Source organism: Spiroplasma sabaudiense Ar-1343 (assembly GCF_000565215.1).
Taxonomy (GTDB): Bacteria; Bacillota_I; Bacilli_A; order Mycoplasmatales; family Mycoplasmataceae; genus Spiroplasma_B; species Spiroplasma_B sabaudiense.
The window spans coordinates 980,417-1,038,087 of sequence record NZ_CP006934.1; the positions used below are offsets into that span (position 1 = coordinate 980,417).

43 protein-coding genes (2 of these 43 running past the window's edge) are annotated in these 57,671 nt (G+C 29.9%); 15 read left to right on the forward strand and 28 right to left on the reverse strand.

Annotated features, from left to right (window positions below; all coding sequences use genetic code 4):
* Positions 1-1,047, forward strand: the 3' portion of a protein-coding gene (locus SSABA_RS04490; RefSeq protein ID WP_025251398.1) for an AEC family transporter. Its footprint begins 183 nt before the window's first position; only the last 1,047 of its 1,230 coding nucleotides appear in the window; the start codon falls outside the window, past its left edge; the stop codon is at positions 1,045-1,047.
* A gap of 72 nt (positions 1,048-1,119) precedes the next feature.
* Here SSABA_RS04490 and SSABA_RS04495 read toward each other — a convergent pair whose 3' ends face one another.
* Positions 1,120-2,865, reverse strand: coding sequence for a hypothetical protein (locus tag SSABA_RS04495; RefSeq protein WP_025251399.1), 1,746 nt, complete (start codon positions 2,863-2,865; stop codon positions 1,120-1,122).
* A gap of 432 nt (positions 2,866-3,297) precedes the next feature.
* On the opposite strand from SSABA_RS04495, the gene SSABA_RS04500 reads away from it, so the two are divergent.
* From SSABA_RS04500 to SSABA_RS04510, 3 genes are read left to right on the forward strand one after another with little or no spacing between them, the layout of a single operon-like run.
* A complete protein-coding gene (locus SSABA_RS04500) occupies positions 3,298-4,224 on the forward strand; it encodes a hypothetical protein (RefSeq protein ID WP_025251400.1) in 927 nt (308 codons plus the stop codon).
* A 14-nt stretch (positions 4,225-4,238) separates the two neighbouring features.
* Positions 4,239-5,339, forward strand: coding sequence for an SGNH/GDSL hydrolase family protein (locus SSABA_RS04505; RefSeq protein WP_025251401.1), 1,101 nt, complete (start codon positions 4,239-4,241; stop codon positions 5,337-5,339).
* Positions 5,332-7,377 carry an MOLPALP family lipoprotein gene (locus SSABA_RS04510; protein WP_025251402.1) on the forward strand — a complete coding sequence of 682 codons (2,046 nt, stop codon included), beginning with the start codon at positions 5,332-5,334 and terminating at the stop codon, positions 7,375-7,377. Before SSABA_RS04505 ends, SSABA_RS04510 begins: the two co-directional genes overlap by 8 nt.
* A gap of 166 nt (positions 7,378-7,543) precedes the next feature.
* Here SSABA_RS04510 and SSABA_RS04515 read toward each other — a convergent pair whose 3' ends face one another.
* Positions 7,544-8,131 (reverse strand): hypothetical protein, encoded by a 588-nt coding sequence (locus SSABA_RS04515; RefSeq protein ID WP_025251403.1) that lies wholly within the window; start codon positions 8,129-8,131, stop codon positions 7,544-7,546.
* 156 nt (positions 8,132-8,287) lie between these two features.
* Here SSABA_RS04515 and SSABA_RS04520 point away from each other — a divergent pair, with 156 nt between their 5' ends.
* The gene (locus SSABA_RS04520) at positions 8,288-8,854 is read left to right on the forward strand and encodes a nucleoside 2-deoxyribosyltransferase (protein ID WP_025251404.1); all 567 of its coding nucleotides are present in this window, start codon (positions 8,288-8,290) and stop codon (positions 8,852-8,854) included.
* Between the two features lie 269 nt (positions 8,855-9,123).
* Here SSABA_RS04520 and SSABA_RS04525 read toward each other — a convergent pair whose 3' ends face one another.
* The 6 genes from SSABA_RS04525 to SSABA_RS04550 all read right to left on the reverse strand — a co-directional run bounded on the left by SSABA_RS04525 (position 9,124) and on the right by SSABA_RS04550 (position 17,051).
* Positions 9,124-9,387 carry a hypothetical protein gene (locus SSABA_RS04525; RefSeq protein ID WP_025251405.1) on the reverse strand — a complete coding sequence of 88 codons (264 nt, stop codon included), beginning with the start codon at positions 9,385-9,387 and terminating at the stop codon, positions 9,124-9,126.
* Positions 9,388-9,447: 60 nt separating this feature from the next.
* Entirely contained in the window at positions 9,448-10,314 is an 867-nt protein-coding gene (locus tag SSABA_RS04530) for a hypothetical protein (protein WP_025251406.1), read from the reverse strand.
* A gap of 162 nt (positions 10,315-10,476) precedes the next feature.
* Entirely contained in the window at positions 10,477-11,487 is a 1,011-nt protein-coding gene (locus SSABA_RS04535; protein WP_025251407.1) for a hypothetical protein, read from the reverse strand.
* A 109-nt stretch (positions 11,488-11,596) separates the two neighbouring features.
* Entirely contained in the window at positions 11,597-13,147 is a 1,551-nt protein-coding gene (locus tag SSABA_RS04540; protein WP_025251408.1) for a glycosyl hydrolase family 18 protein, read from the reverse strand.
* A 50-nt stretch (positions 13,148-13,197) separates the two neighbouring features.
* On the reverse strand, positions 13,198-15,204 hold the full coding sequence (locus SSABA_RS04545; RefSeq protein ID WP_025251409.1) for a glycosyl hydrolase family 18 protein: 2,007 nt from the start codon (positions 15,202-15,204) through the stop codon (positions 13,198-13,200).
* A gap of 77 nt (positions 15,205-15,281) precedes the next feature.
* Positions 15,282-17,051, reverse strand: coding sequence for a hypothetical protein (locus SSABA_RS04550; RefSeq protein WP_025251410.1), 1,770 nt, complete (start codon positions 17,049-17,051; stop codon positions 15,282-15,284).
* A gap of 260 nt (positions 17,052-17,311) precedes the next feature.
* Here SSABA_RS04550 and SSABA_RS04555 point away from each other — a divergent pair, with 260 nt between their 5' ends.
* Entirely contained in the window at positions 17,312-18,073 is a 762-nt protein-coding gene (locus SSABA_RS04555; RefSeq protein WP_025251411.1) for a MurR/RpiR family transcriptional regulator, read from the forward strand.
* Between the two features lie 92 nt (positions 18,074-18,165).
* Here the strand turns inward: SSABA_RS04555 and SSABA_RS04560 are convergent, their stop codons facing one another.
* Positions 18,166-20,106 carry an ABC transporter ATP-binding protein gene (locus tag SSABA_RS04560; protein ID WP_025251412.1) on the reverse strand — a complete coding sequence of 647 codons (1,941 nt, stop codon included), beginning with the start codon at positions 20,104-20,106 and terminating at the stop codon, positions 18,166-18,168.
* A 180-nt stretch (positions 20,107-20,286) separates the two neighbouring features.
* Between SSABA_RS04560 and SSABA_RS04565 the strand changes: the two genes are divergently transcribed.
* The 3 genes from SSABA_RS04565 to SSABA_RS04575 all read left to right on the forward strand — a co-directional run bounded on the left by SSABA_RS04565 (position 20,287) and on the right by SSABA_RS04575 (position 23,001).
* A complete protein-coding gene (locus SSABA_RS04565) occupies positions 20,287-20,958 on the forward strand; it encodes a lipoprotein (RefSeq protein WP_025251413.1) in 672 nt (223 codons plus the stop codon).
* A 74-nt stretch (positions 20,959-21,032) separates the two neighbouring features.
* Entirely contained in the window at positions 21,033-22,400 is a 1,368-nt protein-coding gene (locus SSABA_RS04570; RefSeq protein ID WP_025251414.1) for a phosphatase PAP2 family protein, read from the forward strand.
* A 175-nt stretch (positions 22,401-22,575) separates the two neighbouring features.
* Positions 22,576-23,001 (forward strand): peroxiredoxin, encoded by a 426-nt coding sequence (locus SSABA_RS04575; RefSeq protein WP_025251415.1) that lies wholly within the window; start codon positions 22,576-22,578, stop codon positions 22,999-23,001.
* A gap of 79 nt (positions 23,002-23,080) precedes the next feature.
* On the opposite strand, the gene SSABA_RS04580 is transcribed toward SSABA_RS04575, so the two are convergent.
* The 4 genes from SSABA_RS04580 to SSABA_RS04600 form a co-directional block, all read right to left on the reverse strand.
* Positions 23,081-23,905 (reverse strand): sulfite exporter TauE/SafE family protein, encoded by an 825-nt coding sequence (locus SSABA_RS04580; RefSeq protein WP_025251416.1) that lies wholly within the window; start codon positions 23,903-23,905, stop codon positions 23,081-23,083.
* 224 nt (positions 23,906-24,129) lie between these two features.
* Complete coding sequence (gene murQ, locus SSABA_RS04590; RefSeq protein WP_025251418.1) at positions 24,130-25,026, reverse strand: N-acetylmuramic acid 6-phosphate etherase; 897 nt, start codon at positions 25,024-25,026, stop codon at positions 24,130-24,132.
* 13 nt (positions 25,027-25,039) lie between these two features.
* Complete coding sequence (locus tag SSABA_RS04595; RefSeq protein ID WP_025251419.1) at positions 25,040-26,776, reverse strand: PTS transporter subunit EIIC; 1,737 nt, start codon at positions 26,774-26,776, stop codon at positions 25,040-25,042.
* Positions 26,777-26,868: 92 nt separating this feature from the next.
* Positions 26,869-27,651, reverse strand: a complete 783-nt coding sequence (locus SSABA_RS04600; RefSeq protein ID WP_025251420.1) for a MurR/RpiR family transcriptional regulator — start codon at positions 27,649-27,651, stop codon at positions 26,869-26,871.
* Between the two features lie 150 nt (positions 27,652-27,801).
* On the opposite strand from SSABA_RS04600, the gene SSABA_RS04605 reads away from it, so the two are divergent.
* The 3 genes from SSABA_RS04605 to SSABA_RS04615 all read left to right on the forward strand — a co-directional run bounded on the left by SSABA_RS04605 (position 27,802) and on the right by SSABA_RS04615 (position 34,814).
* Positions 27,802-29,583, forward strand: a complete 1,782-nt coding sequence (locus SSABA_RS04605) for a hypothetical protein (RefSeq protein WP_025251421.1) — start codon at positions 27,802-27,804, stop codon at positions 29,581-29,583.
* 791 nt (positions 29,584-30,374) lie between these two features.
* On the forward strand, positions 30,375-32,153 hold the full coding sequence (locus SSABA_RS04610) for a hypothetical protein (RefSeq protein WP_025251422.1): 1,779 nt from the start codon (positions 30,375-30,377) through the stop codon (positions 32,151-32,153).
* An 882-nt stretch (positions 32,154-33,035) separates the two neighbouring features.
* A complete protein-coding gene (locus tag SSABA_RS04615; protein ID WP_025251423.1) occupies positions 33,036-34,814 on the forward strand; it encodes a hypothetical protein in 1,779 nt (592 codons plus the stop codon).
* A gap of 193 nt (positions 34,815-35,007) precedes the next feature.
* Here the strand turns inward: SSABA_RS04615 and SSABA_RS04620 are convergent, their stop codons facing one another.
* The 9 genes from SSABA_RS04620 to SSABA_RS04660 form a co-directional block, all read right to left on the reverse strand.
* Positions 35,008-35,826: a hypothetical protein gene (locus SSABA_RS04620; protein ID WP_025251424.1), complete on the reverse strand. Its 819-nt coding sequence runs from the start codon at positions 35,824-35,826 to the stop codon at positions 35,008-35,010.
* Positions 35,827-35,840: 14 nt separating this feature from the next.
* Entirely contained in the window at positions 35,841-36,947 is a 1,107-nt protein-coding gene (locus SSABA_RS04625) for a MupG family TIM beta-alpha barrel fold protein (RefSeq protein WP_025251425.1), read from the reverse strand.
* A gap of 8 nt (positions 36,948-36,955) precedes the next feature.
* Positions 36,956-37,264 (reverse strand): putative phage holin, encoded by a 309-nt coding sequence (locus SSABA_RS04630; protein WP_025251426.1) that lies wholly within the window; start codon positions 37,262-37,264, stop codon positions 36,956-36,958.
* A complete protein-coding gene (locus SSABA_RS05035; protein ID WP_025251427.1) occupies positions 37,264-39,315 on the reverse strand; it encodes a PTS sugar transporter subunit IIC in 2,052 nt (683 codons plus the stop codon). The genes SSABA_RS04630 and SSABA_RS05035 overlap by 1 nt, the downstream gene beginning before the upstream one ends.
* Before the next feature lie 18 nt (positions 39,316-39,333).
* Positions 39,334-39,645, reverse strand: coding sequence for a PTS sugar transporter subunit IIB (locus SSABA_RS05040; RefSeq protein WP_025251428.1), 312 nt, complete (start codon positions 39,643-39,645; stop codon positions 39,334-39,336).
* Positions 39,646-39,755: 110 nt separating this feature from the next.
* Positions 39,756-40,859, reverse strand: a complete 1,104-nt coding sequence (locus tag SSABA_RS04645) for a MupG family TIM beta-alpha barrel fold protein (protein ID WP_025251429.1) — start codon at positions 40,857-40,859, stop codon at positions 39,756-39,758.
* Between the two features lie 83 nt (positions 40,860-40,942).
* The gene (locus SSABA_RS04650; protein WP_025251430.1) at positions 40,943-41,254 is read right to left on the reverse strand and encodes a PTS lactose/cellobiose transporter subunit IIA; all 312 of its coding nucleotides are present in this window, start codon (positions 41,252-41,254) and stop codon (positions 40,943-40,945) included.
* Positions 41,255-41,478: 224 nt separating this feature from the next.
* Complete coding sequence (locus tag SSABA_RS04655) at positions 41,479-41,805, reverse strand: RDD family protein (RefSeq protein WP_025251431.1); 327 nt, start codon at positions 41,803-41,805, stop codon at positions 41,479-41,481.
* Between the two features lie 739 nt (positions 41,806-42,544).
* Positions 42,545-44,461, reverse strand: a complete 1,917-nt coding sequence (locus tag SSABA_RS04660) for a lipoprotein (protein ID WP_025251432.1) — start codon at positions 44,459-44,461, stop codon at positions 42,545-42,547.
* Between the two features lie 875 nt (positions 44,462-45,336).
* Between SSABA_RS04660 and SSABA_RS04665 the strand changes: the two genes are divergently transcribed.
* Positions 45,337-47,238, forward strand: coding sequence for a lipoprotein (locus SSABA_RS04665; RefSeq protein WP_025251433.1), 1,902 nt, complete (start codon positions 45,337-45,339; stop codon positions 47,236-47,238).
* A 790-nt stretch (positions 47,239-48,028) separates the two neighbouring features.
* Here SSABA_RS04665 and SSABA_RS04670 read toward each other — a convergent pair.
* Together SSABA_RS04670 and mreB (SSABA_RS04675) are read right to left on the reverse strand one after the other, a co-directional pair.
* On the reverse strand, positions 48,029-49,861 hold the full coding sequence (locus SSABA_RS04670; RefSeq protein WP_025251434.1) for a lipoprotein: 1,833 nt from the start codon (positions 49,859-49,861) through the stop codon (positions 48,029-48,031).
* Positions 49,862-50,128: 267 nt separating this feature from the next.
* The gene (gene mreB, locus SSABA_RS04675; protein WP_025251435.1) at positions 50,129-51,181 is read right to left on the reverse strand and encodes a rod shape-determining protein; all 1,053 of its coding nucleotides are present in this window, start codon (positions 51,179-51,181) and stop codon (positions 50,129-50,131) included.
* A gap of 557 nt (positions 51,182-51,738) precedes the next feature.
* On the opposite strand from mreB (SSABA_RS04675), the gene SSABA_RS04680 reads away from it, so the two are divergent.
* Together SSABA_RS04680 and SSABA_RS04685 are read left to right on the forward strand one after the other, a co-directional pair.
* Positions 51,739-52,530, forward strand: coding sequence for a ribosome-inactivating family protein (locus SSABA_RS04680; protein WP_025251436.1), 792 nt, complete (start codon positions 51,739-51,741; stop codon positions 52,528-52,530).
* Between the two features lie 48 nt (positions 52,531-52,578).
* Positions 52,579-53,376: a ribosome-inactivating family protein gene (locus SSABA_RS04685; RefSeq protein WP_025251437.1), complete on the forward strand. Its 798-nt coding sequence runs from the start codon at positions 52,579-52,581 to the stop codon at positions 53,374-53,376.
* 156 nt (positions 53,377-53,532) lie between these two features.
* Here the strand turns inward: SSABA_RS04685 and mreB (SSABA_RS04690) are convergent, their stop codons facing one another.
* From mreB (SSABA_RS04690) to SSABA_RS04705, 4 genes are all read right to left on the reverse strand, one after another.
* Positions 53,533-54,564, reverse strand: a complete 1,032-nt coding sequence (mreB, locus tag SSABA_RS04690; protein WP_038673694.1) for a rod shape-determining protein — start codon at positions 54,562-54,564, stop codon at positions 53,533-53,535.
* A gap of 86 nt (positions 54,565-54,650) precedes the next feature.
* A complete protein-coding gene (mreB, locus tag SSABA_RS04695) occupies positions 54,651-55,694 on the reverse strand; it encodes a rod shape-determining protein (RefSeq protein WP_038673696.1) in 1,044 nt (347 codons plus the stop codon).
* A 46-nt stretch (positions 55,695-55,740) separates the two neighbouring features.
* Entirely contained in the window at positions 55,741-56,787 is a 1,047-nt protein-coding gene (gene mreB, locus SSABA_RS04700) for a rod shape-determining protein (protein WP_025251440.1), read from the reverse strand.
* A 206-nt stretch (positions 56,788-56,993) separates the two neighbouring features.
* Positions 56,994-57,671 carry the 3' portion of an ABC transporter permease gene (locus SSABA_RS04705; RefSeq protein ID WP_025251441.1) on the reverse strand. The gene runs 855 nt beyond the window's last position, so the window shows 678 of its 1,533 coding nt (coding positions 856-1,533); its start codon lies beyond the right edge, outside the window — the gene reads right to left on this strand; it ends in the stop codon at positions 56,994-56,996.

Here is a 57,671-nt window from a genome sequence, read left to right on the forward strand (position 1 = left end):
CCCTCGTTAGTACTAAAAAGCTTTTTAGCAGATATTGATATTGATAAATTCATTTCAGAATTATCTGTTATCATCTTAGGATTTATTTTTTATCTAATTATGACAATGGTATCGCGAGTTTTCTTTTTGAAATATAACCGCGACATCCAAGATACTTTAGCAATGTGTGTTTCATTGGGTTCTACTGCTTACTTTGGGTTACCATTAATTCGTGAAATGTTTGGAACCCCCGGAGAGCTAACCGCCAATAACTTTAACATTTCTTATTGAGTATTTTTGTGTTCTGTTGGCTTTCTAATTATGAGCAAAGATAACACAATAACAACTCAAGTAGGGTTATTTACTAAAACAGAATTAAAATTAAAAAAAGAAAATTTGACTCCTGCAGAAATGGAACTGCTTTTAAAAGACCAAACCCAATTAAAAAAACAATTAAAACAAGATGGATTAGTCGAAGCTCGTAAAATGCGTAACGCTAATTTGAAAAAAATTTTTTCAAATCCAGTTTTAATAGCCACCATGATCGGCTTCTTTATTTGGGCAACTCAACTTATTCCAGGAATTCGTTTTGTATCATATAACGGGGTTGACAAGTTTTCTCCATTAAGAGTTGATTTAATTTTTCCTCCAATTGCAAATATTCTAACTGCACTGGCGGCTGTTTGTACGCCACTGGCATGAATCGCGATTGGGATGAAAATGGCTAAAGGAAATATTAAAAAAGCCATTAAGGATAAAAATGTCTGATATGCTACTTTTATTCGTATTATTGTTGTTCCAATTATTGCTTTAATATTAACTATTATTGTCGCAACCATTGGTAATGCAAGTGGGGGTTGAACAATTGATGGCATCCAATTATCTGTTATTTTAATTATGGCAGCGACTCCCCCAGCTAACGTAATTGTAGTTTATGCAATCAACTTTGATAAGGAGCCAGAGTTGGCCTGTAATTTAACTTCAATTTCAACAATTGCCGCAATTGTCACTATGCCAATTTGAACTGTAATTGGGGCCGTTCTTGGTTCTACACCAATTTTTAACTAGAAAAAATAAAAAATTGCATCGATTAAGATGCAATTTTTTTAATAATATTTTTTAAAAATTTATAATTTAATATTAATCGGTGATAAATTTTCAAATTGTTTTTTCTCCAAGTCCAGCAAGCGCTCCTCTAGACCCAAACTGAAAAGATGGTGTCAGACCACGGTTCGATGAGAAGTTAGAAAAGAAGTAAACCTTTAAAGATGGTGGGTATCATCTAATTTTAGGATCGTTAAATATGTAAATATCACCTTTCTTGTTATATTGAATAAACTCTAGTAAAGGAGTGTACAGAGCTTGGAGAGGCGTTGCTATATTAGTTGAAAGATTTAAATTATTTTTAAAATTTAATGCTTCTTGATTTGCCTCAAATAAGTCATCAACATAATCAATAAATGGTAGTTTTACATCATAGGAATTTCAGGTTTTTGGTTTGTTTAGATAATAATTTAGCTCAGGATTAGATTCCTTGTTGAATTTATCAAAATTAAATAACTTTTTAACTACATAGTATGAGTCATTTCAAAATTGATTTTCTAGTTCTTGAGTATTTGCAAACAAAACATCTTGGCGAACCTCAATAAATATTTTTGGCAGCTCAAACTCATCATTTCCATATTTTAGTTTAATGTTTGAGAGCGAGGTTTTAAACAAGGCAATTGTTTTTTGGTCTTTTTGAACATCAAGTTCAAATTGAGATCCTTGTTGTTCTAAATCTTTAAAACTTAAGCTTTCACTATATTTTAGGTTTAAATTATAGAAATTAAATAGTCTTGACATCCCCGAATGACTATTTACCAAAGCATCATAGTTGGCAATTCTAGGATTTGTTGCTTTTGAAAAAGTGGTTGAATCTTTTTTTTGGGTTTCTTCTATAAATCTATTTTCTTGTTGTTGATCACCTCATAGAGCGTCTTTTAGAATTGACACAGGTCCTCCCTCAACACTTCAGTAAAATTTTTCATCTGTGTAAGTATGTGCTGAGTCATCAGATTCATTTTGACTAGTTTGTAATTTTAGGGAATTGCTTTCTGCAGTAACTAAACCTTGACCTGCATTTGTAATTACAATATTTAAGAAATCTTTAATCTGATTATTAATAGTTTGATCGGTTGTAATATCTTTAGCTGTTTGGTTCAAATTTCCTTTATTACTTAAGAACCTAAATGAGTTTGCATTATCCTTGTTGTTAAATTGTTTTAAATATTCATCTTGAACTTCCTTAAATAAATCAACAACATTAACATCTTCAAAAATAGTTATTTGACTCACAAATTTAATTGTTTCATATGAGGCTGCTCCATTTTTATCTTGGTAGTAAACATCGCTAGAAACTTCTAATTCAATTGTTACTGCGTTTGAGTCAGCCTTTAAAATGAATTTAAAGGCTTTTAAGTCATAACCATTTTTAAGGGGGTTTTGACCATCAATTAGTAATTGTTTATAATTAGGATTTGTTACTATTGTTCTTTGCACCTCAGATTCTACCTTATCTCAGTTAATAAGGTATTTCAGGCTGGATTCAATACTTTTATAGTAAATGCTTGAAGAGTTATTAAAATCATTGAAATGTGCTCTTATTGTTTGGTAATCATATTCAAAGTAATCAGTCTGGTCGCTAATGAAGAAAACTTTATCAAAATCATTTTTCAAATTTCTTTGAAAAATTGTATTAATGTCAGCTATCATATTACTTTTCATATTATCAAAATCAAATAGGTCTTCCAAATCATTTTCTGATTTATCTTTACAAGCTACAACACTTAATGGTGCTGAAACAACCAATGATGCTGTTGCTAAAATTGATAATAGTTTTTTCATAACTAGATTTTCCTTTCTGTACTTATAATAGTACTAATACTATTATAAGTGTATTTTACTTATAAGTTTACTTTTTATGAAAAAAATATAAAATAAATCATTATTTTTATAACCGATTGTCTGTCATTTAGTCAAAATTAGTTTAACTACCGCTAGTAAATGAGTCCAAATACTAGATAATCTTTGAAAAAACTAACTAATTTGGGTATCAAAATTTTCTTTAGGTTATTATCTTGTTTTAAATTTAAAAAATATTTTTTAAAAAAAATAGTTTACGGTTTAAAAATCAACTATAATAGGAAAAGGATTGAGATAAAAGGGCTTATCTCTTGTTTCCGAGATGCTGGTCATCGAACTTACAGGAAATGTTGAATCAGTTTTAGTAGATTAATTAAAAGCTAAAACCAACATTTAAAACAAAAAGGAGAACATATGAAAAACTTATCCAAAAAGGTACGTAAATTTTTGCTTGCCTCAATTGCAAGTTTTATGGGTTTGATTTTTATTTTAGGTATGGGGCTGTCCCTGCCTGGAATGGGGATTGAATCTTTAAAATTTATTAATAGCGTTAAAGATACTGTCAACAAAAATTTTCCAAAAGGTAAATTTGTTATTGATGGGAATGGTCAATTTTTTGAATATGCCATGGAAAAATCGGTGCGCTCATCTTACACAGCAGACGTAATGTCTGCAACCAATTGGTATGAAGATAGCTCATTAAATCAAAAACACGAAGAAGAATATCTAGAATTCGCTAATAATTGATTTGATAACCGCTGAGGAAGGGCTATTGAAAACAAGGAAGATGTTGATTTAAATGATGTTTCAATGGACTTGATTATTTTTGATCAGGCTTTTGCTGCAAAATATCATAGCTTCGGGTATGTAAATCCTGGAATTACTTGAATTTGGCATAAAGGAGTTATTGCCGATTTATTATCACCAAACCTAGCTAAACGCCATGTGTACCAAGACGCTTTAGAAAAACAAACGATTATTGATCAAGATATTTATGACCAAAACGTTGAACATTCAGGACCCGGACTTGGAGGCATTAAGGTAAAAAGTTCATACGGAGCTTATTTAGTTAATAACAAGGTTTGATTTGTCAATATGCAAAGAGAAAATGTCAAATTTGCAATGACTGCGGCATTAGGTGGCAGTGTATTTAAAAATAAAAAATTAACCGAGAATGATTTGCCAGGGTTAATTGATGCAAATAGACTTTATCATCCAAATTTTACAGCAGCTTTAAGAACTACAGCAGCAGGAGTTGGAATGCTAATAATCGTTTTCCCTATCATCTTAATTTTTGGAGTCACTGCAATTGTATATATTTACATCGCAAACAAAAAATAGAAAGTGAAACTACAATGAAAAAATTATTACAAATAATGGCAACCCTAAGTTTGCTAACAAGTGCATCGCTTCCATTAGCTAGTTGTACAATTCCTCAAAAAGAAAATTTTAATGCCGATGATTTAATTGGAAAAAACATTGATACTAGCAAACAAGTAGACGATTCAAATAATCAGGGATTATTTACAAATTTTTATACAGTTGGTGATAGTCTTTCAGATACCGGAGCACTGATAGGATCAATCAATCAACAATTTGGATTAAATTTGGAAATTGATTCACCAAGTTGAAATAATTCTTTTACAAATTCTGACACAGCTGCCAAAAAATTAGCTATCCGTTTAGGGTTTAATACAGATGATTGAAATTATGCCTATAACTTCGGTAAACAAAATCACCACGGTAATAATTATGCGGTTGGGGGCGCAACTGCTAGCTCAGTTACTGGGGGTGGTGGATTACTTCTAAATAAATTTAAAATAAAAAGTCAAACTGAGGCTTTAATTCGCCAGCACAAAGTTAAAAAAACTGATTTAGTTTTTTTTGAAATTGGAGGAAATGATTTATTTCAAGTAATTGGAAAAAGCCAAAAATTTCAACAAGAAAAAATAGAAGAAGCGATTGAAGAAATCAGACAAGCACTTTTGGTTTTATTGAACAATGGGATTGAGCACATTATTGTTATGAATGCACCAGATGTAAGTAAAATTCCAAGTTACAATACTCAAAGCGAAAAAGTAAAACAGGAAGCTCACAATTTAAGTCAAGAATTTAACGAGCAATTTCAAGAAATCTTTGATGACTTGGATAAAAAACACCCAAACAAACTAAAGATGTTTGATTTGTATACCGAATTTAATATTATGTTGGACAAGTTCGAAGAAGAAGTTGACGGTGGTGACTCAAAAACAGCTTGTGTAAATATGAACACTGATTTAAACACGATTGCCAACCAACAAAAAATTGAAATTAAATTTGAGTCAGGATGCAGTTTGGAAAAATTAGATCAACACTTTTTCTTTGACGGTGTTCACCCTACTGAATGAGGTCATGAATATGTTGCTGAAAAGTTATACCAACTAGCACTGGAATGGGAGGAACCAAACAATGCGTAAACTATTGACTATTTTAGGAGCAATTTCCCTAACCGCTTCGGCTGGATCGGCCACAGCCGCTTGTACAATTAAAGAAAGTTTTAATTTTGAGAATGCGTACAAAGTAAACAATATAAACAACTTAGCAATTGCCACTGCTCAAGCAAGTAAAAGTTTAGCACTTAACAGCGAGAATGGCTTTGATAGTGATTTTATTTCAAATAATTATTTGGCTCCAGCTGTAATTGAAGATACTTTTGAAAATTTTGAGACAAAGGAATTTAATAACTCAAAAAGATTACGTTTTAATAAAGTTTTTAAAACCTACTTTAACACCATTTCTCCAATAAATAAAAATGAAATTACAACAGATCTAAATCTGGATGGAGGTAAAAAACCCTCAGCTGGTTCATTGTTAGATTCAATTGCTGGATTTAGTTCAGTAATTGAAATGATTGCAAAAGGTAATTTTTTTGAAGGAATCGTTGGCCTAATCTCGAAAACAGAAATGATCGCAAAGGTTCTAGACCCCCTTTTAGCAAAAACAATTGCTGGGTTATTGTCAAAAGAAATTTTGCAAAGTTTTGGGCAAGCTTTTGATTTAGGAGTATATGAGGGAATGACTTTCCAAGATGTTTTACAAAATGGAATGAATAGTCTTTCAAATGGGATGGCTAGAATATTTTTAAAAGATAAAAATATTGAGTATGCCAAAATTGGAGTAAAAAACTCTAAAGAAAATACCAATTTAGCTTTAGAAAATTTAACAAACGTTTTATTAAACTTCTCATCAGTTGATTTTCAGTTTGACATTGCTGAAAACCTAGAGGCTTTTGCAGAAATAATTCATTTTGGAATTATCTTAATGGTTTATATCAATCAGTTTGACCAATATAGAACCCACAAAGTTTCTAATCCAGCCCAACTTTTCGTTGATGGTCAAAAAAATTTAACAACCTTAAAGAGCGTTCGAAATAAAAAATTTGAAATCAATGATTCTCTAATTAACATTAAACAACTTGTTGCAAATTGTTCGTTCTACTTGAATCCAGATGAAGATGATCCAAATGGCTATAATTTTCAGCGCTTAATTTCAATTTTGTTTGAAGGAGAGACAAATATTTTTGTTAGAAAAAGTGCGGGAATTAATTGACTTGTTAAACCCGTTATTAAAGTGCTAGAAAAATTATCCCCAGAAATTTCAAAGTTTTCTGGACAGACTGAACATATTTTTATTTCATTGTTAAATGATATGGCTCGCCAAGATAACATTAACGATATTTTGAATATCATATCTTTGATTGAAGGCACATTGCCCGATGATATGAAAGCAATAATTGCTAATATCAAGGCTGATGAAGCAATTAAAAACAATTTATATAAAGAAATATATCGTGAAGATGGAATTTACCGTTTAGGAGTTATTTTTGGTTTAAATCCAAGTGAGGATTTTGGGAATTTAAGCATTAAAAATTTTCTCAATAACTCAACAGGGATACTTTTAGATCCTGCAGCCAAAGCTTTAGAAGTTTCACGTTATGAAGTAGTTTCTTCAAACAACGTTATTAACTTGCAAACTCTAGGAAAGATGTTTAATTCGTTAGCACAAGATGAAGAATGAAAAGATAACAATGGTAAAAAAGTGACAACAACGGTTCTAGAACACGCCCTTTTAGATTCTAAAAACTTTTTTGAAGTTTTGGGATTTGATCCAGAGAATAAAAATTTCAAAGAAAACAGTTCCCTGAGCCTTCTAAAAAAATTCTTAAGTGAAGGTTTAGAAAGTTTTAAAGAAGTCGACACTATTTTCAGGGCGGCATCTGAAAAAACAGTCAATAAAAACAATATTCTTTTAGCAGAAATTCAAAGCTCACTAATTACTGAAAGTTGAAGTTTTGAAATTGAAAATTCAGAATTATTTCACGATGATTTAATCAAAAATTTTAGTATAGTTTTAAACCATGAAACCGAAGACAAAACTTTTAGTTACAACATAAGTGCCAAGAGAATAAATTCTGGCTATTTCAAAATAGATAGTTTTTTAAAAAGAAATTCTTAGTAAAACATAAATAATCCGCACAATTCAGTGCGGATTATTTTTTTATTTTATTTAAGTGATTTTTTACTAAAATAAATTCTTAGTTTATAACAAGCCAACAATTTTTGAGTCTGCGCTTGCTATTTAATATTAAATGGTTTTTTAATTAGTATCAATTTATTGTCCTTTAAAAAAGTTTATTTTTTGTACTTTGAATTGAAATAAATCATAGTGGCCAAGATATCAATATACCAAAGCCAGCAAAGCAAACAATTAATAAATGGCGCTTAAATAAAAGACCTCCAAGAATTCCCAAAAAAGAAATTAGCAAAAATAGTGTTAAAAACGTCAGAACTAGAACAATAGCAATTTCTTTCATAAAAGCGAAAACAATAATTCAAACCAAATTGTGAATCCCCGCGGCAATTAATAGTCAAAGTGTTGCTGTTGTAGCCTTTGAATAGTCATCGGAATTATTTGAATTTTCCGTGTTCTTTTTTTGCTTTTCAATTATTAATAAGGTGATTCCAAGAGGTAAGAAAATATAACCAATGAAGTATCACCAACGTTTTTTAGTTAAAGTTTCGTTCCTTAAATACTTTATTAGGCTTATAAAAAATGCCGCTAATAAAATAAAGGCAAAAACAATATTTAAAGAAAACAATCAAATTGGTATTTGCTCAGTTCTTAGTGCAGTTAATGTTACTATACTGACAACTAATGTCAATAATACGGTTAAATTAAAACTATTTAACAGTACAAGACTTTTTCGCATTTTCCCCCCTGGATAACTGTATCCACAATTATCTTAACACAATAAAGCAGATTGACAATTTTCAATAAAAGTTTGAATATAAAATCAACAAATAATTTATTAACCAGAGTAGCAGTGGTAAGATTTCAAAGTAATTAGCAGAGAGGAACAATAAATATGTATGGAATTTACAATGCGGGGCCATTATTCAATAAAGCCGAGCGTCAACAAAGAAAAATAGAAGGAGCAAATTTAATGCACAACTTCGGCAGCAAATTTAAAATTTTCAACCCAGTTGAATTTGATTTTAACAGCGGAGATGTTGTACCAACTAATAAAGAAATTTTTGATTATGATTATAATTGTATGACTAAGTCAAAATATTTTCTTTTTGATATTGATGGGAGAGACGATGGGACTTTTGTTGAATTGGGAATTGCAATTCAGATGGCTTTAAATGACAGTGACAAATTTATTATTGGGATTTTTTCAGACTTTAGAATTGGTAAAGCAAACCAAGGAGAATGACCAGGATATGGAATCAACGAATTTGTAACCGGGCCATTTTATAACGAAAAACTTGTGAATAATAAAAAAATGTCTCAAATTTATATGGTGGAAAGCCACGATAAAGCTATCGAATTAATTCATGAAATCGAAAAAGTTCAAAATAAAAATTTTGATGAAACTGAGATTGAAATTTTAAATAACAAATTTCATGATTTCAAAAAAAATAGTTGGTAGTTTTTGGGTAATGAGTACTTTAAAAACTAATTTAAGTTGAGAAGTTTAAATATTTAAAAAAATTGTATTCACATTTTTTTGTTAAAAAGAGATAAAAACATTTTTATAGAAACAATTCTTTCGATCTACTCAATTGGGTAATGAAAGAATTTTTTTATGAATAATCAGTATCTTAATTTTCAGGTTTTTTTCAAGGTAAAATATGATAATAATTCTCTTTAACAAAACTTCCTTGTAGTCCAATAAATTCCTTGTGATAATAAAATCTTCTACAAAATCTGTATAAATCTAGACAATTTTCATATTCCCTTAGGATCTGTCTTATAATAACTTTTTTGATTTGTGAATTCAAACTTAAAGTCACCGATTATAAAACTTGCACCTTGGACAGCATGAAAAAATAATGTTAAAAATTTTTTGTCCTCTTCTAAATCAATTTTAAAGTTTAAGTTTTGATTTTCAATGTCTGATCTAATTGCGATGTTTCGCAAAAAATTTACATTTAAACAATGACCATTCAATGTCTCTGACATTGTTTCAGCATTTTTTAAAGCATCATTTAGTTTTTTGTCACTGAACGCTATCTTTAATATTTATTTTAAATACGAGAATTTAATTTCTCCTAGTCATTTATAGAAAGTTTTTTCAGCCTCTTCTTCACCGTACATAGCTTTTAAGTAAATTTTTGTTTCAGCATTTGTAACTGATAATCACGTATTAATTTGAGATTCAATTACAAGGGCACCAGGATCAACCATAATGTATTCGTTTCTGGTCAGTGATAACTCATTTGTTAATATTTTAGTTTCAAAAATAGGGAAATTATCAATTTCTAATTTAGAAATTTCCTCTTTTAATTTACTAGTAATACCGCTGCCACTTTTAATTACAATTGTAGTTTTTTCTAAATTGCCTTTGTCTGATTTATAGACTAAGGTATTTGCAAGATTTTTATTTAAAAGATCTAAGTAGCTATTATTTAAATCTATTGCATAATTGGCTAATAGTTCTTCAGAGAAAATATTAACCGAAACACCGCAATAAACATTTTCTATTAATTCAATAAATGATACTGTAATTTCGCTTTTTAATGGGGTATCTTTATCAATTAGAATCGGGTTATAATTAATATCGTTTGTGACGTTTTCTACTATCTGTTTATTTATTTCATTAATTGAGACCATCGAATATAAATAATCACTAGTCAATTTAAAAAATTCAGAATTTTCATCTCGTAATTCATCTTTTCTATTTTTGAAATCTTGAATTTTTAATCCTTCTGGAATATTATCATCAAAAATTCAAGATTTTTCACTAAAATACTTTTGGATATTAGTCTGAAAAATTGTTGAGACTTCACTGATGAATAAATTGATTAGATACTGGAAGTCAATATCATCAACTACTCTATCTTTATTTCTACCGCATGACACGACACTTAATGGTGCAGAAACAACCATTGTTGAAGATGCTAAAATTGATAGTAATTTTTTAATACTCTTTCTCCTTTAAATAAAATATTTACTAAATTATAAAATACAAGAATGCTTATTAAAATTTCGACTTGTAGTCATAATTTGCTGTTACTGAGATTCAGAATTTTTTATAATTATTCGAGAAAATTAAGAATCTTGTTCCTCTTTTACATCTAATTTTTTTTGAGCTTTTAAAGCTACAATCGAACACAAATTTTGGTTTTTTTGTGTTTCATCAAATTGGATTACTTGACTTTTTAAAAAGATTTTAAATCCAAAAAAGAATGCAGTTGATGTTCCAATCATTAAAATAAATACGATTGAAAAAAATTGCAAAGTTGGTCCCATTCACGAAGTGTAGGCAGCAGTTGATTGATCCAATTCTAAAAACCCATAAGGAAAATAGCCGCTAGTTGACATTTCCAAAGCCCAAGGAAAAGCATTATCAAATGATCGACAAATAAAACCAATAATTGTAAATAAAACAAAATATGAAAACACTACCGTTGTCACTATTAGCCATTCTTTTATGAAACTCGCTTTTGTAATATTTAATTTTCCGTGATTATAAAAATATATAAAGTAAACGACACCGATTATAGGCACAACTGAGTGTTCTAAAAACAAACTTATTCACTGGGCTAAATCATAATTTTTTGTGTCATCAGTTACAATAAGTGATCCCAAGTATGTGAAGCAAGTAATGGAAATTATTGTCATAACAAAAATTCCAAAATTTGGATTATCAATTTTACCTCGACCTTCATTTTTATGAAAAATGGCGCTATTAATAAAAAAGTAAGAAAATAATAAATTTGATAGTGTTGTGTATAAAAATAAATTTCTTGCAAGAGTATACCCAACTCTTTGAGTTAAATTTCATTCAATTATTTTTTGTAAATTATAGCGGGGGTTAAACAACGGATCACCTGGAAGTTTTCATTTTGACTCTTGAGTTCCGCCCATTTTAGTCAAAGCATCAATTACTGGTCATTCCGCTGAATTTCCGTGTTTTAAGTTTTGTGCGGCTACTCAAATACGAAATGAGATGAAAAAAATTACAGAAAATAATGGTAATATACCTATTCATAATTTTGCTCAAAATTTTCAGTCTTTGAATAATTTTTGACTACTCTGCTGGTCACTTATTTTGTTCATTATTTTGTCCTTTGTCAAACAGTTTTGTTCTAATTAATATTTTACTACAAGTTTTCTTTAATACTAAAAAATATAATAAAACTTAACCATTTTATGGTTAAGTTTTTGCTTATTTTTCTTTTCTGTGGGTTTTATCAAACCATGATGCAAAGGTTCATCTTTTAAAATAGACGGTTTTATTATTTACAAAAATATCTCCTTCAAAATAATCAAAGTTAATAGCTCAAGTCATTAGACCGCGAGTGTAAATTCCTTCTTCTGAAAGTAACTTATGGGACCTAGAAATTGAGTCATCAGTTCCAGCACCTCGACCTGCAGGTTCGTTGGTTGAGGCCCCAATCATAAAACGATCTGGACTCATTAAAAACAGCTTATTCATATTGCTAAATGTTGTTGTTAAATACTTTGTCATTAAATAATAAAACTCTGCTCGCTGCGGTTCGTTATCATTTGTGACATATTGGCCTGCAGGAATATTTAGTTTTAACGCTTCTGCAGCTTCTGGTACAACCCCGTCAGCTCAACCATTATAAAATTGTGGATTAATTCAGTCATAATAATCATGTAATCCAATTAAAAACGGAATATAACTTTTGCTACCAATTGAATTACTATTCATTCGCAAATATGGGAATTCTGGGGCCATTGTAATCAGAAATTCTTTTCCTTGGGCACTGCGCTCATTTTTAATTTCTTTTAAAACATCAACGGTAACTTGAATACTTTCACGATCACTGAGACATTCACCTTCTCAGTCAATATCTAGACCATCTAAATCATACTCATCAATAACTTTTAAAATTGCTGTTTTAAGTTCATTATGTTGATTTTTGCGAAACTTCATACTAGCACCAGTCTGACCACCCATTGAAATTAGTACTTTATGACCTAAAGAATGTTGATATGCGATTCCAGCTTTTAAGCTAGCGGGATTATTAACTTCAAAGACCGGCATTGAGTAAGGGGATTTAGCATATAAAAAAGACAGGTTAATTACATTATAGCTATTTGAGATTTCATCGAGATTGGGTTTTACTTGGTAGTTACCACCCCATTCATATCAATATCCCACTAGCTTTTTATCGTCTTGGGCAACTTTAGGATTATTTAGACGAAAATCAACTGTTGTTATCCCTTTGTAATTAGTTGAAGTTTCTTTTGCAATTAATCTTACTGTTCCTTTTGTTATATTTGCTAACGTTACTTGGTCAAATAAGACTCCAGGGTTTTGTTGTTCTAGGCTGCTTAGTATGGTGGTTTCATCATTATTGGCTAATTTTCCTAAATATGGACTGGTGATAACACTTGATATATCACTGCGATTGTCAGGAATTGGATTTGCCAATTGAAAACTTACCTCAACAGCACCAGAATAAACTTTTGAATCAGCATTAGCTTGGACCTTAGCTGTTTCACCATTAATTTGGGAAATGAAAACTTCTTTAGTTTGTAGTTTGGGATTTAACTCTTTTACTTTATTTAGAATTGTTGCTTCTTGATTATCTTTTATTGTTTGCAAGTCCTTTACAATAATAACTGACAGTAAAGTTTGAAGATCTCCTTTAGTTGGTTTTGGTTCTCCTCCAAAACAAGATACTGTTGTAGTTGAAGAGCTTACAATCAAAGTAATGGCACTTAGGCACGCTAATAATTTTTTCATAATTTACTTCCTTTTATTCTGAATTTCAACTGAAATAGTTTGATTAAATTTTAATCAAATTCAGTTCCATGGGTTTCATCATATCATTTTGCAAAGCTTCAGCGTTTGAAATAGATTGTCTGATTATTTGAGATGATATTTCCATCATAATTATCAAAGTTTAAAGCTCAAGTCATTAGACCGCGAGTATAAATGCCATCCTCTGCTAATAATTTATAAGATTTTTTAATTGCTGTTTCTGTTGCGGCTCCACGACCAGCTGGTTCGTTGGTTGATGCCCCTAAGACAAATCGCTCAGGTTCAATTAGATAAAAATCATTATAGCGACTATATGTTGTGGTTAAATATTTAGTCATAACATAATAGAATTCTCCTCGACGGGCTTCATCATCATTGGTGATAATTTCTAGGGGGTTCACTCCTAATTTGTTTGCCTCAGCTTGTTCTACATATGGTCCAAATGCTCAACCATTATAAAACTGAGGATTAATTCAATCATAATAATCATCCAATCCTTTCAAGAAAGGTATATAACTGGCACCTGAATTTAGTGAAGAATTTTTCAAATAAGGCATTTCGGGAGCCATCGTAATAATAAAGTTTTTACCTTGAGCTTTTCACTCATCTTTAATTTCTTTTAAAACTGTAATTGTAACTTCTTGACTTTCGCGATCTGCTAAACAAGATCCCTCTCAGTCAATATCTAAACCATCAAGATCATAATCGTTAATTGCTTTTAGAATGGCAGCTTTTAGTTCGGCTTCCTGACCTTTTCTAAACTTCATAGAATCTCCGGTTTGACCTCCCATTGAGACTAAAACTTTATGTCCCAATGAATGTTGGTAAGTTATTCCTGTTTTTAAACTAACAGGATCATTTACTTGAAAGACTGGCATTTGATATGGAGCTGTTGCGTATAAAAATGACAAGTCAATTACATTATAACTACTTGGTAATTCTGTCAGATTTGGCTTAACTTGGTAGCTTCCACCCCATTCATATCAGTATCCAACTAGTGTTTTATCTTCTTTATTAATCGAAGAACCATCTAGATTAAAGGTTACTGTTGTTGTACCTTGGTAATCTTTTGAGTTTGTATTGGCTGTTAGTTTTGCACTGGTTGTAGTGATATTTGAGATTGTAATTTGATTCATGTCAACACTGGGGTTATTTTTTTCCACAGCATTTGAAATAGTATTTTGGTCATTATTTTCCAGACGGCCAAGTGCTGGTTTGGTAATTACTTCTGTTAGTTCCTTTTTTAAAATAGCATCATTTAAAGTAAAGGTTACTGTTGTTGATCCTTGGTAATCTTTTGAATCTGCTTTAGCTGTTAGTTTAGCACTGGTTGTAGTGATATTTGAGATTGTAATTTGACTCATGTCAACACTGGGGTTTTTTTGTTTAACCGCATTTGAAATAGTATTTTGGTCATTGTTTTCCAGACGGCCAAGTGCTGGTTGGGTAATTACTTCGATTAGTTCTTTTTTAACAACAACCTCTTTAATCTTAAAGGTTACTGTCACAGAACCACGATAGCTAGTTGAATCTGCTTTAGCTGTTAACTTGGCGCTGGTTGTAGTAATATTTGTAATATTAATTTGACTCATGTCAATGTTTTTGTTTTGTTCTTCAACAACGGCTTTAATTGTTGATTCTTGATTGTTATCAAGTTCTCCTAAATAACTATTGGCTATGACATCAACTAGCTCTTGGCGACCATCTGGTATGTAATCTTCAATTGTAAAAGTTAATTGAGCATCACCAAAATAAAGCTTTGAACTTTCAATTGCTTTCACTTTGGCCCCTGTCGAACTGATATTAATGATTTCTATGTCATCAACTTCCAATTCAGGATTTAATTCTTTTAAAGATGTAAAGATTGTTGATTCTTCATCGTTTTTAATTTCACCTAGGTCTTTATTTTTAATAGCGGTGTATAAGTTTTGCTTGGTTTCTTCTTCCTCAGAGGGTTTAGATCAAAAACACGAAACGGTTGTTGAAGCACCACTGGCACAAAGGGTGGCCGATCCCAAAAGTAATAATAATTTTTTCATTTTTTCAATTTCCTATTTTATATAACTATTATATATTATATTTAAAAAATAGTGAAATCGTTAAATTTCACTATAATTTAGAACAACCTTCAAGGTGATGGGGAATTGGAAGAACTAACCGAGTAGTCACTTCGGTGATTAAATGTAAAGTTAATTTTTGTGGCTGGTTGATTACTCAAAGGTGTAAAAAAATTGGTTATTAAACGGTTTAAAAAATCAGGATTTTCTTGATTATCTTGGGTTTTAAAATATATTTCATTATTTTCATTAAATTTAACAAATCTAGGTTCATGAACTTCCGTCCAAGCTGAATATGCAAATTGATTTGTTAATTCAAAACGATCTAATGCATTATTTGCTCTGGCATTAGCTTCAGCAAACATTTGTCTTGCTAGGGGTTGAAAATCATAGTATCGATTTGGGGATAATTCATGTCACAAAGGAGTTTTGACTAAATAAAATAAATCCGAATTATTCTGATTTTCCAAATTTTTACTATAATTTAAGAATGCTACTTGGAACTGCAAAGCATCTTTTAAAAATTCTTGATATAAAACTCTTGTATTTTTTAGCAAAATTCTTTGGCGAATAGCAATGGTAAAATTTGGAATTTCAAAACTAGTATTTTCAAAACGAATTTGAATACCTGAGATGTTTAACCCGAATAAAGCAATTGTATTGTGGTCGTTTGAGAAATCAATTTTAAATTGTGAGCCTTGTTGATTCAAAACCCTTCTGAGTTGATTTTGTCCAAAATTTCAATTTAAGTTATATTGATTAATTGCCTGAGATGAATTTGGGTCGTTTTCTAACAAATTTTCCAAACTTGGAATTTCTCTATTCATGAAAGTGCCTAAAATTCTAGAATCATTTTCTTGAGCAATTTTTAAGAATTCTGCAGTAGAGGCATCGTCCTTTAAAAGAGTTTTTTTAGCTAAATCAATGAGGTTGGTAGGACTTGGTGACAAACGTCAATATAATTTTGGAATTGAAAATCGGGCTGAAGCATCTGCTGTGTGATCTCGGTTGATTGTTTTGACCATTGTATTTAAATTAATTCCATAATGATTGTCTGGAACACTTATCTTAGAAATAGTTTCTTTAATTTGATTTTGAATTGTTTCATCTCTGATTATTCGCTGGGCAGAATTTACTATATGACCAGAATTACTATTATAGATGAATCCATTAGCAATTTTATCTTCGTTAAAAGAATCAGTTAAATCATTTTTGATTTTATTTAAATTTTCTGAAATTATTTTATTTGAAAAAACATTCATATCAGCATTTTGCCAAATTCGAAGATTTTCAACCGTTCCAACCGCTGTGCGATAAATAATCACCGTGCTAAACTCAATTTTTAAACTCATAGAAGAAACTCCTCGTTTTTGAAGTTCTATTCTACTTACATAAAAACCATTTTGGATGGGAGGGTTATTATTAACTAGGAGTGGCAAGAAGTTAGGATTGTTATTCACCTCTTGACGAAGTTGATTGTTAATTTGCTCCCAGTTAATTATTTTTCTCAAATCTTGATTAATTGATTCAAAAGCTGAACTATTAGAATTTGCCAATTCAGATGGCTCTATTTTTTGTAAGTTTGAAAAATTAATAAAACTAAATGGGCTTGAATTATCTTCATAAAAAAACAAGTATGGGGCCATATTACCGGCAACATTGGTTTGGTAAATACTAGTAACTGTAGAAATTAAATTTTGAATCCCGGCTTCATAGTCATACGAGGGGTGTTCATCTTTGTTATTTATTTTTCTAGAGCAAGATATTATCGTTAATGGGGTTGCGGTTAAGATTGATAAGGTTCCTAAAGTAGTAAGAAATTTTCTCACGGGTGACACCTTAACTTTCAAACAAAGCAAACTTGGTAAAGCATTTTATGTTTGCTTTATGTAAATATTTTAACACCTTAAGTTTTTTATTATAAGCATTTATTTATTTTGCTTCTTTTATACTATAAATATTAGTTATTTTTTTAAAAATATTTAAGAAAAAACTTATTAGTTGTTTTTAAAAAAAACTAATAAATTATCTAAAAATTGTTTAAAATTAATTAATACAGCAAAATAATGTGCTTATGATTGGGGTTGCTATGGAAAGTACTTTCGGCCAAATTGATATAATTCGAAAACAAGAGCGCCCAGGTCTTGTCAAGAGTATTGCCGTAGAATTATTTAATCAATTTGTTAACAACCATTTTTTGAGTTCTAAAAAAACTGCGGCAAAACTCTTTATTTCACAGGCCACTTTGACTAAGTTTTCAAAGCGGCTATCATTTTCAGGATATAATGAGTTAATTTTAAGATTAAAATGAGAACACGAACAAATCAAGGAGCGATTTATTAGTAGTAATTTAACCATTGAGGAGTTTAAAAATTCTTCGATTAATGCGATTGAAGAATGTGACAAATTTTTACCAAAATTAGAAATTCTATCAAATCTAATAAAAAAATCTGGAATGGTTCATATTGTCTATACTTTACAAAGTTCTTCTGAAGCAAATTTATTATATGATGTGGTTGGTGCTCACAAACGCGATGTTCGTTTATATACACCTCAAAGTTTTTTTCCATTCCATCTTAAAAACCTAAGAGAAAATGATCTTATTATTGCCTTTATTTATGGAAAAAACGTTGAAGTTGTCATTGATGATTTTAAAAAGCTATCGCTTGAGAAAAGCAACCAATTAGCTATTTTTTGCACCAATTTATTAAAGCAGACAATTAACTCAGATGATTTGATAATAGTAACAGATGTTGATTATTATTCTAAAAAATTCATTAACCAGCATTTTATTTTAAGCTATTTATTTTCATTAATTGATAACTTTTTAGAAATTAAAAGTAAAAGTTAAGCTATGAAAAATATAAAAACCCCGTTTTAATAACGGGGTTTTTATATTTTTGTAAACAATTTTAATAAAAAATTATTATCTTAATAGTTTAATTAATCCATTAACCCTGCTTCATATAATTTTTTGAAGTGACCTGGTGTTGATTTTAAAGATTCAAACGTTCCGGTTTGAACTATTCCAGCACCATCAGCTCCTAAAACAATAATTTCATCAGCATTTTTAATTGTGCTTAGACGGTGTGCAATTGAAACAGTTGTTCTTCCAACCATTAAGTCTTCAAGTTTTTCTTGGATTTCTTTTTCAACAATATTATCAAGAGCACTAGTTGCTTCATCCAAAATCAAAATTTTTGGATCTTTTAAAAACATTCGTGCAATAATCATACGTTGTTTTTGACCTCCAGAAAGCATGAAACCTCGTTCTCCCAAAATAGTTTGGTATCCTTCCGGTCAAGTCATAATTAAATTGTGCAGTTCTGCTTTCTTACAAGCTTCAATCACTTCTTCTTCTGTTGCATCAAAACGCCCATAAGCAACATTATCAAAAACGTTACCGTAAATAATTTGAGGATCTTGCTCAACATAACCAATATTAAATAAGTAACTCGACAAGTTAACATCTTTTAAGTTAATATTTTTGTTAATAAGGATTTGACCTTCAGTTGGGTCATAGTATCTCAATAATAGTCGTGAAATAGTTGATTTTCCACTTCCAGTTTCACCAACAAAAGCATAGCTGCGCCCTTGTTTAAAAGTAAAATCAAATTTTGGCAAAATTGTTTTTGTTGGTTTTTCTGGATAAGCAAACGAAACACCTTTGAAAATAATGTCTCCTGAAATTTCTTCAATTTTAATACCATCATTGTAGTGAGGGTCTAAAATTGATTCTGCTTCGATTGTTGATTCTACTCGCGTTGATGCAACCGAAGCCTGAGCAATTCCAACCGATGCCATAACTACTTGAAATAGTGGTCCGGTCATAATACCTTGAGCCATGGTAAATGAGGCAAATGTAATTCCAAAGAATTCTACTCCTGCAGCGCCTGAATTACCATATTTAATCATTGCTATTCCTATCGAAATAAATTGAATAAAACTAATTCCTGAGAACAAAATTGTAATCATTAATGCTTGGATTTTTCCCATTTTTACAGATTCTGAATAGTATTTTTTATGTAAATCTTTGAAACGATTGGTTTCATAATTCTCGGTTCCTGATGCTTTTACCAAACGGATAGCTCCCACTCGGTCAGTAACATCTCCATTAATATCAGTCACAACTTCACGAACTCTTGAATAGCTACGTTTAGTAAAGGCAAACGAAATTGCCATTGCTAAAAGAATTACAACAAACATCCCTAATACCGAAGCTGCTAAAGTGGCTTCAAAAATAAACATCATAATTGAGGCTCCTATGATTGTTAGAAAAGCGTTAATTAGAGTTACTGGAACTTGAACCGCTTGATCTCCGACGATTTGAGTATCAGAGATTACTTTTGTAATGATTTCTCCAATTTTTTTATCTGAATAATATGAAATATCTTGACGTACAAGCGATTCAAGAGAACGGTTTCTTAAATCAATTTCAATTTTTTTACCCATTAAAACAGAAAAATACTGTGATCCATAGGTAATCAAAGCACTTCCAGCAACAATAGCTAGAGCAATTGTTAGGGTTGTTTGTCAAGGTAGCCCCCAAAAATCAACCCCCTGAATTGGTAGTCCGTTTTTTTGCATGATATCTGTGGTCATTTGTTTCACTAGTAGCGGAATTGCAATTGACCCTAAAACTGAAATAATTGATAAAGTAATTATAATTATTGCTAGCTGTCAATGCTTTTTAAAGTAGCGAATTACTAAAGGGAAAAATGCCCCTTTAGGTCTAGAAAGGTTTATGTCTTTTTTAATTAATTTAGCAACAGCGTTTGTGTGTTGCTTATCACTAATAACTTTGTTTGTTAATTTTTCGTTTAAAATCTCGATTTCTCGGCGGATTTCAAGATCTTTAAACTCGTGTTTTGGTAATTTAGTCATTTTATAACTCCTTTCGCTTATTATTTTATATTAAAAATTTTTTATAATAATAAATACGTTTTTACTTTTAGTAAAGGTGTTTACTAAAATAGTAAATTAAATAAAAATTGATTTCAAAGAAGTTTGCATTTAAGATAAAGTTTATATAAAATATAGTAAATATCATAAAGGAGAAAAATTATGAAAAAATTATTATCAGTTTTAGGAGCTTTAAGCCTGGCAACAATTCCCGCATCAGGTGTTGTTGCATGTAATGTTGGAATTACTCCCCCAGAAATTAATGAAGAATTGAAATATGGGGATTTAAGCGAGATATTAGAAGTTAGAGATCTAGGGCGAATTGAAGTGGAACCAACAGAAGATAAAATCGGAATTATTTCTTTAGATGTATTTAAGGATTTAATAGACAAGAATAATAAGAATGATTTGGATTGAGATAAACTAGATGTTGTCATAAATATTAATGAGGCTATCGTTTCACCAAAAGCAGAAGAAATCGAACCAGAAAAGGTTCCTGAAATAGAGATGTTTGATGAAGAAATTGAAGAACAAATTGAAGAGAAATATACAGGAGAAGCTGTCACAGTTACTTTTAAAGCATTTGCAGATTTAAATAAATCTCTTACTTCAAAAGTACTAGGTGAAGTAAATAGCGAAGCTGAAGATGATGTATTTTTAAATGAGATTTTGTTGGAACTTGGAAAATTAACAAGAAATACCAAATTTAACCCCTCTTCTAATGATGGATATTCATTAAAAGATAAAACAAGCTCAACTGTAATTTTAGTTGGTGGTGAGGAAGCCGAATACTTTGGCGAAGCTACTATCAGCTTTACTAGCATGTCTAGTTAAATAAAATAATAGATATTTATTTTGAAATTAGTATTAAAAAAGTAATTATTTAAACGGATTGGAGTTTAAAGGTTATGACAAACAAGATTTATAAAAAATGATATATTTTAACAACCTTGGCGATTGCCGGGTTTTTATTTGTTGGTTTTATTGCAACATCATTTGGTAATATTGATAGATGGTTCGCCGATGTTATGGGTGAAGGAATGCAGATCAATTTTGTAAAATTTTGAGTTGTTTTTTATAACGAAATGGGTTTTACTTCATTATTTCTTGTAATGTCAATTTCATTTTTAATTGTTATTGAAGCTTTTTATTTAAGGTTTCAAGGTAAGAAATCAGTTTACAACACAATTTATCTTTGCTATTTTGTTGTTATAATTTTTTTTCTAACTTACAACTTAATAAGACTAGTTGGGGTTTTTAATGAGAACACCGGTTGAGGACCGGGAATTGATGTAGAGTATTTAACAAATAATACCTTTAAAAGTGCTGCAAGAATATCTATATTTATCATCGAAACAATGATTTTAATTTTCTGAATTTTATTTTTACGTTTAAAACTAAGTAAATCAAGAGTTTTAATTGAGAATCGCGTTTGAATTACTGCGATTAGCGCCTTGGTATTTGGAATTATTAGTTTTTTAATTTTAACTTTGATTTTAAAACAAACTTTTGGTCGACCTTATTATTTGAATGTTGAATTTGAAAAATACATTGGAAAGGTCGAGCTAGATGATAGTGGCTGAGCTATAGATATTGAACTTACCCCAGAAGTTCAAAAACTTGAGGTTGATTACCCAAATATTAAGGAACAAATTTTACAAAGCTATAATACTGGAGGTTATTGAACACAAGCAGACAGATATTATAAATGATATGAAATTAATGGAAATTGATATCAAAATATTAAATTTTGGCCCGGATCAAAGTGATTTACTTGAATTCTTCCTTTTGATCCAAACTACACTAAACCATTATGCTGAGACAACAGGGATTTTCCGTCCGGACATACAATTTCAGGATTCACTGGGATTTACTATGTTTTATTTGCTGATTCAATAGTTAAAAACCAAAAAAACAAGCGTTGAATTACAATTACTTTATTCGCTATTTGGTTAGTAAACGAGCTCTCAATGATCAATTTGTTGGTTGTTGCTCGAACACATTATGTTTCAGATACTTGATTTTCTTTTGTGTTTTGCACCATTGCATTAATTTGATCATTGTCAGTAACAAATAAACTAGCGACTAAAATTGTTTTAAAAATCCGCAATAAAAGTTTAAAAGAAAATAATTTTTGCATTTTAAATAACAGAATTTATATTTACTATCAAAATGATAATAAAATACTAATTTCAAAATTTGGAACCAAAAAATCAGAAAAGAAAATTAAAAAATATTTAAACGAAACCCAAGTTAATGAAATTATTCATAGTTAAAATTATTGTTATTTTAAGATAGTGCTATATAATGAATTCAAGGTTGAGAACATTGAACTTCATCAGAAATAATTTTTAAATTATTAATTGCTTTGATTTTCAAACTTCCTTACCTTTATTTTTTTATTTAATAAAATATTTATTTTAGTAAAGACAGAAAATGGGGAAAATAATTATGGAATGAAAATCAAAAAATTATTTATTAGAGGATGGTAGCAAAAAAATGTTAGGCCAAATGGTTGGTCCAAAAGGGATTATTTTATTTTTCTATCCAAAAGCTAGTACAACTTTTTGCACTTTAGAAGTCAATTGCTTTCAAGAGAACTTAAGTGAGATTAAATCAAAGGGCTACTCAGTTGCAGGAGTTTCTATGGACCACAAGACTGAGCAAGAAAAATTTGCCAAAGAATGCAATATTGATTACTCATTAATTTGTGATACAGATTTAATATTACACAAAGGCTTTAACACCATTAATGGGGAAACACCAACAGAGGAAGACCGAAGTACTTTTATTTTAGATAAAAACTTAGATATGATTCATGAATTCAGAAATATTGATGCTGTCGAACATATAAAAGAGGTTATCGGTAAACTATAATAAATTGTAAAAAAATATAAATAAAAAATCTTATTGAAATTATTCAATAAGATTTTTTAATGAGTTTTAATCTAGAAAACTATAATAAAACATCAAGTATTAATTTGATTGCGGAAATTCAAATCAAGACAATTAGTATTCACTTAATGTAAATTTCTTTTGTAATATATTTTTTTACTGCAATCGCAACAATAGTTCCAATAATAACTCCTATCAGCATTGGCAATCCGGTCTTAACCATAATTTCAAAATCACCAAAAAGATGATAATTCAATAGTAGCGATATTAAAGATGCCCCCGCAATTAGCGAATGAGAAATCGGTGAAGCTTGACCCATAGTCAGACCACATCAAATTAATAAAATTGGCATCAAAATAGGTCCTCCGCCCATTCCGGTTAGTGAAGTTATTAATCCCCCAGCTATACTTATGAAAATTAACTTAAAGATATTAATGCTACTTTGTTCATTGATTTTAATATTGAATTTTGATTTTATTTCCGAATTATTTTTTTTTTCTTTGTTTTTAAAAACATATTCAACAAGGATTAACAAGATACTGACAAAAATCAAAATTGCTCCAATGATTATTTTTAAAACATCCAGGCTAAATAAGCCAGCAATATATCTTCCTAAAAATACAGCTGGAACTGAAGCCACTATTCCAATTAAAATAACTAAATAGTTAATATTTTTTTTAATTAAATTTCAAATAACATTAATGGTTGCAGAAACAAAAACAAGTAGAGTTGATATAAATTTAATTTCTTCAATGTTTTTTGACGGCAACAAAATCAGTAATAGCGGAACAAATAAAACTCCACCACCGACTCCTGAAACCGAACCCAGACCAGAAACTAATAACGCAATAACAAATAAAATTGGGATTAAAATAAATAAACTCATAATTACGACCTTTTATTAATAAATTCAAAAATTATTCAAGTAATTGTCGTCCCAATAAATCCGACAGCACCCAGTATTAGGAAAACTAAACCTATTACAAAAAAATCTCAGAATAATATTATTCCCCCAATTGCAAGACAAAAGACACTCATAAGTCCGATTGAGCAAATAATTATTTTTTGTAATTTTGTTAGTGATCCATACGAGCCCATATAATCTCTTTTCTAAATAATGTTTCTTAAACTATTATTGTTGCTTTGATACATTTCTTTTGCTTTTTGAAGGCTAACATCATTTTTTAGCATAATCGCTGCAAACTTACAATCCATCTCAGCTTGTTTTAAAGTAGCTAAAACTTTTTCATCGTCGCTTACATTTGTTAAATCCTGAACAATTTTAATACAACGAGCAACTAGTTTTTCGTTTGTTGCTTTAACATCAACCATTAAGTTGTCATAAACTTTTCCAAATTTAATCATTAAGGTTGTGGAAATCATATTTAAAACCATTTTGGTTGCAGTTCCTGATTTCATTCGAGTACTCCCAGTAACTACCTCGGGTCCTGTTAAAACTGCCATTGTTAAATCCGCAACTTCTTTAAATTCTGAATTTGAAGTCATACAAAGAGCGATTGCTGTTGCGTTAATTGACTTGGCATATTTTAGAGCTCCCAATACATAAGGGGTTCTTCCTGAAGCTCCGATTCCCAGGACTACATCTTTTTTTGAAAAATTAATTGCTTTCAAATCTTGAATTGCTAACTCTTGTGAATCTTCTGCGCCTTCGATTGGTATTCGCAGCGCTTCATCGCCCCCAGCTACATATCCAAAAATTTTATCTCCAACTCCGTATGTTGGTAACATTTCACTGGCATCCAAAACCCCAATTCTTCCTGAAGACCCCGCCCCCAAATAAATTAGTCGACCCTCATTTTTAATTTTTTCATAAATAAGGTCAACTGCTTGAGAAATTGTTTTCATTTCAGCGGCAATTGCGGATGTAATTTTACTATCTTCTTGATTAATAATTTCTAATAATTGTAATGTTGACTTAGTATCTAAATCGCGACTGTTAGGGTTTCTGCCCTCAGTCAATATGTTTTTTAAATTTATATCTTTCATTTTATCTTTCTTCCTATTTGAGTTTAAGGCTTTCAAGTTGTTTTCGATCAGCTTTAGGCATTTTACTAAATCATATGATTCAACTAATAAAAATACCAAATACTGTTGCAAATGCCAACCCATAACCAATTTTTTGACTTAATTGATAGTCTCCATTTTTTTGAAAAATAGCTTTCATATTTTTAGAACCATTTAAGGCAATTTTTGAATAGGCAAATCAACAGAACGTTGCCCCTAGAATATAGGTTAGTACTAATCCTGATAAATAGGTTAGAACTCCAGCAACAATATTACCGTCAATTGTTGTCATCATAATTGCAGCTGTTAATCCTCCTGGACCAGTGGCTGAATTCATCCCAACATTAATACCACCTCAAAAACTCATTGCTCCCATATAGAAGCCTCCAAATGCCGCAGTGATACAAGCAACAACAAAAGGTCGAACTCTTGGCAAACAAATTCCATAAAGTAGTGGTTCTCCAATTCCTAAAAAACCTGGGATAATTGCTCCTGTAATTTGCTTTCTTAAAATTGAATTTTTACCAGCCATTAATCATAAGCCAATACTTACTCCAACCATTGAGGTTCCCCCCATACACATAATTGGAAATAGTCCATTTACTCCAGTTTCTTGAATTAATGCAAAGTAAACTGGTAGAAATCCTTGGTGAACTCCAAAAGTTAAGGCAATTAAGAAGATTCCTGCCAAGAAAGCGGCTCCAAAAGGATTTTGATAAATGTTTATAAATAATCAAGAAATTGCTGTAAATAAATATCCAGCAATTGGAATTATTAATAAGAAGTTAATAAGAATCATTGAAAATACTACAATAATTGGAGTTAAAATGGTGTCAATTGCTCCGGGCATAAATCTGCGAAAGGCTTTTTCCAAATTTACAGTAACCCCAGCACTTATCATCGCCCCGATTAGGCCAGCATGAGCTGCACCCAAAATTGGGGTTCCATCAGTTTGAAAATTAACAAACCCAACTGTAAATCAGTTTTTTTCAATATCAGCTTTGTTAATTATCATCCCCAAGAAGTTATATGAGTCTCCCTGACTGACAAAAATTCCTATTACTGTTGGTCCAACAAATGTACAAAACATCGCTGCCATCAGCGCTGAAATTCCTGGGTTTCCCCCTCATTCTTCACCAATTCTTCAACCAACCGCAATTATAAAGACATTAGTTAAAATAGTTAGCCCGATTGACATTACATTTCATCATGACTTTAAGGTTTCATAGCCTTCTCAGTTTGGCCCTGTCTTATCTGCTAAAAGCGGAACTTGTGATAACATAATTCCTGCAATTCCTGATAAAATTCCAGCTCCAATAAAAGCGGGAATTAAAGGTGTAAATACTTTAGAGATTTTACTTAAAAAAGTTTGTACTCTGTTTTTATTGCGATACTTTGACTTATTTTCAGATCCCAATTGTTCAGCTGATTTGACTTGCAACTTATTGCCATCAAGATTTTCGCTAATTGCATCTTCTTTAGTGGCTTCAGTAAGTTTTGCAAACTCAACAGCAACCTTATTGACAAATCCGGGCCCTAGAATAATTTGCATTTGATCTTCAACGACCACAACGCCAAGCACTCCTGAAACCGATTTTAAAACATCTAAATTTATTTGGGCTTTGTTAATAACTTTCACCCGTAGGCGAGTCATACAATTTGTAAATGAACTTATGTTTTCTTTGCCAATGATGTCACAAATTTGATTAGCAACATTTTTAGCATTTTTCATATAAATCCTTCTCTCTATAAGTTAATGATATTATCATCAGAAATTATTACAATAAAAAAATAAGTTATGGAACCAGTTCCATAACTTGAAATTTATTTTGCATAAATATTGTTGAATAAAATTTTACTAAATTTTTCTGTGTCTGAATTATAAATAAAAGTGTATAGTTTCATAACCAAATAGAACATCGACATCTTAGACTTGATTCCCACGAGTCTCAAGGTACTTTCTGAATCATCCAATTTTAAAATAACATCACTTAAATCAAGCAATGGTGATTCATCATCGCGAGTAAAGGCGATGACTTTGCAACCTCGCTTTTTTGCAATATTTGCGTGTTTAATGATTTCAGATGTTGATCCTGAATAAGAAAAGACAAAAAGCAAATCATTAGGGTTAGCATTACTTACGCTGACATAAGTGCCATGATAGTCGGGGTTAAATTCTGCACTAAAACCAAGGCGGTCTAAACGGGTTTTCAATTCCATGGCCACAGAATTGTTGCCCCCTACCGAAGAAATAATAATTTTATTGGACTTTTGAAGTAATTGATAAATTTCACAAAATTTATCAATTGGATTTAGACTTAGGGTTTGGCGAACGACATTGAAAATAAACTCTGTTTCAAAGTCCTCGTCTGGTTTGTGCTCAAATATGGTTTTGCTTTCATTTTGAAGCAAAACTCGAAATTCTCTAAAACCCTCAAAACCATGATCTTGGAAATAACGCGTGATTGAGGCTTTTGACATATAACAATTTTTTGAAATGTCATTAATTTCTAGCGGCTGCTTTGCCTCAATCTTTTTGCAGATGTATTCTAATAAATCAGATTTTGCACGATTATTAGTTAAAAAAGAATATGCTGACTTTTTCATTGTTATTCATCCCCCTTTTTTAAATTTATTATAATTATAATCATTTTTAAATATAATACAACTAAAAAGTGTAATAATTATATTTGGATTTTTTTTGTTTTTTTTGGGTATTAGTTTAAAATATAATTAATGTCAAGGAGGATACATTTTATGAAAAAGCTGTTATCAATTTTAGCGGTTACTACAATGGTCGTGTCAGCCCCGTTAAGTGCGGTTGCTTGTGGGCGCAATAAAGATAGAGTAGTTGATGATTATGACTATGATTTAATATTAAACGAGCTAATAAGCTCAGTTAGAGAAATTGTTTTTTCCAATATTAATAGAGATTTGGCCAATTACTATTTTATTGATGAAGAGGATGAGCCAAGTTTAGGACTGGATTTTTTAACTTTTAAGAACTTGGAAAAAATTATAAGGGATGCCAATCTAGAAAACGAAAAGGAAGGCATTAACATTAAAGCTGGAAGTGAGGAATTTAACTCAATTACAGATGAAATTACAAACTGAATTAACTGGGGAAAAATTCAGAATGAAGTTCAGAACTTTATAAATAGTAGTATCAATTACAGACAAGTGTTATATGATGGTGAAAGCCCGATACAGAATTTCTATTCAATTGAGGAAATAAATTTAAAAATGTTAGATGAAGATTTGTTAAGATTATCTTTTGCAATAGACTTGCCAATCTCATTTAAAGATAAAAATGGAAATAAAGGCTTTGAACATTTTGGAAGTAATTATGAGATTAACTTTATTGGTATGCCAGATTTAGCAGATGAACTAAATAGCATCGCAGAACAAGTGCGTAAACAATTAATTACCGAAGAAATAGCAAACAAATTTGAATATATTAGCGATTCAGCAGACGATATTAAAGTTCAAAAAGGATCTGAAAAAAATTCAAATTTTAGCGAAGTTTTTGACCAAATAACCTCAGAAATTAAACTAGAAAACGAGAGTCTGACAATTGATAATTCCAAAATTAATCTATCTTCAAAAATTCTGAGTGCCAGTGGAACTCAAACCTATAATGTGACAAAGGTAAAATGAGAAGATGATGAAAAAAAAGATCCTAGAGTTAAAGACGTGAAAGACTATTTTATAAGAGATAAAATCTCTTCTGATGAGCTATCTGAATTAATGGCTAAGAACAATTCTTCTTACATAGCAATTTTTGAACCAGAGGGATTTAAGGATGATGGTGTGTCTTCTGATGCAGTTAGCGTTTATGGAGTTCTTTATAACTTGGGATCGACGACTTTTAAAAATAAAGTAGCCGAGACCGGAACTAAATTTGAAATTGATCCCGAAAATGAAAATGATAAAAGAGTTATTGGTGTTATAGGGATGGATGTTGGGGGTTTCTATGTGAATTACCAAAACCCATTAAATGAAACTATATCATTTAAAATGCCGAACAATTATGTGTTTTGTAGACAAAAAACCAGTTTCAATAATACAAAGGAACTTTTTAAAGATTTTGTTAAGGTAACAATGGAGTTTAATAAATTTTTTTATAATCTAGATAGCAATGATGAAGATTTCACATGAAGGCTAAACCTGCCTCCAAACTTACCATTGGAAAGTCTTAAATTTAATAAAAAATATGATATAAGAACTTATTTTGATGAATTAATTTTTAGTGAGATGGATAACTTTAAAGCAAATAATCCAGAAAGTAAAATTGAAGAATACTTAAACGGATATTATCTTCTTGGAACAAGTTTTGAAGTTGACGAGCAGGGATACATTAGGTTTTACAGTGGCGAAAATAATTTTGATCTTAACTCTTTGACTTTCTATTGACGAAATGCAGACTCAAATTTTACAACAAATGGTATTAATATGTCAGCTAAATCTTATTTTGGTTATGCCGATTGTAAAGGTGTTGATGGTAAAGGACCCACAAAATGACAATTTATTTTAAAATAATCTTTTATTAAATTGGTTATTTAATATCAAAAAAAATAAAACGATAATTGATTTCACAAATCAATTATCGTTTTTTTATTTATCAATTAAAAAAATATTACTTGTTTCAAGAAATATAAGCTGATGAGGTTATCTTGAAAGTCTTTGTTGTAAGACTAATAAATTTTCTTTAACTTAAGTACAAAATAAATATCTTTATAGAACAATAAGATTGTTTGTAAATTTAGATAATTATTTTAAAATATACTTCGATATTCTTCAGAATTTAGCAGTTCCCCATAAACATAAATAGATCTTTCCAATGTGACCAAATAATATTATTCCCCAATTGCAATACAAAAGACGCAACAAGTTTGGTTGAGCAAACAATTATTTTCTGTTCCTTTGTCAGGGATTCATAAGAACCCATATAATCCCTTTTCTAAATAATGTTTCTTAAACTATTATTATTGTTCTGATATATTTATTTTGCTTTTTAAAAGCTAACATCTTTTTTATCATAATCATGCTAACCCACAATCCATCTTTGCTTATTTTAAAGTAGCTAAAACTTTTTTCATCGTCGCTTACCTTTGTTAAATCCTGAAAAATTTTGTACTCAAGCAACAAGTTGCTTATTTATTACCTTCACATCGACAGTTAAGTTGTCATCCCCCTTTTTTAAATTTATTATAATTATAATCATTTTTAAATATAATACAACTAAAAAGTGTAATAATTATATTTGGATTTTTTTTGTTTTTTTTGGGTATTAGTTTAAAATATAATTAATGTCAAGGAGGATACATTTTATGAAAAAGCTGTTATCAATTTTAGCGGTTACTACAATGGTCGTGTCAGCCCCGTTAAGTGCGGTTGCTTGTGGACGCAATAAAGATAGAGTGGTTGATGATTATGACTATGATTTAATATTAAACGAGCTAATAAGCTCAGTTAGAGAAATTGTTTTTTCCAATATTAATAGAGATTTGGCCAATTACTATTTTATTGATGAAGAGCGTGAGCCAGATTTAGGACTGGATTTTTTGACTTTTAAAAACTTGGAAAAAATTATAAAAGATGCCAGTCTAGAAAATGAAAAGGAAGGCATTAACATTAAAGCTGGAAGTGAGGAATTTAACTCAATAACAGAGGAAATTACAAACTGAATTAATTGGGTAAAAATTCAGAATGAGGTTCAGAACTTTATAAATAGTAGTATCAATTACAGACAAGTTTTATATGATGGTGAAAGCCCGATACAGAATTTCTATTCAATTGAGGAAATAAATTTAAAAATGTTAGATGAAGATTTGTTAAGATTATCTTTTGCAATAGACTTGCCAATCTCATTTAAAGATAAAAATGGAAATAAAGGCTTTGAACATTTTGGAAGTAATTATGAGATTAACTTTATTGGTATGCCAGATTTAGCAGATGAACTAAATAGCATCGCAGAACAAGTGCGCAAACAATTAATTACCGAAGAAGTTGCAAACAAATTTGAATATATTAGCGATTCAGCAGACGATATTAAAGTTCAAAAAGGATCTGAAAAAGATTCGAATTTTAGTGAAGTTTTTGATCAAATAACCTCAGAAATTAAATTAGAAAATAAAAATTTGACAATTGATAATTCCAAAATTAATATATCTTCAAAAATTCAGGGAGCTAGTGGAACTCACGACTATACTTGAGAGCAGATAAGTTGAAGCGAATCAAACAATGATTCTAGACTTCAAGACTTGAAAGACTATTTTATAAGAGATAAAATCTCTTCTGATGAACTATCTGAAATAATGGCTGAAAATGGTTCTTCTTACATAAAATTTTATAAACCAGAAGGATTTAAGGATGACGGTGTGTCTTCTGATGCAGTTAGCGTTTATGGAGTTCTTTATAACTTGAATTCAACAACTTTTAAAAATAAAGTAGCCGAGACCGGAACTAAATTTGAAATTGATCCTGAAAATGAAAATGATAAAAGAGTCATTAGTGTTATAGGGATGGATGTTGGGGATTTCTATCTGAATTACCAAAACTCATTAAATGAAACCATATCATTTAAAATGCCCAACAATTATGTATTTTGTAGACAAAAAACTAGTTTCGATACTACAAAAGAACTTTTTAAAGATTTTGTTAAGGTAACAATGGAGTTTAATAAATTTTTTTATAATTTAGATAGCAATGATGAAGATTTCACATGAAGGCTAAACCTGCCTCCAAACTTACCATTGGAAAGTCTTACATTTAATAAAAAATATGATATCAGAACTTATTTTGATGAATTAATTTTTAGTGAGATGGATATCTTTAAAAAAAATAATCCAGAAAGCAAAATTGAAGAATACTTAAACGGATATTATCTTTTTGGAACAAGTTTTGAAGTTGACGAGCAGGGATACATTAGGTTTTACGATGGCGAAAAAAATTATGATCTTAATTCTTTGACTTTTTATTGAAGAAATACAAATTCACCTTCAACAACAAAGGGTAGTAATTGGTCAGCTAAATCGTATTTTGGCTATGCCAATTGTAAAGGTGTTGGTGGTAAGGGGCCCACAAAATGACAATTCATTTTAAAATAATCTTTAGTTAAATTGGTTATTTAGTATAAAAAAATAAAACGATAATTGATTTATAAAACCAATTATCGTTTTTTTATGGAATTTCGGATGATGGGTTTAAAAGTCTTTATTAAAAGACTAATAATTTTTTTTAACTTTAGTTCAAAATTAATATCTTTATAGTGCAATAAGATTATTTGTAAATTTAGATAATTATTCTAAAAATACACTCCGATATTCTTCAGAATTTAGCAGTTCCCCAGAACCATAAATAGATCTTTCCAATATAACCAAATAATATTATTCCCCTATTGCAATACAAAAGACACAACAATTTCGGTTGAGCAAACAATTATTTTCTGTTACTTTGTTAGGGATTCATAAAGACCCTTATAATCCCTTTTCTGAATAATTTTTTTTAAACTATTATTGTTGTTATGAAACATTTCTTTTGCTTTTTTAAAGCTTACAACATTTTTTAACATAATCATGTTAAACCACAATCCATCTTAGCTTATTTTAAAGTAGTTAAAACTTTTTTCATCGTCGTTTACATTTGTTAAATCTTGAAAAATTTTGGTACAACGAGCAACTAGTATTTAGCTTATTGTCTTCACATCGACCGTTAAGCTGTCATAAATTTTTTTAAATTTAATCATTAATTGAGACTTTTGGAATACAACCTTTTTTTAAAATGTCATTAATTTCTAGAGCTTGCTAAACCTCAATATTTTTGCACATGTATATAAATCAGATTTTGCACGATTATTGGTTATAAAAAAATGCTCTGACTTTTCATTGCTATTCATCTCTATTTTTTTAATTTATTGTTATATTTAGATTTTTTTGTTTTTTTTTAGTTATTAGTTTAAAATATAATTAATATCAGAGAGGATAAAATTTATGAAAAAATTACTATCAATTTTAGCGGTTACTACGATGGTTGTGTCAGCCCCATTAAGTGCGGTTGCTTGTGGACGCAATAAAGATAGAGTAGTCGATGATTATGACTATGATTTAATATTGAATGAGCTAATAAGCGCAGTTAGAGAAATTGTTTTTTCCAATATTAATAGCGATTTGGCCAATTACTATTTTATTGATGAAGAGCGTGAACCAGATTTAGGACTAGATTTTTTAACTTTTAAAAACTTGGAAAAAATTATAAAAGATGCCAATCTAGAAAACGAAAAGGAAGGCATTGACATTAAAGTTGGAAGCCAGGAATTTAACTCAATAACTGACGAAATTAAAAATTGGATTAACTGGGTAAAAATTCAGAATGAGGTTCAGACTTTGATAAATAGTAATATCAACTATAGACAAGTCCTCTATGATGGTGAAAGCCCTATACAGAGTTTTTACTCAATTGAAGAAATAAATTTAAAAATGTTGGACAAAGATTTATTAAGATTATCTTTTGCAATAGACTTGCCAATCTCATTTAAAGATAAAAACGGAAATAAAGACTTTGAGCATTTTGGAAGTAATTATGAGATTAACTTTATTGGTATACCAGATTTTGCAGATGAACTAAATAACATCGCAGAACAAGTTCGCAAACAATTGATTACCGAAGAAGTTGCAAACAAATTTGAATACATTAGTGATTCAGCAGACTTTATTAAAGTTGAAAAAGGATCTGAAAAAGATTCGAATTTTAGTGAAGTTTTTGAGCAAATAACCTCAGAAATTAAATTAGAAAATAAAAGTTTGACAATTGATAATTCCAAAATTAATATATCCTCAAAAATTCAGGGAGCTAGCGGAACTGGTTCGTCAGGTTGATCTCAGATAGATTGAGACAAAAACAGTGATTATAGGGTTGGAAACTTAAAAGACTATTTTATAAGAGATAAAATTTCTTCTGATGAACTATCTGAATTAATGACTAAAAACAATTCTTCTTACATAAAAATTTATGAGCCTGATGGATTTAAGGATGATGGCGTGTCTTCTAATGCAGTAAGTGTTTATGGACTTGTTTATGACTTGAGATCGAAAACAACTTTTATAAATAAAGTGGAAGCAATCGGAACTAAATTTAAAATTGATCCCGAAAATGAAAATGATAAAAGAGTTATTGGTGTTATAGGGATGGATGTCGGGGATCTCTATGTGAATTACCAAAACCCATTAAATGAGATTATATCATTTAAAATGCCCAACAATTATGTATTTTGTAGACAAAAAACCAGTTTCAATACTACAAAAGAACTTTACAAAGATTTTGTTAAAACAACAATGGAGTTTAATAAATTTTTTTATAATTTGGATAGTAACGATGAAGATTTTGTATGAAGGTTAAATTTACCTCCGAACTTACCAATGGAAAGTCTTAAATTTAATAAAAAATATGATATAAGAACTTATTTTGATGAATTAATTTTTAGTGAGATAGATAACTTCAAAACAAATAATCCAGAAAGCAAAATCGAAGAATACGTAAGCGGATATTATCTTTATGGAATAAATTTTGAAGTTGACGAACAGGGATACATTAGGTTTTATGACGAAACAAAAAATCTTTATGTTAATAGTTTGAGTTTTTATTGAAAAAATAAAAACTCATCTTTAGCAACAAAAGGTGATGTTTTTTCAGCTAAATCGTATTTCGGTTATGCTGATTGCGAGGGCATTAAAGGCGAAGGGCCCACAAAATGACAATTTATTTTAAAATAATCTTTTATTAAATCGGTTATTTAATATGAAAAAATAAAACGATAATTGATTTTACAATTCAATTATCGTTTTTTTATTTATCAATTTAAAAATTATTACTTGTTTTAGAAAATAGATGATGATGGGTTTTGCCTAAAAATATTTTTCGTGAAACTAATAAATTTTATTTTAAATTAGTACAAAATAAATATTTTTATAGAACAATAAGATTATTTGTAAATTTATAAAATTGTTCTAGAAATACACTACGGTATTCTTTAGAACTCAGCAGTCCCCCAGAAACATAAAGAGTTAAATTAGTGTTAAAATTAGAATTTTTAAGATCTGTCACTAATTTTTTTATTATCTCTTCTGAAACTATTTTCTTTTCTAAAATCATGTTTGGAATAATCGTTAAAATATTTACAGTAAATTCTGAAATTTTTTGCTTAAAATTATCCTGGTCGAGGTACATTTTTTTGATTTCTTCAAAATCTTTTATTTTAAAATATTCACATGTCGATTTTATAAAATTGCTGTCTGGCTTTTTATTTTCAAAATCATTTATTCCGTGACGAATTCAAGTTTTACCAAAATCAAATGCAGAACCATAATCTCCAAATAGATGTCCTCATCCCCCAATAATTCTTGAAGATTTTAAAGTTTTTTCTAGATTGACACTTCCAGTACCCAAACTCATGAAGTTGAATTCTTTTTCGCTTACAAGGAGTTCAGCTTGCAACTCAATATCTGTCAAAAATTCAATATCTAAAAAATCTTGAACGAAAAAGCTTTTGATCTTTTCTTTATCATACATTCTAATTCCCGGGATTCCAAACTTAATTGGAAAAGCACGAAAATCAAAAATTAATTTTTTAATCTCATTTAAATTTCTTAATGATTCAGTTTCAAAGGCAACCAAGTTTAGTCTTGGACCAACTAACTTATCTAAAATTTTTTTGTTTTCATCGCATAAATAAATCTTAGTGCTTGTGGCCCCACCATCAACGTAAATATTTTTACAATCTGTCATTTAAGTTTTCCAATCTATTTTATTATCTGGAATTTAAATCTTGTTCACGGTTTAATGTAATCCAATAAGAACAGTTGGTCAGACAAGACCTTTGCAATTAAATTTTTACGAGAATCTTTTTCAACTTCATTAATAATTAGTTGCAATTCACCTTTATATAAACCAAAATCATTATTGCCAATCACAATATCGCCCTTTTTAAAATCTTGGGTTGCTTTTATAACCGGGAAATTTTCTGCTTTAAATTTTACTCGACTTTGCGTTGATCTAATAAACATTGGGTTAACATCACCGCGTCGAAAATGAATTTCGTGCTCTAGAATTTGTTTGTCAATTTTTGTAGCAGATTTTTCTAAATTGATTTTTATTTCTGGAATATAACGGTCCAATTTGCCCAATTCCTCAAGCTCTTGATTGGTAGCGTAGGCATTTGAAATAATAATATCATCTGTCATTTCGCTCGCTCAAAGAGCTGTAACCTGAGTTGTGATATCTTTACCTCGCAAAGATTCTAGAGTACAACAATTATCATCAATTTCTCAATTAGAAACTTTTTGATTATTTAAACTTGAGACGAAAGCTGTTGTTCGCAAACCCAAAGCTCTAAATTTTTTTGAGGTTTCAAAATAATAGTCATCTGTTAGTCCGCAATTTTTTTGAGGATAAAAGTTATGACTCCCCCGAACACGGTGATAAATTGGTTTATAAGATAAAACATCGTTAACCAAAAAATCGTTGTTATCCATGTTTAATTCTATTGAAATATTATGGTCATTAAATGTTAATTTTGATAAATTAATAGCCTCGATTGGAGAATCAAAACGAATTACATCAACACCCAAATCCACAAAGAAATCTAAATCATTTTTAAAATCTATTTCTTTTAGTATTCTGGTGTTAACATCGATTGTTACTTTCATACTTTTACTACGAGCATAAGCGAAAACTTCTTGATATTTTTTTAAAATAGTTTTGGAGTTGTTATCATTTAAATCCAACTGTAATAAAGCACTTCATAATATTGAAAAATTGTTTTTAACGGCTTTGTCAATATATTCTTTCATTGCTTGCATTTCCATTTTTTCAGGATAGACGGCAATTCCTAATCTTCTTTCAAACATTTTAACCTCTAGTCTATTGTTATTGGAGTCTTTGAACTACCATGACGTTTTCTTTGAGATCTATTAGAAACCAGGTTTAAGAATACTCCAATATACATTGCAAACAACACGGCAGTGATAGTTTTGGTGTAAACATTATCTTCTCATAGCATAAACAAAGCTACCGCTATTAAGAAAACTGTGATCATCCCAATAGTACCAAATAATATTATCCCGATTTTACTTCTTGTAATAAATTTGTTTGCTAAAAAATAACTTGTTATAAATACTACCATTCCGATTGCCAAAGCAATTGTAAATTGAATTCCTTCAAGCATTATTTCATCTCACTTGCTTCTAATTTTTTATTATTAAAGTCATTTGTTAAATCTGTACGATTAGTTCAATACTCTAATTTTTGTTTTGTGAATTCTAATTTTAAATCTAAAAATTCTGGTGATTTTTTTTCTAGTTTTTTAAATTTTAATGTGAAAGCTTTTTGATTTTCCAATCAAGCTTTTTTCAAATTGGTTTTAGCAATTTTAAATTCATCTTTTAAAATTGCATAATCTTTTTTAAATTTATATTTATGAGATTTTAAATTATTTTTATTTATTAATTCTGACTCAGCCATAATAAATTTATTTTTTTGAGCCTGTAGTTTCATAATATCTTTTTGATATTGTTGATCTTTAACAGCTGCTCAAATTTCTTCATTCTTACGATAGCCAGCCAATGCTTTACATTCTTCTAATTCTAAATTTCTTAAAGCAATTTTTTCATCAATCAAAATTTCTTTATTTATCAGTTTGTTTTCTTTATTTTTTAGTTTTTCAGAAGTTGTGGTTGGTAACATTTTGCTTAGGTACTCAGCTTTTAGGGCAGCACGTTTATTTGCAAAAACTAATTTTGTTTCATCAATTTTAATTTTTTCAGCTGAAACATATTTGTTTGGTCATTTCATTTTTAATCTTAAGAATCCCAAGAAAGAATAGTGTTCGTCTTTATTGTAAACTTTTCCTTCTAAGAACAATTCTTGTTTTAATAAACTTTTATCGTATGCCATCATGAATGGAGCATAACAAACTGTGGAAATTCCAATTGTTGCCAATGGAATAAAGACGGCTTTTCAGTCAACCCCAGCTGATAGAATGGCCCCAATTGGACCTGGTAAAGTCCAAGGTGCAGTGGCAACAAAGCGAACGTTTAATACTTGCATTAATAAAGCTCCAACCAAAATACAAATTTGAGGAGTTAATATAAAGGGAATAAACAAGAAAGCATTTAACATAATTGGGAAACCAAAAATTACTGGTTCATTAATGTTAAAAATTCCTGGGACGATACTTACTTTACTAATTGATTTTATTTGTTTTGATTTTGCAAGAAGCAGCGCTGAAATTAGTAGTCCTAAAGTCGCCCCACTTCCTCCAACTCAAACCCCTCATTGTAAAAATTCTTCAGGGTATAGGTAAGGAATATCAAGTCCGGCATTAAAAGCATCGTTATTTTCAGTAATTGCTGTTGTTCAAAATGGTCTTAAAAATGACCCCACAACGCTGGCCCCTGAAATCCCAAGCATTCAAAATACAGTAATTAGTAATCCAGTTAGCATTACCCCAGGTAGAGTTCCAGTTAGTGCTCCTTGAATTGGATTTAAAATTTTCCCTAAGTCATTTATAAAGTCAAATCCTAATCAAAAACGAGTTAATCCTACAACTGTAGCTCAGATTAAGATGGGAATTAAAATAATAAATGAGTTAGAAACTGATTTAGGAACAACACTTGGCATTCTAATTGTAATGTTATACTTCTTACATAATCTGTAAAATTCGTACATTGCAATACCTGAGATGATGGCAACAAATAGTCCTTTTGAACCAATGTTGGCCATATTCATCGCTCAAACCCCACCAGCTAATCCACCAGCGTCGTTTAAACCAACATAGAGCATATCAGCTCCAACTCACATTGCAAAGGCTGTAAAAGTTAAAACCCCTCCTGTGGTTGGATCCATTTTATAAGATTTGGCAAGTTCAGATCCAATAGCAAATGCTGTTACAAATGACATTAATCCCATTGTCATTCGGTTAATTTGTTGAAAAGTTGTTACAAGTTTGGGGGGCAACAGTGAACTTAATAAGTCTGTGCTCCCACTTCCAATTGGAAAGTTTAAGATAATAAGGAACAAAGCTCCGATTATAATTAATGGAATGTTAGCAACCACGGCATTTCGCAAAGCCAACATATGACGTTGGTTTGCAAATTTTGTTAGTCCTGGCATTACATTATTATTAACTCATGATTGAGATAATTCTTTTTTCTTATCTTTTATCTGAGTTTCTAAACCGAAGAGCTCTTGTTCTTTATCGTTTTTTTCGATATTCATATAAGTCTTCTTTCTAGATTATTTTGCAAGTTCTAATTTTATTTCTTCATATAATTGTTTAGCTTGTGTGGCAACATAGAGTTTTGGATCAATTTGCATACACTTTATATTTTTACTATCACAGATTTTTTTGATTTCGTTAAAACGAAAACGAATTTGTGGTGATACCAAAACAATTTCATAATCAGCAAAGGTATCATTTGAAAAACCTCCCGCTGAAATACCCAAGGCATCTCATTTAATGCCATCAGGAATCGTAATGTTATCGAGAGCTTGAGCCATCATAGTGGTTGAAAAACCTCCCGAACAGGTCAATAAGCCTTTTTTCATAACTTTTTTTCCTTTCTTAATAGAATTAATTCTATTATTTAAATTATCTTTGAAATTTTTTATTTAGCAATGATTTCAAGAGTTTCAGAAAGTAGTTTCAAAAACAAAAACTAAGTTCTGAAAAAAAATCTTTGTCAGCTTTTTAAGATGTTTAAAATTTCAAGATCTTCTTCTTTAACATAGCCTAGATAATTTTTTTCTTTGGTGTTTAAAATCTTTTGATTAACAATTTGTAGCTCGAATTTGTAAAGACCGGCTAAATCATTACCAATTAAGATATCCCCTGGTTCAAAATATTTTTTTTCATAAATTCTGGCAGGGTTACTTTGATTTTTAAATTCCACTCGGGTCGCTGTGGAGCGAATAAAGTGTTCGTTTACATCTCCGCGATTTTGATGAAGACGATTTAAGACTATCTCTTTTTCTAAAGAGTTTATATCTGTTTCTAAATCAACATCTAGTTCTAAAATATCGCGATTTAATTTTCCCAGACTCTCAATTTCAACTTTTGTTGCTGGACAATTGGCAATAATCAAATCATCGACAATTTTAGTAGTTCACATATATTTTGCTTGACTTACAATGTTCATTTCACGACAAACCTCAAGTGTTGGGGTGCCGCTTTGATGAGGTCAAGAACAAAATGCTTTTGGATTGTTAGATGATAGATAGGCAGTGGTTTTGATATTGTTTTTCAAGAAAGGTTCGCTGGTTTTGTAAAAGTATTCTAAACTTAAGCCTGTGTGATTTTGAGGATAAAAGTTATGACATCCAACTAAATTGTTTTTGTTGGGATCATATGACAATATATCCTGTAAAGCAAAGTTGTCATTGCTCATTTGCAGTTCAATTTTGATATTGGCTTGATTGTAAGATAAATCAGCGGTAGTTTTAGAATCAATTGGCAAGTCAAAACGAACAATATCAACACCGTGATTTTGAAATCAGCTTAGATCTTTTAAATCCAGCCCCAATAGCTTTAAAACGCGTTCGTTAATATCAATTGTCACATTAAAACCAATCGCTTTGGCGATAGCTATTGCCTTTAAGCATAATGGTAGTAAGGTTTCTTGATTTTGTTCTAATAAGTTGATTGGTAAAAAGGTTAAATAGGCTCTTGTAAAGTTATTAGCTCATGCTAAATTTAAATAACTTTTTATCTCTGCGCTACTCATTTTATCTGGGTATATTGCAACTCCAAGTTCTCTTGTCATAATTGACCCCCTTTTTAAAAAAATTTAAAACGTTTAAAAGTTCTAAAATACTGGCTATTGATATTGGTGTGGTTGATCAAGTTTTATTTATTTTTGTGTAAATATATGATTTCAACTGCCATTTCAACAGCTAATTGTGCTGTTATCATTTGGTCTTCTGAATGCATATATAATGGAGAAAAGTTTATTGGATTTCCCTTTGCTTCTTCAGCAATTACTTCCATATGGATTTGACCAGCAGTGGCCAAGCTTTCTTGAGCCTCTTTAATAAGTTGATCTGCTTCGCTTCATTTTTTTTCTTTTGCTGCTTGAATCGCCATCATTGCACTTGATTTAGCCATTCCAGAGTTAGAAATTAACCCCATAGAAATTTCTTCTAGTTTTTCTTTATTCATTTAATAGTTCCTCCGATGTAATTTTATTACATTTAAAATTGAATAATTAGAATCTATCAATATTGTATCTAGTTGCGAAAAATGAAATTAGAGCTTGGTTTGAAAATAAGATATCAAAAACTTGAATCTGCAAAGAAATTTCAAATAAAAAGCACGCCATTAACTAAATCATTAGTCAATGGCGTGCTCAAATATTTTTTATAAAATGTCTTGATTGATATAAATTAAACAGTTTTTACAATATAGTTTTTTGCAAACATTTCTGCAAAAGTTCCTTTTTTCATACAAATTCTAACAATATCAATAATTCAACCAATTCCAATTGTCACTGCATAAAACATTGGTGTCAAAATAAATAAGAATAGGAACAACATTAACATTTTTCCTTTTCCTGGGTCGTAATTTAATCCCATAACTCTCATTCCGATGTTGGGTTTTCCTTGACAAAATCAAATAATTCTAAAAATAAAATATATTCCTAGTGTTATAATTGTTAATCCCAAGTCAATTAACGAAGCCACGAAACGTCTTCAAAATCCTGCTGCTTTCATAATAATCCTCTTTTTTCTATAACTGCTACATTCAGTCTAAAAATATTATATTATAAAAAAAGTTTATTACAACGGAAAAAGTTTTATTTGAAAAAAATACTTAAAATATTATGGATCTAAGAGAGAATGTTCGTACAAGGGTTTATGATTCTTTTTAAAAAAGCTGAAAAGAACAGCAAGGTTTATTAAAGAATACAAGCCTCCAGCAAAATAAAACCAGGCAAATAATTTTTAGACTAAAGCTCTTGAGCTTCTTATTTCACAAAAATAAATGTTTTTATTGAATGTTCAAAAAATCGCAGTTATACAAATTCTGTAAAATATTTAAAAGACTTTTTTGTAAACAAATTTTATTAATGACAAAATCAATTATTTTATCAATATTAATTATTTTTTAATAAAGCTAGCTCTCACTGCCTAGAATTATCTATAACAAAAATAAGGCAGATATTTAATATAATTTATTAAAAGTTTTTCAAGCGACTTATAATTAATCTAGAAAATATTTAGTAAAAATAACTCCCAATATACCCATTACCTTCACCTGGTTATGTTTAAATTCCTTGCTTGGCTATATTAAGGTGAAATATTGTTTTATATGATGATTTAACACAAAGGACACAAGTAGTAGCATATTTTGAGACAGAAAAGCCGATCCAATTGGATCGGCTTGAACCATTTTTCTAAAATACTTCTGTTTACTCGCAAAAGTATGTTGAATTTAATTTATTTGATATTTTTAAGACTCTTTATATTTAACTTTATATTTAGCTTTACTTCCAGGATAATCAGGTCATATGCTAGGATCGATATTTGTAGGCATAGAAAATCCAATTCTCCCGACACCGTTTGCTGTACCATAAGACCCCTTACTGAAAAAAGAAGCGTTTGGAGAAAAAAACCAATCGTTCATAGGTTGTTTTTCGCTAGTGTAAAATGATAAATCAAGGTTTTTTGATATTTTTATATACTCTAATTGACTTTTTTTATCCAATATTGATGATCCAGCGAAATGATTTAGATATTTTTCGTGCTCAGGATTTTTGGCAATTACCTTAGCTTTTACATCATCGAACATTGCAGATAGTAATTCCTCAGCTTCGTAAAATTTATCAGTTTGAATTTCTGATTCTAGCTTTTCAGGGATTGAGAAATAGAAAGTTTCGAAATTTGATTTATTGTCATTTAAGCCATAAAATTCCTGAAAAAATGCAAACTGTGCTGCGAAAAATTCTTTTTGAACCTCCATTGTTGCCTTGGTCGCATTTTGTCGAAGGCCGATTTGAATCTTTGGCATTTCAATCGAGACTGTTTGACTTGTTATTTTAGATTTATATTGCAGACTAAAACCACTAACTTCAGATTGGAAAACTCCCAATAACTTGGCATCAGTATTTTGTTTTAAGTCAGTTGCCTGAGAAAACGCAAAATTTGGTGTTTTTTTTGTGATACTTGAAATAATTGGATTCTTATTATCTGAATTAAAGAATGGGTTAAATGATCTTGTTCATTCAGCGTTAGTATCAATTATTTTTGCATTTACTGGAGGATTTATAAAATTACTTGTTATTTTATTTACTGGTCGATGATCTTTAATTTGATAAATTTCTAAAAAATCATCTAGAGCAACCGAGTTGTTGTCTGCAAAATTATCTCAGAAATCTCGCCATGGTCCCTCATTCATATCAGCTCAGGTTGTATTAGTATGATAATCACCGAATGCTTGAATTTTGTGAAATCTTGAAGAGAACTTGGAATCATCGTCATGTAAAAGCTTTTCAGAGATGGCTGGAACAAACTTTTCAATACCAGATTCTACTTTTAAAGAATCAGTTTTGAAAGTATAGTCTTTTCAATTTTGGTTACTTTTTTTGACTTTTTCACCAACTTCAACAAATTTTGTACCCACATTAGAGCTCTTGCTTATAATCTTAACATTTTCTTGAACTTGACCACTATCGCTTTCAAAATTAAATGAGTTGGCATAGGCTTTTGAATTTACTTCGTCATCTATTTTTTCGGCAATCTCCTTCATTTCTTCTGCGGCATCTCTCTCCTTAAAAATAGTAATTGAAGACATGTAATTCACAGTTTCATATGCTTCTTCTCCGGTTTTATCTTTTAAAACATAAGATGATTCTGTTTTGAATTGAATTGAAAACAAATCTTGGTCCAGTTTTAAAACAGAAATACTTTCAAAGTCTATTTCAGAATTTGCAAACGGATTTTTTCCATCAACTAGTAATGGTCTGTAGTTAACGTTTTTTACAATTTGGCTGTCAGCAGATTTTTTTAAATTTTCCAAACTAACAACTTTTTTTAAATCTTTAGATATTTCTTCAAATTCTTTAGAATCTCGCTCAATAACTTTTACAGGTGGACCCGACTCAATTATTCCATCTAAATAAGATGTGGAAATGTTGTCAAAAATTTTGTCATCTTCAATGTCTTCTTGACTTGTAAAGAAATATTTTTCATAATCTTTTGATAAACTATTTTGATAAACTTGTGTAATATCTCTCATGAAATCTATTTTTGTTTCATCAAAGTCAAACTCTTTGCCAATTTTGCCACCCTCATCACCACAGGCAACAACACTCAACGGAGCTGAAACAACCATCGTAGTAGCGGCTAAAATTGATAGTAATTTTTTCATATTTGTTTCTCCTTTATTAATATATGTTCATTAGAAATTATTATTGAACTCAATTTAAATTTGGATAAATTGTAAAAAAATAAATTGTAAAACGGGGGTGAAATTCACCAATAAATACAATTTCTAATGAATTTTAATCCATATTTAAAGATTTAATCAGCAAATAAGTATATTATTGTCTAAATATAAAAACTATTAGTGTTAATTGTACTTTCTTTAGACTAGTCTCCATTTTTATAAATGGGCAAATTTAAAATGTTAAAATTTTGCAAAAAGATAATCTAGTTAATCACTAAAAGGACTTCTGAATCATTTTATTAAAAGCGCCTTTAAAAAATTGAATAATTACATCAAGATCTATTAATATTTGTCATCAAAATTAAATTATTAATTTGTAGTAAATATCTTTAAAAATGACATCTTCTCTGAGTTGGGCAAAAGCATTTTAATTGCTATTAATCTTATTTATGCTATAATTTGTATAGTAATAAAGTATATGAAAGTATTTTATTATAAATATTTGCTAATTTAAAAGAAAAAACGTTGAAAAATTGTTGTTTACTTAGGTAAAAAGCAGTCTTTATATTTAAATTAATTTATTTTAGATTTAAAAATTTATTTATTAAATCTATTCGGCCGTTAAGAAATGAGTCCAAGTAATTTAAAATATTTTTTCATAATTAGTAAAATATTGAAAAATCAGCATTAAAAATAATTATTGGTCATCGCCATCTAGAAATAAGAGAAACCCATCAATAGATTTCTAAAAATACAAGAAATAAATTAAAAAAGACAGTAATGTCAATTATTTTATTTAAAATAGGTGGTTCAATAATAATTTTTAATGAACATTTATTAATAAAGGAGAAACAAATATGAAAAAATTACTATCAATTTTAGCTGCTACTACGATGGTTGTTTCCGCTCCATTAAGTGTTGTTGCTTGTGGGGATGAGGGTGGCAAAATCGGTAAAGAGTTTGATTTTGAAGAAGCAAAAGCAGATTTCATGAGAGATGCCACACAAGTTTATCAAAACAGTTTATCAAAAGACTTTGAAAAATATTTTTTTACAAGCCAAGAAGATATTGATGATGATCAAATCTTTGAAAGAATCTCAACATCTTATTTAAATGAGATTGTTGGATCGGGTTCTCCTATTAAAGTTATTGAACCAAATTCAAAGGAATTCAATGAAATATCAAAGGATTTGAAAAAGATTCCAAACCTAGATAATTTAAAAAAATCTGCTGATAGTCAAATTGTAAAAAATGTTAATTACAGATCATTACTGGTTGATGGAAAAAATCCTTTTGCAAATTCTGAAGTAGATTTTTTAACCATTTCTGTTTTAAAACTTGACGAAGATTTATTTTCAATTCAATTTAAAACAGAATCAACTTATGTTTTAAAGGATAAAACCGGAGAAGAAGCCTATGAAACTGTTAATTACATGTCTTCGATTACAATTTTTAAAGAAAGAAATGCTTCTCAAGAAATGAAAGAAATTTCTAAAAAAATAGAAGCTGAATTAAATTCAAAAGAATTTGCCAATTCATTTAATTTTGAAAGTGAAAGTGGTCAAGTTAACGAAAACGTTAAAAATTTAAGTAAAAGTTCTAATGTGGGAACAAAATTTGTTGAAGCCGGTAATAAAGTGAAAAGCACCAATGCAAATTGAAAAGACTATACTTTTAAAACCGATTCTCTAAAAGTTGAGTCAAGTGTTGATAAGTTTGTTCCAGCAAGTCCTAAAATGCGTTATTTAGAAGGCAAAGGCTATGGAGTTGAGAATTATAAAATTACAACATGGCCGAATTATCATCCAGCTTTTACTTGAGGAACCACTGATGATGATTACTTAAACTTTTGAAATAATTTTGGAAGCAATAACTCCGAAGATAGTTTAAAGGATTTTCTTAATGCTTATCAAGTTTATGAGACAACAAACAAAAAATGGGTACATAAAGACAATATATCTAGGCCATTGAAGGCGACAGCTATAGAAAAAGACAACTCTTGAACAACGTCATTTAATCCGTTTTTTAACCAAGATGGTAAGGACCCAATAATTTCAAATATTCAAAAAAATTCATCAAATTTTGCACTTTCTCAGACAACTAACTTAAGCTCAAATACCGATGCCAAATTAATGGGAGTTTATGACTCAGAAGTCAAAGGGTTTAACTTGGAGTATAAATCGAAAATAACATCAAATACAGTTAAAATTGAAATGCCAAGCATCCAAATTGGGGTAAGGCAAAATGCAACCAAAGCAACTATTGATGTTCAAAAAGAATTTTTTGCGGCTCAATTTGCGTTCTTTAAACAACTTTATGGATATAACGACAATAATTCTACTTTTTCAAATTTTAATTTTTCAGTCCCTGAAAAATTTGATTCAGAAATAGAAGTTGATAAATTTTATGAAGCAGAGGACTTTTTTTCTGCAATGTTTGACGAAGCAAAAGCTAAGGTAATTGCCAAAAATCCTGAACATGAAAAATACATCAATCACTTTGCTGTATCAAATATTATAGATCAAAAAAATCAAGTTGAATATATAAAAATATCAAGAAATTTAGATTTATCATTTTATAATAGTGAAAAAACACCCCTAAAATCGTGATTCTTTTCCCCAGGTGCTTCTTATTTTAGCAAGGGTTCTTATGGTCCATCAAATATTATTGGAAAAATTGGATTTACTATGGCTACTGATTATGCAATTGAAGGAAAACAACCAAAAGCTATTTATAGAGTTAAATTCAAAAGCTTTTAATAACATAAAATTTCAAAAACACAACAATCATTAATACAGTTATGATTATAGTTTTTCACAAATTTCAAAAAAACTGACTTTTAAAGTCAGTTTTTTTGAAATTTTTTCTTGTAGATATCTGAAAACAGTTTATTAATAGGCAAATACTTTTTTAAAAATCTGAATTTTTGATTATTTGAGGATGCAATTTCAAAGAATAATTCAGAAAAAATCATTACACATTAAGACCAAGGCAATCTGCATCTCTGAATTGATTACAAAAAAAACTTAAAAACAAATCCCTAGTAGCGTTAATTTCAATTTCCGGTAACTGGGTTGATAATTAAAATATAAAAATCTTAAGCACCCAAAATATGAAATTAATTTACAAATATAAATTAATAGTTTGAAAGCGGATTTTAGAAAATAAAAGAATACATTGAATTCAATTACTACTGAAATTGGTGCACTCATTTATCGGAGTTAGTTATCGAATTAAAAATTCTTACTTCTTATTCCTACAAATCTCTAATTACATGTGTCACCTTCCAACAAATAGTAGATATTATTTGACAATGGAAATTCTCACCTTATTAAAATAATTTTTTATAAAACTCCGATCTAGATATTATAAAAAAAGTATTTCGCATTAGCCTAAATACCCCTCTAATTTTGCACAAAAAAAATCCCCTTACGAGTTAGGCATAACTATTAAAAAACAATTATGATTACGGAAGGGGATTTTAATAACCATTGGAAATTGTTTTGTTTCCTGAAGGTTATTTTTTAAAGATTAGTATTTGTTATTTTATTAATTTCTAAATGATCAAGATCCATTTTTAATAGCTCCGAAATTAAATGCTAGTCTGATACTTCCTCACTGGTTTGATGTGAAAGGTTCTTCTCCTTTTGAATAGAAATAACTTCTTGGATTAATATATTTAATATCATATTCACTTTTATCTCCGGCTGCTAATGAAAAACTTCAGTCGCTTTTAACATGTACATATTTACCTGGACCGAAATAAAAACCATGAAGATGTTTATTATATTCTGGATTATCTTTTACAATAGATTCCCTTGCATCATCATAAATAGCTTGGAAAACTTCTTGTGCATCGTAGTAAGCATTGGTTTTAATGTCATCGCGAATACTTCTAGGCAATGAAATTATTCTTTTTGTTACTGAAGAGTTATTGTCGCTAAAACCATTTATTTTTCTCATTAATGCAATTTGGGCTCTGAAATAATCTTCTAAAACTTCTTTTAAATCTCTTGTCACATTCTGTTTTACAGCAATTTTTTGAGTTGGTAACTCAATGGAAACGGTTTTCCCTGATGTAATTTTAGATTCATATGAAATAGAAAGCCCAGAAACGTTTGCCTCGTGAACTCCTAGAAGATATTTATCAGTGTTACTTGCATAATCTGTGCTTTCGTCGATTCTTATCTCTCAAGCAATTTCTCTTACATCGTTAATAGAACCACCAGTATTACTAAAAGGGTTAATAAATCGGTTGAATCCTGATTCTATATACTTCAAAGTGCTAGGCACCGTCGACATTTCTGGTCTAATTGCGATATCTTTACCAAAAAGTGATGTTAAATCCTCTTCTTTTTGAGCCATGTAAAATTTAATAAATTCGTCGATTTCTGATTTGCTACCATTTCTCATTATTTGGTTAAATTTATTCTCAATTCCAGCATCTGAAGGATTAGCCCCTCATTCATTCCACATTCCTGTTGTATCCCCTCAGGTTCTACCAGGTATTGGAGCTATAAATCTATCAAGATTTGATTCTGCCTTCATTTTTTTATTATCAAAAGTATAATCTTTTCAATCGGTATTTGAATCAATAGTTTCTTTTCCAAGTTTTTCAAAATTGTTTTTTATTTCGGTGCTTTGATCAATCAATTTAGAAGCTTCTAATAAATCACCAGAATCTGACTTTATTGAAAAACTATTTGCCCAAGTTGGGGTTTGAACTCTTCTTTCAACATCTTTGGCCATTGCATTCATTCTGTCTGCTGTCGCCTTTTCACTAAAAATAGTAATCGAACCATTGTATTTGACATTGTTATAAGCAACATCCCCAGACGCATCAACTGTTTGGTAAGTTGATTCTGTTCTAAATTGCATTGAACAAACATCTTCGTCTAACTTATATAATTGAATTGAGGCAACTTTAATTTCACTTGTCTCAAAAGGGTTTTGATTACCATTTACTAAAAGTTGTTTGTAGTTGACATTTTTAACAACTTTATTGTTTGTATCTTTAGTTAATTTATCCTTATTTGGCAATTTTTCTAAATCACTGGCCATCTTTTTAAAATTATCTGATTTAACATCCACAATTTTTGAGTCTTTACCGTCCAATTCTTTTTTTAACAATTCTAAAGAAATATTGTCAAATAATTTTTTACTTTGAATATCTTCATCATTTGTAAAAAAATAATCAGAGAAGTCTTCGGCTAAATTTTCCTGATAAATAGAACTTAAAATACCCATCAACGCATTATTGGCAGTATTAAAATCTCAATTTGGATCTAGAACATCTCCAGTTCCATCCCCACAAGCAACAACACTCAATGGAGCGGAAACAACCATCGTAGTAGCAGCTAAAATTGATAGTAATTTTTTCATATTTGTTTCTCCTTTATTAATAAATGTTAATTAAAAATTATTAATTCACAAGTATTGTGAAATTAAGAAAAATACCAAATTTAAACAAAATTAATTTCAATTTAACAAACTCAGAGACAAATTTTTAAAAGTTTGTTTTATTTTTGTCGCTCTATCGAGCTTCTAGGCAATTATTTGTTTGGAATTCCATTACTTTTACTACAATCCATATTAAAAAGCCCCAAAGACACTAAAACAGTGTCTTTGGGGCTTTTATTTTAAACTATATTACATAAATTTATTAATTTCTTTTAGGTTACGGCCGTTTTTACCGTAAAAACCATTTTCCAATTTATTAAAAATGATTTTTTCATAATCTTTGGCTCCATTAATTACAGTCATTAGTGGGTCTTTGGCAATTTTACAAGGAATTGAAAAAATATCACTAAAGTATTTTTCAACATTTCTAATTAATGCTCCCCCACCACAAATTGTGATTCCATATTTAATAATATCTCCAGCTAATTCTGGTGGAGTTGCTTCTAATAACTCGATAAACAAGTCAGTGATTTTACTAAAAGAGTTTATTAAAACGTTGCGAATTTCTTCAGCTGAAACCACAGCCTCTTTTGGTAATCCAGAAACAACGTCACGTCCAAAAACTGACATACTTCTTTCAGCATTGTATTTTCCAAGTGATCCAATTTGAATTTTAATATTTTCAGCAGATTTATCACCAATGTTAACGTTATACTCTGAGCGAATGTATTTTTTAATATCATCATCAAATGATGTTCCTGCGGCTTTAATTGATCTTGAAGTAATAATTTCCCCAGAAGCAATAATTGCAACATCAGTAGTTCCCCCACCAATATCAATCGCTACACTTCCTCTTGGTAGCGTAATGTTTAGTCCAGCTCCGATTGCTGCAAGTTTAATTTCTTCTTCTACAACAACCATGTCTGCTCCTAAATCCATAGCAACCTTTTTCAAAGCATCACGTTCTAGTTCGGTCACTCCACTTGGACAAGCTAAAAGAACAACAGAATTTTTTCAAATATCCATCATTTTTAGTTTACCAAAAATATTTTTTAGTAAATCTTTTGCTGCATCCATGTCGGCAATAATTCCGTCCTTGATCGGAACAACCATTCTTGTATTATCATTTGTTTTTCCAACCATCTCATAAGCTTCATGACCTAAGGCGATTAAAGAATTGTTTAAGTTATCATAGGCCATAATTGAAGGTTCATTATAAACGATTCCTTTTTTACCAACATAAGCTAAAACGTTTGATGTTCCTAAATCAAGAGCTATAAATTGTTTTTCTTCTATTTTCATTTTTTCTCCTACATCTATTTAATCTTCGAGAAGAAATAGACTATATAATTTTAATATAAATTACGATGATATGCTACTATTTTTTAGTCTTATTGCGATAATGCGTGGTTAGATAAATATTATTAGTGTTATTTTACAAGATTTATGAACTAAAATTTAACTTAAAAAAATCTTTTGTAAAAATATAGTTATAAAGTTATATTCGTTAAATTATAAAAAATTAAATTAAAAACTTAATTATGTTAAGCAGTATTTAAAAAATAAAAATCGACTGGTTGGAAAATGAAAACATTTATTTTCAACAATAGTTAATTGGTTTCTTTTGCAAACCGCAATAGTTGAAGTGAAACTTTTCTATATTATATTTTTTTTGGCTTACACAATTTAAAACTATATATAGAATTACTTGAATAATTAATAAAAAGTGAAATAATTATTATGACTATTACTTTTAAAAAATTAATCATTAATCATACTAAATATATTCTTTTATGAAATCAATCCTATTAAGTAACTTTAACGGCGGTTGGGTGGGTATGAGAAAAGGAGAAAATTTTATGAAGTTTTTATTTAGCATGCTTTCAGCATCGTTCTTAGGTATTTCCTCATTAAATTTAGCAATTCCAGTAATTAAAGACAAAGAAATTAATAATAGGGACACATTTTTATTGAATATGAATTTGAACGGAACTTATGATGTTGCATCCCAAATCAAATCAAATGTTGCCAGGTTAATGGTAAGCGGTATCACAGAAAACACCAGCATAAAAAATCATCAAGGTGAAGCAATAGGTACACTGACTGATAGAGGTTCTCAAAAATTTGATTTGATTACTGTTAGTATATATCTAGAAACCGGCAAAAGGGCTGTTCTAATTCTAAATCCTGAAGATTTAGAATTACAAGGTTTCATTCAACTTGATTCAAACGATACGCAATTTAAGTATGTTTATTTTTCAAATGCAAAAATTAAAAACATAGGAACAACATATGTAGAAAACTTATACTACACTAATTATTATTCTGATTTAATAGGAGATGCAGAATTTATAGTAACAAGAGATTCAATGGCACACGCTTTCAATAGTATCGCTAATTATTCAGGTAACCCACTAATTATGAAAAAGCATCTGGTTGCTGCAATGCTTGTAACAACTGAATCATTTAGATTTTTCAAAATGGCTGACCGAGTAGGTCAAATTTGAAATTATGAAGCAGGATATGACTGACAAATCCAAAAAAAACTTTATTTAAATAACTGAGGTAAATGATCAGATGAATTTCATGAAAGCAATTTTGAAAATGCCAAGGAAAACTTAAGTGTCTTAAAAAAAATTAGCCCAAATTAATAAATATTTTTATTAAATGAATTTTAACCAATCAAAGAAGGAGTTTATATGAAAATTTTAATTAGCTTATTGTCAATATTCACGGTGGGACATTCTGCAATTTCAGCTTTAACTCAACCAGTGGCAACCAATCAAATTGAAAAACAAAATCGAGTAGTAACAGAATTACAAATCAATTTTGATGATGACGAACCTGTGGATTGCCAAATAGTGTCAAACGTTTTAAGATTAAGAGATAACGAAATTACTAGAACCACTGGAGTACAAAATAGTATTGGACAAGAAATTGACCTGCTGACAGGATTTGCTAGCAATCGAGTTGAATTTATAAATCTGACAGGAAGAATGGCCAATGGCCAATCTTATAGATTAATAATGAATCCAGATACCTTATATATTGATGGAATTGTGGCCCCAATTCCAACTGGTGGAGGAGATCGATATTATTATTTCAATGACTCAGTTATTACTAGCATTCCAAATACAACAGCAATTGGATTTGGTTTTCCAGGTAACTACAATAATTTAATAGGCTCACAACAATTAATTATTTCCAGAAATTCGTTGGAGAACGCTTTTTATGAAATAATTAAATTTAATGGGGTTAGCAATGATAGAGTAAAAAAAGCACTAGTTCAAATTATATTCGCAACTTCTGAAGCAATGCGATTTTTCAATTTTGCTTACTTAACCAGACTTATTTGAATCGAGGGAGGTTACATCAACTGACAAACCCAAATAAGACCGGATGCTACTAGATGGGGAGACATATCAGATGCTTTCTTAGATGGCTATGAAGATGAAGCAAAAGAAAAAATAGCAGTTTTGAAAGCTCCAAGATCGTAATCAAAACTTAAAAAAATATTTTCTTTAATAATTTTAATCCGGTTGTTAACTTAATCGGATTTTTTAATTTTAAAATTTAAGAAACACAATCGACTTTTTGCAATACAATATTTTTACATAAAAAAACCGACCCAATTGGGTCGGTTTTAATAGTTTTTAAAAGAAGTCTTTCATTCTTGTTTTTTTGTACATTCCGTTTTCCAAACGTCTTTCAACTGTTTTTTGGAATAATTTTGTTCCTTCAATAACACAATTTAATGGATCGGGTGCAATTTTTGCTGGTATTTGGAAGATGTCATAGAAGTATTTTTCAACATTTCTAATTAATGCTCCCCCACCACAAATTGTGATTCCCAATTTCATAATATCTCCAGCTAATTCTGGTGGAGTTGCTTCTAAAACCTCAATTAATAAATCAGTAATTTTACTAAATGCATTTAGTAAAACGTTACGAACTTCATCTGAAGTAATTCGTGCTTCTTTTGGTAATCCAGAAACAATGTCACGCCCATAAATTTGCATTACACGTTCTCCTGGATATTTAACCAATGATCCGATTTGTTTTTTAAGATTTTCGGCAGTTTTTTCTCCGATTGAAATATTGTATTCTGAACGAACATATTTTTGGATTTCCATATCAAATGAAGTTCCAGCAACACGGATTGATTTTGAAACAACAACTTCACCAGATGAGATTAGCGCCACATCAGTAGTTCCCCCACCGATGTCTAACACTAAGTGACCTCTTGGTAAGTCAATGTTTAATCCGGCTCCAATTGCAGCCATTTTAACTTCTTCTTCAACTAATACTATTTCTGCTCCCATTGACATAGCAACTTTTTTCAAAGCATCACGTTCTAATTCAGTTACTCCACTTGGACAAGCCAATAGGACAATAGAATTTTTTCATGAATTTGTCATTCGTAATCTAGCAAAAATACTTTTTAGTAAATCTGAGGTTGCTTCTAAGTCTGAGATAACTCCATCACGAATTGGAATAACCATACGGATTCCTTCGTGAGTTTTACCAACCATTTCGTAAGCATCGTTTCCTAATGCCACTAGTGAGTTAGTATAGTTATCATAGGCCATAATTGAGGGTTCGTTATAAACGATTCCCTGTCCAGCAACATAAGCTAAAACGTTTGATGTTCCTAAATCTAATGAAATAAACACATTTTCGTTCATTTTTATTTCTCCTTTAATTTGATTCTTAGTTAAGAATCTATTTTAATAAAAAACAACAAGTTTTGTTATCTTGTTGTTGGTTTGAATTAGAAAGAAAGAAAACTTTTTTCGTCTTTAGGATATAGACCGTTTTCTAAACGTCTTCTTACTGTTTTTTCGAATAGCTTAGTACCATCAATAACACAATTTAATGGATCTTTGGCAGTTCTAGCAGGAATTTGGAAGATATCAATGAAATATCTTTCAATATTTCTAATCATTGCTCCCCCTCCACAAATAGTGATACCATTTCTCATGATATCTCCAGCTAATTCTGGTGGAGTTTCCTCTAATAATTCAATTAATAAATCAGTAATTTTACTAAATGAATTTAGTAAAACGTTACGAATTTCTTCTGAAGTAATTCGTGCTTCTTTTGGTAATCCAGAAACAATGTCACGTCCATAAACTTGCATTGCTCTTTCAGCTGGGTACTTAACAAGTGATCCAATTTCTTTTTTCACGTTTTCAGCACTTTTTCTACCAACTGAGATGTTATATTCTGAACGAATATATTTACGAATTTCTTCGTCAAAGAAGTTTCCAGCATTTTTAAGTGATTTTGAAACAACAATTTCTCCAGCAGAGATAATTGCCACATCAGTAGTTCCCCCACCGATGTCTAACACTAAGTTACCCATTGGTAAGTCAATGTTAATTCCAGCTCCTAAAGCAGCCATTTTAGCTTCTTCTTCAATTAATACTAATCCAGCTCCCATATCTTTGGCAACCATTTTTAATGCTTCACGTTCCAATTCAGTAACTCCACTTGGACAAGCCAATAGAACAACTGAGTTTTTTCATGAATTCATCATTTGTAATCTTCCAAAAATATGTTTTAAAAGATCTGATGCAGCTTCTAAGTCTGCGATAACTCCATCAACTAATGGAGTTACCATTCTAATACCTTCGTGAGTTTTTCCAGCCATTTCATAAGCTTCGATTCCAAGACAAATTAATTCATTTGTATTAACATCGTAAGCCATTAATGATGGTTGGTTATAAACTACTCCTTGACCAGCAACATAAGCTAAAATGTTTGATGTTCCTAAGTCAAGGGAAATAAAGGCCGCGCTATCTGGTTTAATCATATTTTCTCTCCTTTTTCAATTTTCTTAATTTAAATTTAAAATGGGATTAATATGAAACTTCAGAGTGATTTCTTTGCGCTTTAATAATTTCAAAAATTTCAGATTCGAATTTTTTAGTTCCGTTAATTACGGCTAGTAATGGTTGTTCACCAATTTTTGTTGGTAATTGTAGAGTATCTGCGAAGTATTTATCAATACCTTTGATTAATGCTCCCCCACCACATAAAGTAATACCGTTTCTGAAAATATCTCCAGCTAATTCTGGTGGAGTATCTTCTAATACTTGAACAGTTAAGTCAATAATTCTTGATACTGGTACTTTTAATACTTCACGGATTTCTTCTGGTGTAATTTCGATTTCTCTTGGTAATCCTGAAACAACGTCACGTCCATAAACTTTCATACGTCTTTCGTCTGGGTATTTTGATAATGACCCGATATTAACTTTGATTGATTCAGCAGTTTTTGATCCAATTTCTAGACCATATTGTGAACGGATGAATTTTTGACATTCATCATTTAAGTAGTTCCCTGCAACTTTAATAGATTTTGATAAAACGATATCTCCTGATGCAAGAACTGCAATATCAGTAGTTCCCCCACCCATATCAACGATTAGGTTTCCAGTTGGAGCGTAAATATTTACCCCTCCACCAAGTGCAGCCATTTTAACTTCTTCTTCAACGAATACTTGAACAGCTCCTAAGTTCATTGCAATTTTTTTAAGAGCAGTTTTTTCTAATTCAGTAATTACTGAAGGACATGCTAATAACATAATTGAGTTTTTTAGAGTTTTTGCAATTCTTAATTTTGCAAAGATGTATCTTAATTGTGCTTCGGTTGCACGAATATCAGTAATAACTCCATCAACCATTGGTCTTACGACACGGATTGTTTTGTTTCCTTTACCGATCATTTTGTAGGCTTCTTCCCCTACGGCAACGATTTTGTTTTCTTTAATTCTATATGCTACGATTGAAGGTTCGTTATAAACGATTCCTTGTCCTGTGATATAAACTAGAGTGTTAGCAGTACCTAAATCCATTGATACGAATGTAGGTCTATTGCTTTTTTTAGTAGCTGCTAATGCCATTTGATAATCTCCTTTATTTCTATGACAATCTTGTCATTCTATAATTACGCACCAGCACATAAAAAAATGCAGGACGTAACCTACATTTATTATAACAAAAACACCAATTAATAGCAATTTGTCTTGTAAAATATTATATTTATTATCATCTAGACTTTTTGATTATATCGTTTATTTCCCTATTACAGTAGTAATTTTTTAATAAATTACACATTACTTTTTTTATTGAAATAAAAGAAAAATATTAGGTTTGTCCCAAAAAATAATAAAGTATAGAAAATGTAAGTGAACTCCAGAATCGGATTTTTTACAAAATAGTACTCAGTTTTTTGGGTTTGAGGATTGATCTTTGATTTTACTTTAAAGTCGATTTTTGAATTTACAGGTTCATACTGGCGATAAAAATAATCATAATAAACATCATCACAATACATTCTTCCATATCACATATTTGTTAACTGCATTAATGGGTTGAAAAGATTTTGCATTCGGTTTTTTGAGTAGATTTGATTCATAATATCAACTTCAATTTTTTTAAACTCTGTTTGCTGGATTTGGATAGAGTGATTCAATGCCTTAAAAAATAAAAGTTCTGCTGCTGAATGATAACCTTCTTTAATTTGAGAACCGTAATCTCCCATTCTCCAATAACTTGTTCATTTGATTGATGAATTTTGCAAATAAAAATTTGTGAAGTATACTTCCATTAAATCGTTAATGAAAAGATACTCAGGTTTTTTGTTATTATTTTTTAAAAACTTTATTAATTGGTTTGGTTCAAATTTTTCTGTACCATAGTTAAATTCATATAAGTCACTATATTGAATTTTAACATTGTAAGATTTTTCAAATAAATTATGAAAATAATTAATTAGGTTATTATA